Annotated in this window: 62 protein-coding genes, 1 pseudogene and 1 riboswitch (2 of these 64 cut by a window edge); of the genes and pseudogenes, 45 read left to right on the forward strand and 18 right to left on the reverse strand. The window is 44.4% G+C overall.

Annotated features, from left to right (window positions below):
- The 24 genes from OKX56_RS05685 to OKX56_RS05800 form a co-directional block, all read left to right on the forward strand.
- Positions 1–748, forward strand: partial view of a phage portal protein gene (locus OKX56_RS05685; RefSeq protein WP_287895837.1) — the 3' portion only. 719 nt of this gene lie to the left of the window's left edge; the window shows 748 of its 1,467 coding nt (coding positions 720–1,467); its start codon lies off the left edge, out of view; the stop codon is at positions 746–748.
- Positions 748–2,610 (forward strand): phage minor capsid protein, encoded by a 1,863-nt coding sequence (locus OKX56_RS05690; RefSeq protein WP_287895839.1) that lies wholly within the window; start codon positions 748–750, stop codon positions 2,608–2,610. The genes OKX56_RS05685 and OKX56_RS05690 overlap by 1 nt, the downstream gene beginning before the upstream one ends.
- Position 2,611: 1 nt before the next feature.
- Complete coding sequence (locus OKX56_RS05695) at positions 2,612–2,770, forward strand: hypothetical protein (protein WP_287895841.1); 159 nt, start codon at positions 2,612–2,614, stop codon at positions 2,768–2,770.
- Between the two features lie 177 nt (positions 2,771–2,947).
- Positions 2,948–3,562: a phage scaffolding protein gene (locus OKX56_RS05700; protein WP_287895842.1), complete on the forward strand. Its 615-nt coding sequence runs from the start codon at positions 2,948–2,950 to the stop codon at positions 3,560–3,562.
- A 26-nt stretch (positions 3,563–3,588) separates the two neighbouring features.
- The gene (locus tag OKX56_RS05705; RefSeq protein ID WP_287895843.1) at positions 3,589–4,701 is read left to right on the forward strand and encodes a major capsid protein; all 1,113 of its coding nucleotides are present in this window, start codon (positions 3,589–3,591) and stop codon (positions 4,699–4,701) included.
- 15 nt (positions 4,702–4,716) lie between these two features.
- Positions 4,717–5,043 carry a head-tail connector protein gene (locus OKX56_RS05710; protein ID WP_287895844.1) on the forward strand — a complete coding sequence of 109 codons (327 nt, stop codon included), beginning with the start codon at positions 4,717–4,719 and terminating at the stop codon, positions 5,041–5,043.
- A complete protein-coding gene (locus OKX56_RS05715) occupies positions 5,043–5,435 on the forward strand; it encodes a DUF6751 family protein (protein ID WP_287895845.1) in 393 nt (130 codons plus the stop codon). Before OKX56_RS05710 ends, OKX56_RS05715 begins: the two co-directional genes overlap by 1 nt.
- Positions 5,432–5,872 carry a minor capsid protein gene (locus OKX56_RS05720; RefSeq protein ID WP_287895846.1) on the forward strand — a complete coding sequence of 147 codons (441 nt, stop codon included), beginning with the start codon at positions 5,432–5,434 and terminating at the stop codon, positions 5,870–5,872. Before OKX56_RS05715 ends, OKX56_RS05720 begins: the two co-directional genes overlap by 4 nt.
- Positions 5,869–6,285 (forward strand): phage tail terminator protein, encoded by a 417-nt coding sequence (locus tag OKX56_RS05725; RefSeq protein ID WP_287895847.1) that lies wholly within the window; start codon positions 5,869–5,871, stop codon positions 6,283–6,285. Before OKX56_RS05720 ends, OKX56_RS05725 begins: the two co-directional genes overlap by 4 nt.
- Positions 6,286–6,289: 4 nt before the next feature.
- The gene (locus OKX56_RS05730) at positions 6,290–6,772 is read left to right on the forward strand and encodes a phage tail tube protein (RefSeq protein WP_287895848.1); all 483 of its coding nucleotides are present in this window, start codon (positions 6,290–6,292) and stop codon (positions 6,770–6,772) included.
- Between the two features lie 59 nt (positions 6,773–6,831).
- On the forward strand, positions 6,832–7,281 hold the full coding sequence (locus OKX56_RS05735; protein WP_287895850.1) for a DUF6673 family protein: 450 nt from the start codon (positions 6,832–6,834) through the stop codon (positions 7,279–7,281).
- On the forward strand, positions 7,281–7,871 hold the full coding sequence (locus tag OKX56_RS05740) for a bacteriophage Gp15 family protein (RefSeq protein WP_287895852.1): 591 nt from the start codon (positions 7,281–7,283) through the stop codon (positions 7,869–7,871). The genes OKX56_RS05735 and OKX56_RS05740 overlap by 1 nt, the downstream gene beginning before the upstream one ends.
- A 205-nt stretch (positions 7,872–8,076) precedes the next feature.
- On the forward strand, positions 8,077–10,248 hold the full coding sequence (locus OKX56_RS05745) for a phage tail tape measure protein (RefSeq protein ID WP_287895853.1): 2,172 nt from the start codon (positions 8,077–8,079) through the stop codon (positions 10,246–10,248).
- Between the two features lie 16 nt (positions 10,249–10,264).
- Positions 10,265–10,609: a DUF6711 family protein gene (locus tag OKX56_RS05750; protein WP_287895855.1), complete on the forward strand. Its 345-nt coding sequence runs from the start codon at positions 10,265–10,267 to the stop codon at positions 10,607–10,609.
- Between the two features lie 5 nt (positions 10,610–10,614).
- A complete protein-coding gene (locus OKX56_RS05755; RefSeq protein WP_287895856.1) occupies positions 10,615–12,171 on the forward strand; it encodes a hypothetical protein in 1,557 nt (518 codons plus the stop codon).
- Positions 12,171–12,578, forward strand: coding sequence for a hypothetical protein (locus OKX56_RS05760; RefSeq protein WP_287895857.1), 408 nt, complete (start codon positions 12,171–12,173; stop codon positions 12,576–12,578). Before OKX56_RS05755 ends, OKX56_RS05760 begins: the two co-directional genes overlap by 1 nt.
- A gap of 15 nt (positions 12,579–12,593) precedes the next feature.
- On the forward strand, positions 12,594–13,586 hold the full coding sequence (locus OKX56_RS05765) for a glycine-rich domain-containing protein (RefSeq protein WP_287895858.1): 993 nt from the start codon (positions 12,594–12,596) through the stop codon (positions 13,584–13,586).
- A gap of 3 nt (positions 13,587–13,589) precedes the next feature.
- On the forward strand, positions 13,590–13,946 hold the full coding sequence (locus tag OKX56_RS05770; protein ID WP_287895859.1) for a hypothetical protein: 357 nt from the start codon (positions 13,590–13,592) through the stop codon (positions 13,944–13,946).
- A 14-nt stretch (positions 13,947–13,960) separates the two neighbouring features.
- Positions 13,961–14,407: a hypothetical protein gene (locus OKX56_RS05775; RefSeq protein ID WP_287895860.1), complete on the forward strand. Its 447-nt coding sequence runs from the start codon at positions 13,961–13,963 to the stop codon at positions 14,405–14,407.
- 2 nt (positions 14,408–14,409) lie between these two features.
- On the forward strand, positions 14,410–14,658 hold the full coding sequence (locus OKX56_RS05780; RefSeq protein ID WP_287895861.1) for a hypothetical protein: 249 nt from the start codon (positions 14,410–14,412) through the stop codon (positions 14,656–14,658).
- Complete coding sequence (locus tag OKX56_RS05785; protein WP_287895862.1) at positions 14,658–16,823, forward strand: phage head spike fiber domain-containing protein; 2,166 nt, start codon at positions 14,658–14,660, stop codon at positions 16,821–16,823. The genes OKX56_RS05780 and OKX56_RS05785 overlap by 1 nt, the downstream gene beginning before the upstream one ends.
- Positions 16,824–16,888: 65 nt before the next feature.
- Positions 16,889–17,290, forward strand: a complete 402-nt coding sequence (locus OKX56_RS05790) for a phage holin family protein (RefSeq protein WP_287895863.1) — start codon at positions 16,889–16,891, stop codon at positions 17,288–17,290.
- Between the two features lie 5 nt (positions 17,291–17,295).
- Positions 17,296–17,976 carry a M23 family metallopeptidase gene (locus OKX56_RS05795; protein ID WP_287895864.1) on the forward strand — a complete coding sequence of 227 codons (681 nt, stop codon included), beginning with the start codon at positions 17,296–17,298 and terminating at the stop codon, positions 17,974–17,976.
- A gap of 5 nt (positions 17,977–17,981) precedes the next feature.
- The gene (locus tag OKX56_RS05800; RefSeq protein WP_287895865.1) at positions 17,982–18,164 is read left to right on the forward strand and encodes a hypothetical protein; all 183 of its coding nucleotides are present in this window, start codon (positions 17,982–17,984) and stop codon (positions 18,162–18,164) included.
- A 73-nt stretch (positions 18,165–18,237) separates the two neighbouring features.
- Here OKX56_RS05800 and OKX56_RS05805 read toward each other — a convergent pair whose 3' ends face one another.
- Positions 18,238–18,723 (reverse strand): OB-fold protein, encoded by a 486-nt coding sequence (locus OKX56_RS05805; RefSeq protein WP_287895866.1) that lies wholly within the window; start codon positions 18,721–18,723, stop codon positions 18,238–18,240.
- A gap of 561 nt (positions 18,724–19,284) precedes the next feature.
- Here OKX56_RS05805 and nifJ point away from each other — a divergent pair.
- The 7 genes from nifJ (at position 19,285) to rsmI (ending at position 27,637) form a co-directional block, all read left to right on the forward strand.
- Positions 19,285–22,821: a pyruvate:ferredoxin (flavodoxin) oxidoreductase gene (nifJ, locus tag OKX56_RS05810; RefSeq protein WP_287895868.1), complete on the forward strand. Its 3,537-nt coding sequence runs from the start codon at positions 19,285–19,287 to the stop codon at positions 22,819–22,821.
- A gap of 318 nt (positions 22,822–23,139) precedes the next feature.
- Positions 23,140–23,361 (forward strand): sigma factor G inhibitor Gin, encoded by a 222-nt coding sequence (locus OKX56_RS14910; protein WP_353737764.1) that lies wholly within the window; start codon positions 23,140–23,142, stop codon positions 23,359–23,361.
- 66 nt (positions 23,362–23,427) lie between these two features.
- The gene (locus OKX56_RS05815) at positions 23,428–24,873 is read left to right on the forward strand and encodes an aminotransferase class I/II-fold pyridoxal phosphate-dependent enzyme (protein WP_287895870.1); all 1,446 of its coding nucleotides are present in this window, start codon (positions 23,428–23,430) and stop codon (positions 24,871–24,873) included.
- A 13-nt stretch (positions 24,874–24,886) separates the two neighbouring features.
- Positions 24,887–25,732 (forward strand): DNA polymerase III subunit delta', encoded by an 846-nt coding sequence (locus tag OKX56_RS05820; RefSeq protein WP_015042285.1) that lies wholly within the window; start codon positions 24,887–24,889, stop codon positions 25,730–25,732.
- Positions 25,725–26,477 carry a PSP1 domain-containing protein gene (locus tag OKX56_RS05825; RefSeq protein ID WP_019224867.1) on the forward strand — a complete coding sequence of 251 codons (753 nt, stop codon included), beginning with the start codon at positions 25,725–25,727 and terminating at the stop codon, positions 26,475–26,477. Before OKX56_RS05820 ends, OKX56_RS05825 begins: the two co-directional genes overlap by 8 nt.
- 2 nt (positions 26,478–26,479) lie before the next feature.
- Positions 26,480–26,788: an initiation-control protein YabA gene (locus tag OKX56_RS05830; protein WP_015042287.1), complete on the forward strand. Its 309-nt coding sequence runs from the start codon at positions 26,480–26,482 to the stop codon at positions 26,786–26,788.
- A 15-nt stretch (positions 26,789–26,803) separates the two neighbouring features.
- Positions 26,804–27,637 carry a 16S rRNA (cytidine(1402)-2'-O)-methyltransferase gene (gene rsmI, locus OKX56_RS05835; protein WP_287895873.1) on the forward strand — a complete coding sequence of 278 codons (834 nt, stop codon included), beginning with the start codon at positions 26,804–26,806 and terminating at the stop codon, positions 27,635–27,637.
- A gap of 58 nt (positions 27,638–27,695) precedes the next feature.
- On the opposite strand, the gene OKX56_RS05840 is transcribed toward rsmI, so the two are convergent.
- Positions 27,696–27,962 (reverse strand): AbrB/MazE/SpoVT family DNA-binding domain-containing protein, encoded by a 267-nt coding sequence (locus tag OKX56_RS05840; RefSeq protein WP_015042289.1) that lies wholly within the window; start codon positions 27,960–27,962, stop codon positions 27,696–27,698.
- 292 nt (positions 27,963–28,254) lie between these two features.
- Here OKX56_RS05840 and metG point away from each other — a divergent pair, with 292 nt between their 5' ends.
- Both metG and OKX56_RS05850 read left to right on the forward strand, forming a co-directional pair.
- Positions 28,255–30,252 (forward strand): methionine--tRNA ligase, encoded by a 1,998-nt coding sequence (metG, locus tag OKX56_RS05845; RefSeq protein ID WP_287895874.1) that lies wholly within the window; start codon positions 28,255–28,257, stop codon positions 30,250–30,252.
- Complete coding sequence (locus OKX56_RS05850; protein ID WP_019224864.1) at positions 30,249–31,046, forward strand: TatD family hydrolase; 798 nt, start codon at positions 30,249–30,251, stop codon at positions 31,044–31,046. Before metG ends, OKX56_RS05850 begins: the two co-directional genes overlap by 4 nt.
- A 509-nt stretch (positions 31,047–31,555) precedes the next feature.
- Here the strand turns inward: OKX56_RS05850 and OKX56_RS05855 are convergent.
- The 9 genes and pseudogenes from OKX56_RS05855 to OKX56_RS05895 form a co-directional block, all read right to left on the reverse strand.
- Positions 31,556–31,696: pseudogene (locus tag OKX56_RS05855) on the reverse strand (nucleotide-binding protein); the annotation flags it as partial.
- An 87-nt stretch (positions 31,697–31,783) separates the two neighbouring features.
- Positions 31,784–33,748: an anaerobic carbon-monoxide dehydrogenase catalytic subunit gene (cooS, locus tag OKX56_RS05860; protein WP_038603024.1), complete on the reverse strand. Its 1,965-nt coding sequence runs from the start codon at positions 33,746–33,748 to the stop codon at positions 31,784–31,786.
- Positions 33,749–34,293: 545 nt separating this feature from the next.
- Positions 34,294–35,259 carry an amidohydrolase family protein gene (locus OKX56_RS05865; RefSeq protein WP_019224857.1) on the reverse strand — a complete coding sequence of 322 codons (966 nt, stop codon included), beginning with the start codon at positions 35,257–35,259 and terminating at the stop codon, positions 34,294–34,296.
- Positions 35,260–35,349: 90 nt separating this feature from the next.
- Entirely contained in the window at positions 35,350–36,153 is an 804-nt protein-coding gene (locus OKX56_RS05870; RefSeq protein ID WP_019224856.1) for a methyltetrahydrofolate cobalamin methyltransferase, read from the reverse strand.
- A gap of 192 nt (positions 36,154–36,345) precedes the next feature.
- Positions 36,346–37,197, reverse strand: coding sequence for a bifunctional 5,10-methylenetetrahydrofolate dehydrogenase/5,10-methenyltetrahydrofolate cyclohydrolase (locus OKX56_RS05875; RefSeq protein WP_019224855.1), 852 nt, complete (start codon positions 37,195–37,197; stop codon positions 36,346–36,348).
- 5 nt (positions 37,198–37,202) lie between these two features.
- Entirely contained in the window at positions 37,203–37,835 is a 633-nt protein-coding gene (locus tag OKX56_RS05880; protein WP_019224854.1) for a cyclodeaminase/cyclohydrolase family protein, read from the reverse strand.
- 271 nt (positions 37,836–38,106) lie between these two features.
- The gene (locus OKX56_RS05885) at positions 38,107–39,783 is read right to left on the reverse strand and encodes a formate--tetrahydrofolate ligase (protein WP_019224853.1); all 1,677 of its coding nucleotides are present in this window, start codon (positions 39,781–39,783) and stop codon (positions 38,107–38,109) included.
- Between the two features lie 46 nt (positions 39,784–39,829).
- Entirely contained in the window at positions 39,830–40,735 is a 906-nt protein-coding gene (locus tag OKX56_RS05890; RefSeq protein ID WP_019224852.1) for a formate/nitrite transporter family protein, read from the reverse strand.
- Between the two features lie 100 nt (positions 40,736–40,835).
- The gene (locus OKX56_RS05895) at positions 40,836–42,398 is read right to left on the reverse strand and encodes a methylenetetrahydrofolate reductase C-terminal domain-containing protein (RefSeq protein ID WP_019224851.1); all 1,563 of its coding nucleotides are present in this window, start codon (positions 42,396–42,398) and stop codon (positions 40,836–40,838) included.
- Between the two features lie 344 nt (positions 42,399–42,742).
- Between OKX56_RS05895 and OKX56_RS05900 the strand changes: the two genes are divergently transcribed.
- The 4 genes from OKX56_RS05900 to queF all read left to right on the forward strand — a co-directional run bounded on the left by OKX56_RS05900 (position 42,743) and on the right by queF (position 46,514).
- Entirely contained in the window at positions 42,743–44,536 is a 1,794-nt protein-coding gene (locus tag OKX56_RS05900) for an ASKHA domain-containing protein (protein ID WP_026071824.1), read from the forward strand.
- Positions 44,537–44,637: 101 nt separating this feature from the next.
- Complete coding sequence (locus tag OKX56_RS05905; RefSeq protein WP_019224849.1) at positions 44,638–45,351, forward strand: GntR family transcriptional regulator; 714 nt, start codon at positions 44,638–44,640, stop codon at positions 45,349–45,351.
- 169 nt (positions 45,352–45,520) lie between these two features.
- Entirely contained in the window at positions 45,521–46,069 is a 549-nt protein-coding gene (locus tag OKX56_RS05910) for a VUT family protein (protein ID WP_019224848.1), read from the forward strand.
- Positions 46,050–46,514, forward strand: coding sequence for a preQ(1) synthase (gene queF / locus OKX56_RS05915; protein WP_015042314.1), 465 nt, complete (start codon positions 46,050–46,052; stop codon positions 46,512–46,514). Before OKX56_RS05910 ends, queF begins: the two co-directional genes overlap by 20 nt.
- Here the strand turns inward: queF and OKX56_RS05920 are convergent.
- Both OKX56_RS05920 and OKX56_RS05925 read right to left on the reverse strand, forming a co-directional pair.
- Positions 46,498–46,833 (reverse strand): protein-L-isoaspartate O-methyltransferase family protein, encoded by a 336-nt coding sequence (locus tag OKX56_RS05920; protein WP_345787669.1) that lies wholly within the window; start codon positions 46,831–46,833, stop codon positions 46,498–46,500. The genes queF and OKX56_RS05920 overlap by 17 nt on opposite strands.
- Positions 46,830–46,997, reverse strand: a complete 168-nt coding sequence (locus tag OKX56_RS05925) for a class I SAM-dependent methyltransferase (RefSeq protein ID WP_242836997.1) — start codon at positions 46,995–46,997, stop codon at positions 46,830–46,832. Before OKX56_RS05925 ends, OKX56_RS05920 begins: the two co-directional genes overlap by 4 nt.
- Before the next feature lie 174 nt (positions 46,998–47,171).
- Between OKX56_RS05925 and glpK the strand changes: the two genes are divergently transcribed.
- Both glpK and OKX56_RS05935 read left to right on the forward strand, forming a co-directional pair.
- A complete protein-coding gene (gene glpK, locus OKX56_RS05930) occupies positions 47,172–48,665 on the forward strand; it encodes a glycerol kinase GlpK (RefSeq protein WP_025204943.1) in 1,494 nt (497 codons plus the stop codon).
- A 156-nt stretch (positions 48,666–48,821) separates the two neighbouring features.
- Complete coding sequence (locus tag OKX56_RS05935; RefSeq protein ID WP_242836998.1) at positions 48,822–49,550, forward strand: M48 family metallopeptidase; 729 nt, start codon at positions 48,822–48,824, stop codon at positions 49,548–49,550.
- Positions 49,551–49,552: 2 nt separating this feature from the next.
- Here the strand turns inward: OKX56_RS05935 and OKX56_RS05940 are convergent, their stop codons facing one another.
- Positions 49,553–50,296, reverse strand: coding sequence for a TIGR03915 family putative DNA repair protein (locus OKX56_RS05940; protein ID WP_242836999.1), 744 nt, complete (start codon positions 50,294–50,296; stop codon positions 49,553–49,555).
- A gap of 79 nt (positions 50,297–50,375) precedes the next feature.
- A complete protein-coding gene (locus tag OKX56_RS05945) occupies positions 50,376–51,602 on the reverse strand; it encodes a putative DNA modification/repair radical SAM protein (protein ID WP_025204946.1) in 1,227 nt (408 codons plus the stop codon).
- 199 nt (positions 51,603–51,801) lie between these two features.
- Positions 51,802–51,917, forward strand: a riboswitch (TPP riboswitch).
- A gap of 118 nt (positions 51,918–52,035) precedes the next feature.
- Here OKX56_RS05945 and thiD point away from each other — a divergent pair.
- From thiD to thiE, 4 genes are read left to right on the forward strand one after another with little or no spacing between them, the layout of a single operon-like run.
- A complete protein-coding gene (gene thiD, locus OKX56_RS05950) occupies positions 52,036–52,842 on the forward strand; it encodes a bifunctional hydroxymethylpyrimidine kinase/phosphomethylpyrimidine kinase (protein ID WP_025204947.1) in 807 nt (268 codons plus the stop codon).
- A complete protein-coding gene (cytX, locus tag OKX56_RS05955; RefSeq protein ID WP_025204948.1) occupies positions 52,835–54,067 on the forward strand; it encodes a putative hydroxymethylpyrimidine transporter CytX in 1,233 nt (410 codons plus the stop codon). The genes thiD and cytX overlap by 8 nt, the downstream gene beginning before the upstream one ends.
- A complete protein-coding gene (thiM, locus tag OKX56_RS05960) occupies positions 54,043–54,858 on the forward strand; it encodes a hydroxyethylthiazole kinase (protein ID WP_025204949.1) in 816 nt (271 codons plus the stop codon). Before cytX ends, thiM begins: the two co-directional genes overlap by 25 nt.
- Positions 54,851–55,519, forward strand: a complete 669-nt coding sequence (thiE, locus tag OKX56_RS05965; protein WP_025204950.1) for a thiamine phosphate synthase — start codon at positions 54,851–54,853, stop codon at positions 55,517–55,519. Before thiM ends, thiE begins: the two co-directional genes overlap by 8 nt.
- A 301-nt stretch (positions 55,520–55,820) precedes the next feature.
- Here thiE and OKX56_RS05970 read toward each other — a convergent pair whose 3' ends face one another.
- Entirely contained in the window at positions 55,821–56,645 is an 825-nt protein-coding gene (locus OKX56_RS05970) for a DUF3102 domain-containing protein (protein WP_051408081.1), read from the reverse strand.
- 125 nt (positions 56,646–56,770) lie between these two features.
- Between OKX56_RS05970 and OKX56_RS05975 the strand changes: the two genes are divergently transcribed.
- Positions 56,771–57,001, forward strand: coding sequence for a DUF1659 domain-containing protein (locus OKX56_RS05975; RefSeq protein ID WP_025204952.1), 231 nt, complete (start codon positions 56,771–56,773; stop codon positions 56,999–57,001).
- A 37-nt stretch (positions 57,002–57,038) separates the two neighbouring features.
- Positions 57,039–57,272 (forward strand): DUF2922 domain-containing protein, encoded by a 234-nt coding sequence (locus tag OKX56_RS05980; protein ID WP_025204953.1) that lies wholly within the window; start codon positions 57,039–57,041, stop codon positions 57,270–57,272.
- A gap of 64 nt (positions 57,273–57,336) precedes the next feature.
- On the opposite strand, the gene OKX56_RS05985 is transcribed toward OKX56_RS05980, so the two are convergent.
- A complete protein-coding gene (locus OKX56_RS05985; RefSeq protein ID WP_282432022.1) occupies positions 57,337–57,465 on the reverse strand; it encodes a hypothetical protein in 129 nt (42 codons plus the stop codon).
- Positions 57,466–57,669: 204 nt separating this feature from the next.
- On the reverse strand, positions 57,670–57,671 hold a 2-nt sliver of the coding sequence (locus OKX56_RS05990) for a hypothetical protein (RefSeq protein ID WP_025204954.1). It continues 763 nt past the right edge of the window; just 2 of its 765 coding nucleotides fall inside the window; its start codon lies off the right edge, out of view — the gene reads right to left on this strand; the stop codon is cut by the window's right edge — 2 of its three bases fall inside, at positions 57,670–57,671.

Genomic DNA, 57,671 nt, shown 5'->3' on the forward strand with positions numbered 1-57,671 from the left:
TAACATTGTTAATAACATCGATGAGACAACAGGACTGGGGATTTCGGTATACGCTGACGCCATCGATAACCTTGAAGGCGTAGACCTAGCGTTTAATAATTTCTGTCGTGACTTCAAGCTTGGCGGTAAAAAAGTATTCTTAAACGAGCAGCTGACACAGACAGATGAAAACGGAAATACCTTGACACCTGATGATGTTGCCCAGCAGCTCTTTGTCGGTATGGGAGACGGCTTCATAGATAAAGACGGCAATAACAATCTGATCCATGAATTCAATCCGGCTTTAAGGGTCCTAGAAAACAAAGACGGTGTCCAGGCTCAGCTGGATTACCTTAGTTTTAAATGTGGACTTGGCACGAAACATTATCAGTTTAACGCCGGCAGCATTGTGACGGCCACTCAGTACATGGGAGATAAACAGGAGCTTGTCCAAAACGCCAGTAAGCACTATATAGCGGTTGAGGAAACCCTGAAGAGCCTGGTTAAGTCTATACTCTGGGTTGGCAAAGAAGTATTGGGGATTGGTGTTAATGTTGATACCTTAATTACAGTCAATTTTGATGACAGCTACATTATCGATAAAGAGTCCGAGCGGCTCAGGGACCAGCAGGAGATCCGGGACGGTTTGATGCAGAAATGGGAGTACAGGATGAAGTGGAAAGGTGAGGATGAAGAGACAGCTAAAAAGATGGCCGGGGAGGGGTTGACTGATGATGAGTTAATGAACTTTTCAGGCGGTGGTAAATAATGCTCAGACCTAAATACCTGGAACAACTGCCTGACAACATGGTTGAGCTTTACAGCCAAGCAGAAATGGACATCTTGGCAGACATGGCCCGACGTATCAGCACCTATGATTACTTTATTCCGGCCGCTCAGTGGCAGTATAAGAAAGTCATTGAGATGGGGAATTACCATGGCTCTGTTGTAAAGACTTTGTCTGCGCTTACGGGGAAAACCACAGAAGAGATTGAGTTTCTAATGGCAGAAGCCGGCCAGAAAGCTCTGGCTTTTGACGATTCAATTTATTCCAAAGCCGGACCCGATCCGCCACCCTTGGCGGCCTCTCCCGCCTTGCAGGATATTCTGAGAATCGGAGTGGCAAAGACAAACGGGCTATTCGATAACCTGACCAAAACGACTGCCAATACCGCAACTAAACAGTTTGAGCGCGCCTTGGATCAAGCCTATATGCAGGTTACGTCCGGGGCTTTTGATTATAACACGTCAATCAGGAACGCCATCAAAGGATTAGCAGCGCAAGGGATCGCTTCCGTCGAATACCCAACCGGCAAAGTGGAGTATTTAGAAACAGCCGTCAGAAGAGCTGTGACAACCGGTGTCAATCAAACAGCCTTAAGGCTGCAGGATGCCCGGGCGGATCAAATGGGCAGCGACCTGGTTGAAACTACAGCCCACGCTGGGGCCAGACCAAGCCACGTATTATGGCAAGGTCAGATCTTTAGCCGAAGTGGGAATCATCCCAAATATCCAAACTTCGTTAAGGCTACCGGCTACGGAACAGGCGCGGGGCTAGGCGGATGGAATTGTCGGCATTCCTATTTCCCGTTCTTTGAAGGCTTGAGCGAATCGGCGTATAGCCGGGAAGATCTCGCCGAAATGAATGCTAAGAACATCACCTTCAATGGCGAGAAGATGACCGAATTCGAAGCATCTCAAAAGCAGCGGTACATTGAGCGCCAGATCCGAAGATGGAAACGGGAGTATGTGATGATGGATGCCGCCAAATTCCCGACTGAGGAAGCGGCTGCAAGGCTTGCCGCATGGCGCAGGACTTTAAATGATTTCACGGCTCAGACTGGACTTAAGCGGCAATCGGGCAGAGAACAGATCGCGGGTTTTGGGAAGACCGCGGCGAGTAAAGCCGGCGGGACAGCAAAGCAACAGGCAGCTATCAAAGCCGGGAAATACACATCATCATCCTTAGCGCAAAAGACGACTATTGAAGCTGAAAACTGGGCGCGTCAAACATTAGGGGTACCGGATGTAGATTATCACGGCCAGGATGTTGACATTGCAAATACCGTCAATAGATCTCTTCAGAAAATCTTTAAAGAATATCCCATTCTTCATGGTTTTATTGATGAGATTAAGTTCGATAGTATTCAAGCTGTTGCTCAAGCATCGTTAAGGGTCAGAAATGGGGTTATTCATGCCGGATTAACATTCTCACCCTCAGCGGTAAAAGATATTAACAGCATAAATAAATTGATTGAGCAACAGGTTAAGTTAAAATTCTGGAGCCCTAAAAAAGGTCTTTACGGGTTAACAAAACACGAGGCTGCCCATCTGGCTGAATACGCTGCAACTTTGAAAAAATATGGAGTTACAAAAACCGGCGCAAATATGGCGGATCTCCAATCTGCATTGTCCGCAGTAAAAGCTGGGGAAATATCAGAAATCGTCAAAACCGAAGCCTTGAAGAACTGTAATTTACCATATAATGATGCTATAATTAAAAAGCACCTCTCTGAATATGCAACCGTAAACAGCAAAGAATTTTTGGCGGAAGCTGTTTCTGAGTTTCACCCGCGAAGACTTGCAAAGGAAGCAGTTCGTATATTCAAAGAAATCTTGAGGGGGTTATAGTATGCTTGTTCCGCTTCCGGATGTTTTGTTTGGGGTAGTCGAATTTAAGAATGAACGTCTCGTCTTTAAAGATGGGTATTCGGCAACCGAAGAACAGAAAAATGCATTGGATAAGTTCAACAAAGCCTTGGAGACTGAAACAGTAATTATTGAGGCTTAAGCCACCGGTCATAATTGATCAGGTGGTATTTTTATACCCTCGTCATGAAGCGCTGACGTTTAAACAGGCTTATTTTTTATTGCCTAAAATGCCCTACCCTGTCGGGCTTAAAATTCAGGGCCTGCAGTGCCGGAGTGAACCGGCGTTTAAACCAAATCAGCAGGGAAAGGAAAGGACATGGATTTTTTAAAGGACCTGTTTGGAGACAAAGCACTCTCATTTGATGATTTCAAGAAAGTACTTGAAGGTGCCAAAACAATTAAGCTTGCTAATCTGGCCGATGGCGGATACGTTTCCAAGGAGAAGTTTGACACCAAAGAAACTGAACTGAAGAACATCAACATTCAGCTGACGGAGGCCAACAAGCAGATCGAATCCTTTAAAGGTATGGATGTCGAAGGCATCAAGAAAGCAGCTGATGACTGGAAAACCAAATATGAGACTTCCAAAGCCGACGCTGACAAGGAACTTAATGCGCTGAGGTTAGATAATGCGGTCGAAAGAGCTCTAATGGCCGCAAAGACCAAGAATCCGAAGCTGGCAAAGGCGGCTCTGGACATGTCCCTTATTAAATTGGACGGGGATGCAATCCTCGGATTGAATGAACAGCTTGAAAAGCTCAAAGCGAGTGACGGGTACCTCTTCGAAGACTCAAAATCCGGGGATGATGATCCGAACAAATCCTCATTTAGGGTAAACAGCAGTGGAGAGCATAAGCCCGGGGGCAATCCGGAATATGACAAGATGTCTGATGAAGAGTATTACAAAACCGTCATGGAACCTAAAAAATAAATTTAAAAAGCAAAGGAGAATAGAACATGAGCAACACTTTTATTACCGTTAAAGAGATCGCAAGGCAGGTACTGCCACGTTTGATCAGCAACCTTGTTTTCCCGAACCTGATTCACAAAGACTATTCTCAGGAATTCGTGACGGGCAAAGGCGCAACGATCCAGGTTAAAAAACCGGTTATCCTGACCGCAAATGATTTTGACGAAAATGCCGGTGTTACAGCCCAGGGAGTAACGGAACAGTCCGTTGAAGTAACCCTGGACAAACTCGCAACAGTAGACGTCGAGTTTGGTGCCATCCAGCGTGCTGTCAATGTCGATGACTTGAACAGATTGTTCTTGGAACCGGCAGCTATTGCCCTGGCTGAAAAGATCAATTCCGATGGCCTTTTCCTGTACAAGGACATCCCGTACACCTGCGGGGTTGCCGGGACGACTCCGGATGCACTGACGGACCTTTCGGATGTCAGGCTTGCGCTGAACACTAATAAGGTTCCGGTCCTTGGGCGCATCGCGGTATGGGATCCGAATGCTGATGCCAAGTTTACGACGATCGATGCGATTGTCAATGCAGAGAAATCCGGTACTACCCAAGCGCTGCGCGAAGGATCGATTGGCCGGATCTTTAGCTTGGATAACTTCATGTCCCAGGATGTCAAAGCCCATGCGACTGGGATCACGACAGCCACGACACTGAAAGTCAATGGCGCGGTGCTGGCTGGAGCTACTAAGCTGGCTATTGATGGCACGGCGCTCGTCGGTAAGTTCGTCAAGGGCGATATCATCACGATCAGCGCTAAGAATTACACCGTTACTGAGGATTCTGCTGCAGCTGCTGCGAATGCAATTGCAGAAGTCAAAGTTTACCCGGCGCTTCCGGCTATTGCCGATGACACTGCTGTTACCCTCGTGGCTAATCACACGGCAAACCTTGCGTTCAATCCGAATGCCTTTGCCTTTGTGACGAGACCACTTTCGGCACCGGCTGGCGTTGAAGCCTATGTGACTTCATATAACGGCGTCACGTTGCGCGTGGTTCGCGGCTATGACATGAAGTACAAAAAAGAAATGCTCTCCATGGATGTCCTGTACGGGTACAAAACCATGTATCCGGAACTGGCCGTCAGAGCATTGGGATAAGGGAGGAGTTAGGGTATGGCTTATGCTGATTATACGTTCTACACGGAGACATATAAGGGTAAATCCATACCCGAAGCCGACTTTGGCAGGCTAGTTACCCGGGCAAGCAGCTATCTGGACCGTATGGGCGTGGATCTCGATCCGGACAGCGCCAGCGTCCAGATGGCTGCCTGCGCCGTCGCTGAGGCATGGCAGACTAATGAGCAGGGCGGTGACGTTGTCAGTCAATCAGTGGGCCCCTGGTCTAAGTCTTACCAGAAGGAAACCAAGTCTGATGATGACCGGCTCTATGATGCCGCTCAGCTTTATCTGCCGAATGTCCGAAGGGTCAGGTGGTGCTGATGTTTCCGCATACCGTGACGATCTACAACAAATACATGGACAACGGCGCTGAGAAGTGGCATAGAACTGTGATCGCTGGTGTCCTTTGGAACAGCTCAAAAGGGGCCGTTGTTCGGAAGACTGGAGAGTCAGCTGTGGATGGTCTGCAGCTGATTATTCCTTTTTCAGCGGGTGCCGGTTATGTGAAGCCAAAAGCCTGGGAAAGTCTGACTGACAGATCCGGGTGCTGGACGCTAAAAGGCGGCGACACCGTTATTCTTGGAGATATTGATTATGAGGTCGTCAAGTCATCCAGTGAGCTTAAACTGTTTGATGACGTGCTGACGATCTCAAATGTTGATACCCGGGATTACGGCGGCGAAATGTCGCACTGGGAGGTATCAGGGAAATGAGCCATAAAGACATCAGGATCGTGACACCCAGGGGCGCCGTCTTCAATACAAAGGGTTCAATTGCTAAGCTTGAGTGGAATCCTGACTTTGTGGATGAGTGGCAAGGTGCTTACGATGAAGCCCAGGTATATGTCGATAACGAAGTACTAAGGCTATCTGATCCCTATACACCGTTCCAAAGCGGCCTATTGAAGAAAACCGGTGCACTGGGAACAATCCCAGGCCGCGGTGAAGTTGTCTGGAATGCTCCGTATGCCCGGTATCAATATTATGGCAAGGTCATGATTGGCAGGGCACCTAAAAAGCTGACTGATGAGGACCTGAAGCAGCACGGGGCACCGAAACGCGGGGCGTTCTGGTTTGAGCGGATGAAGAAGGATAAGCTCAGTCAAATCCTTGCTAATGTAAGAAGATTCATGAGGAGAAACAGATCATGAGTATTATCAAAGCTTTGCAGGATTATCTTAAGACCTATGAGGGTATGAATCTCCAACCGCTGGCAACGGATATGGCCGGTACCGTCGTTTCAAAGTATGCCCTTGCGCCTTCCGGGAATGGCAAGACCGTTACCGACATCATTGGGAACAAGACATTTGAAAACAACTATGTTTTCTATGCCAAAGAAGCAGCAGCTAACGAAGTAGACCGTCAGGACAATTACGATTTTCTAGAGGGTTTATCAGACTGGCTGGATGAGCAAAACGATGCCGATAATTTCCCTGAATTGCCAACAGGCTATGATGTGGAAAGCATTGAGGTATCTAATGCCATGCTGTTTGATATCGACGAGGACGGCACCGGTCTTTACCAGGTGCAGATCAAACTGAAATTTACTAAGAAGAAAGGATGATACTATGTCTGGGAAGATTAAAAGAAGCCAGATCGCGGCATTTCTGAATACCGGTACTAAAGCAGTTCCGGTGTGGAGTCTTATTGGCGACGGTGTCACTGAGCAGACAATTGCCTATAATCCGCAGACATCGGAGGAGGTCTATATTAGCCAGGACAGCGGAACAACGAACGTTGAAAGCTACAAGGTTAATATTCCGACTCCAATGACAGCGATCAAAGGGGATCCTGTATTCGATTTTGTGGATACGATCAGGAAAAATCGGAAAGTGCTCGCTGATGCAGAAAGTGAAGTCTGCATCGTTTATCTTTACGAGACTGCAACTGCCGGATCATACCCTGCGGAGAGAAATGCTTGTTCCGTTCAGATTGATGATTTTGGTGGGCCCGGTGGTGAAACGGCCAAGATCAATTTCACGCTGAACCTTAACGGGGATCCCGAGATTGGGACGTTCAACCCGACAACTAAAGAATTCGCTGCTGCATAACCAAATAAGAGAGAGGGCCCTACAATTGTGTGGGGCCTTTCTTTAGGAGGATGAGAAAGGTGCAAAGTCTTAGGATTGATACCGGCTCAATCAGATTAAAGGTCAATGACGATGAAAGCAGGGTAATTGAATTTAATCCCAATGACCTGGCTTTTGTTGAACGGTTTTATGGCCTCATCAGTGATTTTGAGGGCAAAGAAAAAGAGTATATGCAAAAGATCGATATACTCAACCAGAACACAGAATTGGATTCCTATAATATCCCCAAAAATATGGGAGAAAGCCTGGCGTTACTGAAAGAAATCTGCGAATTCCTTCGGGAAAGAATTGATCATGTCTTTGGAAAAGGAACCAGTCAAGCTGCTTTTGGAAACGCAAATACCCTGGATATGTTTGAGCAGTTTTTGAATGGGATTACACCGTATATCCAGCAAAGCCGCGTAGGTAAAGTTGAAAAATACACAGGTAACAGAGCGCAGCGAAGAGCAGCGGCCAAAGTGATGAAATAATGAATATCTTAACTGAGCAGCTGCCTACAGCAGTCGAGATCGATGATGTGGTCTATGATTTGGATACTGACTTCCGGACATGCCTCAATATAATCCTGGCTTTTGAGGATCCGGAGCTGACCAGTTACGAAAAGCAAATGGTTATGCTTGAACTTTTGTATAAAGAGATTCCGGAGAATATTAATGAGGCCTGCCGTCTCGGAGTAAAATTTCTTGATTGCGGGGAAGATCCGGAGACTGAAGAGACACATAGTGATGGCGCCGGTCGGCTGTATAGCTTTAATCAGGATGCCAAATACATCTACTCAGCAATAAAGCAAAGCCATGGCGTTGACCTTGAAATCGTGGATTATTTACATTGGTGGAAGTTTTGTTATATGTTCCTGGATTTAAGAGAAGATTGTTTCTTCCACCGGCTCATTCACCTGCGCCGGCAGAAGAATCTTGGAAAGCTTACCAAAGAAGAAAAAGAACTATATTACCGGATTCAGGATATTGTGGATGTTCCGGAAGTACGGACGACTGAAGAACAGATAGTGGCAAGTGAATTTATGAGGCTACTAAAACAAGGTAAAAACGAGGCGGAGTGATGCCTTATCAAAAAGATAAAATGCCCTTACTGTGGATACACAATGCCGATCGAGCATTCTGATGAAGCGGTTTGCAAGGGCGTATTTGTAAAATGTAAAGGTCGAATGTGTAAAAAGACTTTTGAAATCAAATTGAACAATACAGAAATAATCAAGTAGTGCCTGAGTGCCGATGATTATTACTTTCGCATAGGAGGTGAAATCATTGGCAGCAGGATATGATGGCAGCATTCGGATAGATACAAGGATTGATACCAAAGGCTTTAATACTGGAACTAAACAGATCTCCAGTGGTTTAACAGGAATTGCGTCCTCTCTCAAAGGTGTTGCAGCAGCTGCAGGCCTTGCTTTCGGTGTTAAGGCAATAGTTGATTTCGGAAAAGCATCAATCAAGGCCGCAACGGATCTGACTAATGCCATGATGGGCCTCCAGAGTATCATGGAGGGCCAGGGACGGAGCTTTGCTAAGGCCCAGCAGTTTATCAATGACTACGTTTCTGATGGTCTGATACCGGCTACAAAGGCCATAACAGCCTATAAGAATCTTGCCCTTCGCGGCTATGATGACAGCCAGATCCAGCAAGTACTCATTGCCTTAAAGGACAGTGCGGCGTTTGGCCGGCAGGCAAGCTATACAATGGGTGAAGCCGTTGAAATGGCTACTGAGGGTTTGAAAAATGAGAATTCAATCCTGGTCGATAATGCCGGCGTCACAAAGAACGTGGCAAAAATGTGGGAGGACTATGCCAAAAGTATTGGCGTGGCCACCAATGATCTAACCAAGCAACAGAAGATCCAGGCTGAAGTTCTCGGTATCATGGAGGAAACAAAATTCCAGACCGGTGACGCGGCGAAGATTGCCGAATCTTATTCCGGACAGGTTTTAAGGCTCGGGTTCAACTTCAATAACCTCAAGATAGCAGTCGGCAATGCGCTGATCCCACTAGCCCAGGCGGTTCTTCCTTCAATCAATGCGATTATCGAAGGGTTAACCAGGCTGGCAAATATCTTTGCGCAGGTTTCGACTGCTATCTTTGGGAAGCAAGCCGATACTCAAAAACAGATTGCCACTAGCGGGACGGCTGCCCAGAAGTCCCAAACCGGTCTTGCAAAAGCAACGAAGGCAGTAGGTGATGCGAGTAAAAAGACTAACAAAGAGCTGAATAACTCGCTGGCCAACTTTGATGAGCTTAATGTCTTGGCCAAGAATACCGCTGATGGCATGGGTGATGTAGTTTCTGGTACTGACTTCGGAATTGATACGGTAGGATCACAAGATGAAGTCAATGTCGACATATCGATTAATCCTAAAATACAGGAATTTATAAATGGACTCAAAACAGACCTTGCAGAACTTTCTCCGTATATTGAAAACCTGAATGGCGCTTTGGGTCGATTTAAAGAAGTTTTAGGGAAGGTCTGGGAAAAGCTTGAACCTGTCCGAAAATTGATTGGTGAGTTTATTAAAAATAAGGCGTTAGATATAATAGCTGGTGTTGTTATGGAGTTTGCAGGGGCTCTTGATGTGTTATCAGGCCTGTTGTTGCTTGTATGCGGTATCTTGACTGGCGACTGGGGTATGGCTCTCGAAGGAGCAAAATTGATGCTGCAGGGTGTTGGAGAAATGCTCGAAGCGGTATTCATTGTAATTCTCGGCAGAGATGCTGTTGAATCGATTAAGACCTTTATCAGTGAATGGAAAACAAGAATTTCAACTTGGTGGACTCAGGATGTAAAGCCGTGGTTTACAAAAGAAAGATGGCTGCAGCTATGGACAGACGTAAAAACCTGGTGGGGGAACGGCTGGGCTGGAATAAGTACCTGGTGGAATACAACGCTTCCAAACTGGTGGAAGACAAGCGTCACGCCATGGTTTACCAAACAAAAATGGCTTTCGATAATGGCAGGAGTCAAAGACGGATTTGCTGAGACATTTAAAAATGCCGTTAATACCGCTATTGCATTGTTTAACGAGTTTATCGGCTGGGTAAATTCAAAAATGCGTTTCAGCTGGGATGAAATAAAGATAGCTGGAAAGCAGATAGTCCCAGCTGGTAATGTACAGCTTTTCACTATACCGAATATTCCTAAATTGGCAACCGGCGCAGTAATCCCTCCGAACAGCGAATTCATGGCAGTTCTTGGCGATCAGCGCAGCGGCCGTAACCTAGAAGCTCCGGAGGATCTTATTAGACAAATTGTCCAGGAGGAAACTGGTAGCGCCTTCCTGGCAGTTATGCAAATGATTCAAGGTAATCAAAATCAAAGTGGCGATGTTATTCTGCAGATCGACGGGACAACTCTTGGCAGAATCCTAAGGCCTTATTTGTCGAAAGAAGATCAGCGAGTCGGCAAGGTAATTATTAAGCCAGTTTAAGAAAGGAGGGGCGGCGGTGATTAAAATTAATAATACGGAGTTGCCTGCTATTGTTGTTTATAATGTGTCTATTATGGACATTTCTCAGGCTGGACGTAACGCAAATGGGACTATGATTATAGAGCGTATTGCTACAAAGCGAAAAATTGAACTTGCTGCAGGACGTTTGACTAGGGAGCAATTAAGCCAAATGTTGAACCTGGTTGCTCCAGTATTTTTTACAGTGGAATACCCCGACCCCCAGGACAATACAATGAAAAGCGGAACCTTTTACTGCGGAGATAGAAATATTGAAGGGTTAAGGTATAAAAACGGACTGATGTACTGGAAAGGTGTAAAATTTAGTTTGATTGAGAGGTAAGGCTTATGATACCTGTATCAACACAATTTAAAGAAGCTGTATATGCACCTGTCCGTCAGACCAAGGCAAAGATAGAATTTCAGATAGTAGACATAGATGCCTCACCGGACGCCACAACAACTGTAACCAGCGAGGCCAGTATAAGCAAAAAGGCTCAAATATCTGATACCGTAACGGAATTATCCGGTAAACTGGCAACCCTAGAACCAAACTACTGGAAGCTAGATGGCTCTTTTGTCCTCCCGCCTAAACCAATAGAAACAGGTTATCAGGTAGGGTGGTGGAGTAACGCAATATGCGGAGCAGATGGAACCTTTAGTACCCCCCAAGTTATCACAATGCAGTTTTCAAAAGACCATAGCAGTGTAGGAATTACGCTGTTTTTTGATACTAAGGCCAATGAATATGCCTCAGATTTTACAATTAGATTTTATAATAGCTCAAATGTTTTGCTTTACACTGAGACTGTAACCGGCAACACTCTTAGTAAATATCTCTTGGAACATACATTTTCCAATTACCGCAAAATAGTAGTGACCATAACTAAATGGGCAACGGGATCACGGAGGGCCAGGGTAGCAGAAATCAGTTTTGGCATTGTTTATCAATATACCGGGCAGGAAATAATTAACGCAAGCATCCTGGAGGAATTAGACACTATAAGCAATCAAGTCACTGCTAACGAGTTAAAAATGACATTAGATAACCAAGACAAACGGTTTAATATACTTAATCTCTCCGGTGTATATCCAGCACTACAGAAAAAACAGAAAATCAATCCTTATTTGGGCGTCTTAAAGGCTTCCGGCGATACAGAATATATACCAATGGGTATTTTTTATTTAAGTGAATGGAAGTCAGATGAGGGGACCATGACGGCATCATTTACTGCTTATGATGTCATGGACCTTTTGGCTCAGGATAACTTTGCCGGAGGAACATACTCAGGAGCTACTCTTTACAATATAGCGCAGGCAGTGTTTACTTCTGCCGGAATTACTGACTATGAAATTGATACAGCCTTGCAAAGTATTACCTCCTCAGGCTCCCTTGAAAAGATGCCCCACAGAGAGGCATTGCAGCTTATTGCGATAGCCGGAATGGCAGCCGTTTACTCTGACAGGGTAACAGGAAAGCCGATTATAAAACAGCTATCAGATACAGCCTTAGATGAAACAATAGACTTTGACAATGTATTTAACTCGCCTAAGATCACCCTGGATGTCCTAATCAATACAATTTATATTGATAACGGCAATACAGTTTATACCTATGTCGATCCTTCCAAGGCAGCGGACGAGCAAACCTTATCAATCACAGTCAATAACGGCCTGATCACCGATGCAACCCATGCGGCCAATGTAGCAGCCTGGATTTTGGCTGAGTATAAGAAAAGATTCCTTTATGAAATAAACTGGCGCATGAACCCAGCTATAGCAGTGGGGGATATAGTTACGGTTGAAGACGAATTTAGTGAGAATAAACAAGTAAGAATCACGAAGCAAGAGTTTAATTTTCGGGGATATCTCGATGGAAAAACAAACGGAAAGGCGGGATCTTAATGGCTTGGGTAACGCCTAAAACCGATTGGACGGCAAATAATTATTATAATTACGGAGATTTAAACCGTGTTGAAGGTAATATAAATGCAATGGTTGATTTAATAAATACCTATGCCTCAATTACCGGGCTAACGTCAATTACAAACCGTGATATTACATCTTTTGAATTTTATGATAGCTTAAATCGAATTGAACAAAATGTTTTAGCATTGAAAAATGCTACTTTTGAACCTTTGGGATGGATAACACCTAAAACCGATTGGCATACGCTAGACCCGTTTGATTATACAGACGCTAATAGGTTGGAAAGCAACTTATTAGCTCTTTATATTATGGTCAATAAAATAAAAGCTTACCTAAAGTATTGTGGAACATATTATTGTGGCCAAGACCCTACTTATCTTTAAGAAAGGGATGAAAATATGGCATATACGCGAAGAACTTGGACTGATAGAGTAGTTGAGTTTATTAGAAGATATCGAGATCAAAACAATACCCAATATACATTTACACCGGATGAGGGAACAATTACAAACCCTGGCACTCCAACCAGCGCAGCATATATGAATAATATTGAGGACGGGATTGTCGAGGCTCTCACCGGCTCCACAATATATGCTGCTAGCTCTTCCGGATCTGATGCTTATGCGGTTACTCTGACTGGGGTAATTACATCTTATACTGCAGGGCTTACGGTACGAATTAAGGCTGATGTAGCCAACACGGGAGCATGTACACTTAATGTAAATAGCCTGGGTGCAAAAGCCATTAAGAAAAAAGTAAGCAGCGACTTGGAGGACGGCGATATAAAAGTTGGTCGAGTTATTACGGTTATTTATGACGGTACAAACTTCCAGATCAGCCCTGAAGTGCCGAGGTTTAGAAAACAGATCTTTACCGCGGATGGTACCTTTACCGCTCCACAAACTGGCGTTTATAAAGTCACTGTTGTTGGTGGCGGCGGTAGTAGCGCAAGAGATGCATCCAACGGTGTTGGCGGCGGCGGAGGGGGTGCTATAGTTATAAAAACATTATCCCTCACAAAAGATGATGCGGTTACTGTAACTATTGGTGCAGGTGGTGTTGCTCCTGCATATGGTACTACAACAAATGGGAATGCTGGCGGTACAAGCTCCTTTGGAACTCATTGTTCGGCAACGGGCGGAAGTGGCGGTTATTTATGGGTAACTGGCGTTGCTAGGGGTGGTTATGGGGGTTACGGTAGTAATGGCGATTTAAATTTAAAAGGTAATGAAGGCAGTTTTTTTGCGGGCTTTAATGGAGGTAATAGCGCAATAGAATTAACGAGTAGTATATATAATCCATATGGCAAAGGGGCAATTGCCGTTAGCAGTGTTAACAACGCTTATGGTGGTAATGCTGGGGTGGTAATTGTCGAATGGGTGGAGGTGTAAGCGGTGAAATGGGCAAGAATTGAAAACGGAATAGTGGTGGAAACGACCGGGGTTGATCCTGCCGGTCGTTTTGTTTTGGAGATCGAACAGCAATTTATATCTTGTCCGGATAATATTGAGCAGAATTGGACTTATGCTGGCGGAACTTTTTCTCAGCCTCAGGAACCGACGCCAACAAAGGAATCAATCAACGCTCAGGTAGTAGCAAAAATCAGGGAGCGGTACAGCATTGACAATGAATTTCAAATGCAACGGTTAGGTATGCTAGACCCCAATAATATGGAGTACCAAGCATACCTTTTGTATGTCCAGGAATGTGTTTCTTGGAGTGACGCTGAAAAAGCAAAATATAATTTATAAAGGGAGGAATGACAATGGCCTTTCAGTCAATTATAAAAGAATATTACCAGTGCTTATCTACCGATACAAAACTAACTACAGGAGTGAAACCTGGTGCCAAATGTGAAGAATTGGATACCGGGAAAAAATTTGTTTTTGACGGGAATACGTGGAATTTAGATTGGAGCATGTCTTTTATAGCAAGGAGTTTTGCGAACGTAATCAATGCCCCTCTAGTAGGAGCAAAGACTGTTGGAACTGTAGCAGCCTCACTATTTGCGGGAGCCTCCCGGCTTGCGTCTAGGGTATTTATGAAGGTTGTTAATGTAGGGACTCTACCCGTTTATTACGGTCCAGAAGGAGTTACAACCTTAACGGGAATCCCGATACAACCAGGAGAGGCAGAGTCGTTTGCTGTTGGAGATTTGCCTATATACTTTGTAGCTGCTGCTAACAACGAAGTGCGAGTGGAGGAGAGATGATCATGAGATATGATATTATTGTCGAAGTTAAAGAAAAATCTTGTGAAGCTACTACTAAAGTGTACGACGACAATGAAGTTCTGGTATCACAAGGAGTTATTGAGATTGGAACTACGGATGCAGTTGTAGCAAGACAGTATACTGAAGATATCTTCCTTCCTGATTTAAGAAAGAATTTCCCTGAGATTTCTGCATTAGTTCTTCCTATTGATTCTATGCCTGAACCTACACCGGAGGAAGGTGGTCAGTAATGATAACACCTAAAAGTAAAAGACCAGTTCCGAATATCTATCCTGCCTCACTAACTAGGGCAGGGTTTGGATTAAATCTCTCTGGTAAGATATTCCCTCAAAATACTCCACGTATGGAGTTTGGACAGTTAATTAAAAATGCTATATCCACAGGCGATTTTGAAACATCGACGACAGGTTGGGTATTAAATACTGGAGTAGTTTCTACTGATTATGCTTATAAGGGAACTAAAAGTTTAAAATTTGCCAATGTTGCATATAGTAGTGGCGCGAGGATAGACGTACCTTTTCCTGATGGTCATAAAATTTACTGTAGGACTATGTTATATCTTTCAGCTTATACGTCTGGAACTGCCTATTTGAATATTTATGATTATAATGATTGGACTAATCCGGTTGGCAAGAGCGCTTCTTCCATTACAGGAGTTTGGCAGACATTAAGTGTAATTAAAACTACTGTTGCTGGAAAGGGCGGCATACGTTTTGTTTTCGACCACAGTAATGTTACAGACACAGAATATTGGGACTGTGCCGTAATGGTAGACCTGACGGCTCTTGGGTTAGATAACCTTACACTTGCTCAGTGTGATGCTAAGTTTGCCAACGCCAACGGAGGTATTCTTATTCAGCCAGCAAATCCTGTGTGGGTGGAAGAGAGTACGACAAATTTACTATCTAAACCTTTGGATTTCAGTAATGCTATTTGGGCAAAAGTTACAAATACAATAGTACAGGGGGGGCAAATTGATCCTTTTGGCGGAGATAAGGCATGGCTTGTCACCGACCCCGATAATACTCGTAATTGTTACATTACTCAACAAATTTCTGTGCCAAATGATTCTGTGCAACGTGTAGGGTCTGTATATGTAAAGCAAGGCAGTTATGCAAAAACACAGTTATATCTTAGTTATACTGGTGGCACTGTGTTGACCACAGATATAGTAATAACCTGGGGAACGACACCAACAATATACGCAACCGCTGGTGTTACACCCACATTGACAGCAGTTGGAAATGGTTGGTATAAAGTTACTGCTGTTTTGGCAAACAATAACGCTGGAAACACATATTTAACATTAGGATTATATGGCGCGGAGTGGGTTTCTGGCGGTACTGCTATTGGCTCGTCTTACTTTGCTTTTCCTCAACTTGAAACTAAAGCCTATGCAACAAACTTTGTCGATGGTACACGCAATGCGGAAGTGTATTCTATAACTACTCCTGGGGGGTTAACGCCAGCAAGTGGTTGTATCAGGATGTGGGTGTATTTTAATCCCGCGTCAAGAAGAAATATTGCAAATAACCATACTCGTATTTTTAGCGTTAATAGGTTAATAGGTGGCACAGGACTTGCTATATCCCACGATCAGGCGTCTAATTGGTATATTGCCGGTAAGAATGACGCTGGAACAGACATGGCGTATGTGTCAGTACCAGATTCAAATACTCCAGAAGGTTGGCATTTAATATGTCTAAAATGGAGCACCGCTGAAGTTAAGTTTTTTATTGATGCAGTTTTAAAAGCGACTATTGTCAATCCTGCGTTACCTTCTGCTTTTGATTCCGTAATTACTTTTGCTGGTCATGCGTCGCAAGTAGCATATGCTTTAGGTTCAATGATCGACGAAATCCACATCTCAAATGACTACCCATCAGACGCTGCGCTCTTGAATGAGTACCTGAATAATTACCCTGCTGTGCCAGAGAGACAGAGTACAAATATTTGTCCTACTGATGTATCAGGATGGGAACAGGGAACTCTTGGTACTACTACCGGAGAACCCGCAACCTCAGCCAGTAGAATTAGAACAGTAGGATTTATAGAGGTATTACCGAATACACAATATACCTATTCGGTCACAAGCAATCTTCATGCCTCTAGTAGTTTTTTCTTTTATGCTTCTGATGGTAGTTATATCTCTTATACTTCTTCGCCAGAAGGAGCTATGAGTAAAACAATAACCACCCCAAGTAATTGTACAAAAGTAAAACTACTTTCAGCTAAATCTAATGGTTCTGATGCCATTGTTCCTAGCGAAGTACCAGTCATTAAAGCCCAACTAGAAACAGGAGCAACGCCGACAAGTTGGATGGCTGGAGGAACTACAAGACAGGTGGCGTTGATAAGACCGAAGGTGAGGTATATTAGTCAAGGAATAATTTAATCAGTTAAAGGTCCATTAACACCCGATGAGGTGTATTTTTTTATGTCCGAAAGGAGGTAGTTATCTTGGATATAAAAGAAATAAGTATTAGCTCATTTGTGGCCGCTGTTGGAACCTTCATAAGCTACTGGTTGGGAGGGTGGGATGTAGCGCTGCGTGTGCTTATTACATTTATGATTATCGATTATGTAACAGGGTTCCTGGGAGCTTGGAAAAAGAAAAAGGTAGATAGTGAGATTATGTTCTGGGGCGGGATCCGGAAGGGGATCATAATTGTTGTCATTGCAATCGCAGTCATGCTGGATCAGCTGCTTGGGAATAAAGAGCCAATATTCCGAATGTTGGCCCTTTATTTTTATATAGCCCGGGAAGGGTTATCCATCATTGAGAATCTAGGGATTCTGGGAGTTCCGATGCCTGGAGCAATTAAAAAGGTTCTAGTCCAATTGCAGGAGAAAGGAGAGTGATAACTATGTTGCCACTTAAAAACCCTCAAATAACAAAAGCCTATGGCACTCCTCCGCCGGCAGGGTTTACTTACGCAAAGGGTTATCATTCCGGCATAGATATGGTATCCAGTGATCCGACAATACTTGCTTCAGTTCCCGGCATTATCATTGCCAAGGGCTTTGATCCTCCGGGTTGGGGTAATTACATTATACTTAGATACCAAAATGAATACGACCTTATCCATGCTCATATGTCCTCTTTTAATGTCGCAAGAGGTCAGACGGTCAAGGAAGGTGATAGGCTCGGAATCATGGGGGCAACCGGCCAAGTAACAGGAGCCCATTTGCATTTTGAAGTTAGAAAAGGTCCTTGGGAACTCAGAAATGACATTGATCCGGCCGCTTGGCTGGGAATTAAAAACGCCGTAGGTACAGCTGTACGTATAAAGGAGGAAAAGGAATTGATTAAAAACTTAATCTTATGTAACCCTGGTCCGGATGAAAGAGCTGCCGGGTACCTAGCTGATCACTTAGCTGCTCCGGTAGATCATCTCAATACAGTTGCTACCGACACCCTGGCTGCAGCACAGAATGTTTATGTAGTTGGCAGCAGTGAAAAGCCGGCCGCAAATTGCGTAAATATCGTTGGCTCTGACCGATACGATACCTGTGCCCAGGTTATAAAAATTTGTCAGGGGAGGTAAATAAAATGCCTAAAATTCAGACTCGCAAAACGATTGCGCTGACCATGACGGCAGCGTATATTTTATTTACCGGCTATTGTCTAGTAACAGGAAAGAATATACCGGTTGAATTTACGGCCATTGTTGGGCCGGTGATTGGTTATTATTTTGGAAAGAGTACAGCTTTGGAACAGCCAGAGCAGAAGTAATAGTGAAGCCCCGGAGGAATAAGATCCTTCGGGGCTTTTTTGCGTTTATGGCTACATTTAGGGCTGTAATATTTTATTTTATGCTTTCAACATCTAATGAATAACCAATTACTTCTCCAACATCGGTAATAGTTCCAATCACGGTAACTTTTTGTTTGTTTGTAAATTTGGCTACTGTAGCTTTCTGTTCTTCAGTTATGTAACACATGACATTGAATAACGAGAAACTACCATCCAAAGGGCCAATGGAAAAATAGTTACCACTACTATCAATATTTGATAATTGACCGGTTATCTCAACATATTTATCTTTATAAGTATTACTGGCGTTAAGTGCATTGTTATCCAAGTCTTCAATTAGTTTGTCTACGGTTACGACCATTGGAGTGGTAGGTGGTGCAGGATCACTTTGTTTAGCTTGATTGTCCGTCGGTGCGGATGCGGTACTATTGTCATTAGACCCTAGATTACTTATGGCGGCAATAGCAATGATTACAATGAACATCCAGAACCACCAACGTTTTGTAATGGGTTTTTTAACTTTTACTTCATCCGACATTTAATTACCTCCATTTTTTTACTTCTAAGTATTTTACTAATTATATAAGGTCGAAGTAAGGTAAATTAAGTCGAAACAAAAAAATAATCCATCCTACACTGGGTAAGATGGATAGTATTTTTGGATTAAAGCAAATCTGAAAGTGTGTCTTGTAATATCGTATATTTCGCCTAAAAGCTATGAATTTTTACAAGTACTATTCGCGCAATATACAAAAATAGTCTGAAAGCCCTGAAAATAGCGGATTTTGATTTAATAGGAATATAAATTGTCTGATTGAATACAGTATTCTTTTTTAAATAAGCCCTTTTGCAGCAAAATTAAGCTTGACGAATAGAAGAAATAAAAAGTATACTAAAATAGCAGGGGACTATCGTAAAAAAATAGTTCCCTGTATTTGTAGCCTAATCCAGGTAGTTTACTCTTAATCGCATACTACTGGCCGAAGCAACATTTTCAATCCGTTAATGTTATTTTTTTAGTTTCTTTTATTTAGTTGGTCGGATAGGGGTTATCTCTACGAAAGAAAAACAAACAAGAAGATTGAGGAGGAGAAAACAAATGTCGAAAATGAAAACAATGTCAGGGAACGAAGCTGCTGCGCATGCTTCATATGCGTTTTCCGAAGTAGCTACTATTTTCCCGATTACCCCTTCATCCGACATGGCAGAGCTTGTTGATGAATGGGCTGCGTATGGCCGTAAGAATATTTTTGGCCAACCGATGAAGGTAGTTGAGATGCAATCGGAAGCCGGAGCCGCCGGTGCTTTTCATGGTTCGCTGCAGGCTGGAGCGCTTACTACGACGTATACGGCTTCTCAAGGTCTGCTTCTGATGATTCCGAATATGTATAAAGTCTCCGGTGAGCAGCTGCCCGGTGTCTTTCATGTCAGTGCCAGAGCACTTGCAGCACATGCCTTGTCCATCTTTGGCGATCATCAGGATGTCATGTCTGTCCGGATGACCGGCTTTGCGATGTTAAGTTCTGGAAGTGTGCAGGAAGCCATGGATCTTGCTTACATCGCTCACCTCTCTGCAATAAAAGCCAGAGTGCCGTTCCTTCATTTCTTTGACGGCTTCAGGACTTCTCATGAGATTTCCAAAATCAACGTGCCGGAGTATGAAGAAGTTGGAACGCTGCTTGATTGGGAAGCATTGAAACAGTTCAGAGACAATGCCTTGAATCCTGAACATCCCTGTCTCAGAGGGACCGCCCAGAATCCCGATATCTACTTTCAGGCTCGCGAAGCCAGTAATAGTTTTTATCAGGCGGTGCCTGGGATTGTCGAAGAATATATGCAAAAATATAAGGGTCTTACGGGACGTGAATATAAGCTCTTTCAGTATTATGGAGCTCCGGATGCTGAGCGGGTTATTATTGTTATGGGTTCTGTCGGGGATACAATCAGTGAAACGATTGATTATCTCGCAGCGCAGGGTGAAAAAGTAGGTGTATTAAGGGTTCGTTTGTTTCGGCCTTTCTCTGCGGAACACTTTATCGCAGCTTTGCCCAAGACAGTCAAGAAAATAGCTGTATTGGAACGTACCAAAGAGCCGGGTTCCCTTGGCGAACCTTTATACCTTGATGTTGTAGATGTTTTTTCCAAGCAGGCCGAAAAACCGGTAATTGTCGGCGGACGCTATGGTCTGGGTTCCAAGGATACCACACCTTCTCAGATCCTCGCGGTATATGAGAACCTGAAAGCGGAAAGTCCCAAGCACGGTTTCACGATCGGCATTATTGATGATGTTACGTTTACTTCTTTGGAAGAGAAGCAATTTATTGATACAACCCCTGAAGGAACCATCAGCTGCCAGTTCTGGGGACTTGGTGCGGATGGAACCGTCGGTGCCAATAAGCAGGCGATCAAGATTATCGGAGATTTCACAGAACTCTATGCTCAGGCTTATTTCGCCTATGACAGCAAGAAATCAGGAGGTACGACCGTATCGCATCTGAGATTTGGCAAAACCCCGATCAAAGCGCCTTATCTTGTCAATACCGCGAACTACATTGCTTGTCATAACCAGTCCTATGTGGATAAATATCATCTGCTGAAAGGACTGAAACCTGGAGGTACGTTCGTATTAAACTGTCAGTGGCCGGTGGAGGAACTGGACGAAAAGCTTCCTGATGCACTCAAAAAAGCCATTGCGGCTAAGAATGCCAAGTTCTATATTATTGACGCCGGCAAGATTGCCAGGGAAATTGGACTCGGCAGCAGGATCAATATGATTATGCAGTCGGCCTTCTTCAAGCTGGCCAAAGTCATTCCGCTGGAGGATGCGCTTCAGTACCTGAAGGATTCGGTTGTTAAGGCCTATGGCAAAAAGGGACAGGAAGTCGTTGACATGAACAATAAGGCGATCGATGCCGGATGTAATGCACTTGTGCAAGTTGAAGTTCCCGCATCCTGGGCTGAGGCCGATGCCAATAAGGGTATTTTCCTCGGGAATGAGAAAGACCCTGCCTTTATTAAAGATGTTGCGCGTGTTATGGCTGCCCAGGAAGGTGACAAACTTCCGGTAAGTGCATTTTTAGGCCGTGAGGACGGAACATTCCCTCTGGGGACCTCGGCTTACGAGAAACGCGGGATTGGTACTGCGATTCCTGAATGGATCAAAGATAACTGCACCCAATGCAACCAATGTTCTTATGTATGCCCGCATAGCGCGATCAGACCTTTCCTGATGGATGAGCAGGAAGCGGCTCAGGCTCCGGAAGCTTTTGCTGCTGTCAAGGCTGCCGGCAAAGATCTGGCCGGACTCCAATACCGCATGCAGGTCAGCCCGCTCGATTGCACAGGCTGCGGCAACTGCGCGGATATTTGTCCTGCGAAAGAAAAAGCGCTGGTTATGAGGGAAGTCGAAGAGATGACCGCGGTCCAGGCTCCTCTCTGGGAGTATGCGGTGGCTTTAAGCGGTAAAGAAGACAAAATTGCCAATAAATATTCCGTGAAGAACAGTCAGTTTGTTAAACCGCTGCTTGAATTCAGCGGCGCTTGCCCCGGCTGCGGAGAGACTGCCTATGTAAAACTCTTAACCCAGCTGTTTGGGGATCGGATGATGGTTGCAAATGCCACAGGTTGTACGTCGATCTGGGGCGGCAGTGCTCCTTCCATTCCATATACCACCAACAAAGAAGGTAAAGGACCTACCTGGGCCAACTCCTTGTTTGAAGACAATGCTGAATACGGGTATGGTATGTATCTTGGCGTTCAGCAGATGCGCAGCAGACTGGCTGACGAAATGAAGCAGGCCCTCAGTCTGGATATTCCTGCGGAAATGAAAGCAGCTTTCCAGGAATGGACAGAGAATATGAATGATGGAGATACCTCCAAGGCCGCTGCCAAAAAAGTGCTTGACGCTTTTGCTTCCGTCGATGTGAAGTCCAATGAACTTCTGCAAAAGATTTGGGAGAAGAAAGATCACTTGGTCAAAAAATCACAGTGGATCATCGGTGGAGACGGCTGGGCTTATGATATCGGCTACGGCGGACTGGACCATGTCCTGGCTTCAGGCGATGATGTCAATATTCTGGTTCTCGACACAGAAGTCTATTCGAATACAGGCGGTCAGGCTTCCAAGGCAACACCACGTGCTGCCATTGCTAAATTTGCTGCAGCCGGCAAGAAAATCCGCAAAAAGGATCTCGGCATGATGGCCATGAGCTACGGCTATGTTTACGTTGCCCAGGTTGCTCTGGGATCCAGCATGACTCAGACCTTAAAGGCCATTCAGGAAGCAGAGGCGTACAAAGGACCTTCTCTGGTTATTGCGTATGCACCCTGTATCAACCATGGCATTCATTCCGGTATGGCGACCAGTGTCACACAGGCTAAGAAAGCTGTTGAAGCCGGGTATTGGCATCTGTACCGTTACAATCCGGATCTTCTCGAAAAAGGAGAAAAACCGTTTACCCTCGATTCGAAAGAGCCATCAGCGTCCTTCAGAGATTTTATCATGTCTGAAGTAAGATACAGCTCCTTGCTTCGTACTTTCCCGGATACGGCGGAAGACCTTTTTAAAGGAGCCGAAAAATTTGCCGGAGAACGCTACAAATCATACAAGCGCCTGAATGATCAGGATTGGAACTAACACTGCAAAATTGGAGAACAAACGGAAGCTGCTGCAGGCAGATGATGAACATTTGCCGCAGCAGCCTCTTTTTTTAGTTTCCATATCCAGCAAAAGGGTACTAATAACTCTTTTTTAAGGGAAGAATATACTATAAGCATCAAGTACCATATCAACCCTAGATCTTATAATATCCTGGCGGCAGATTTCTTTTAATACTGCGTTGTCTTGCAGCTCCTTGCCTTAAAAAAATCTCATCCCATTATATAATAATTTTAGGGTTGACAAGGCACTAAATAAACAGTAAGCATTCTGGTTAACCGAAAGGAATGAGTCTCAATGCATAATATTTATCCACGTTGTTCACTGTGCCGGAATACTCCCTTAAATGGTCTGTATGACGGGTTTCGCCTTGCCGGAAAGTTTATTTGCTCAGCTTGTGAAGAACAAATTATGACAGCCGATGTCCGGACCCCAACGTATCAGGAGAATTTACTGCTTATACGGAAAGTCCTATACGGACAGTCTGCTGATTACATATGTGGACAGTCAAATCGCTAAAACAAAGGTGAAATACAAGTGAAAATATGCTAAAATAAAATGATACCTATTGTGGGGAGGAACCCGGTGGATTCACTGAGAAAAGGACTTGATGACTACTGTGGGCAGGGTATGGTTTCGTTTCATACGCCTGGTCATAAAGGCAGTAAGGAACTACTGTCCGGAATGATGTTTCCGGATTATGATTTAACGGAACTTCCAGGGTTGGATATGCTCCACCATCCACATGGGATTATCGCTGAAGCACAGAAAAAAGCTGCGGAAGCTTATGGATCGGAAGAGACCTTTTTTCTGATTAACGGAGGTACTGCGGGTAACCAGTCTATGTTTGCCGCGCTGATGGCCGGTATGCGGCTGACAGACAGAAAAGTCCGAATTGACCGCAGGGCGCACCGGTCAGTTTTTGGTGCCTTGATCCTGTCGGGAGTTGTTCCCGAATATATTGCTCCGATTATTCATCCGGATTTTCATTTGGCGCTAGGAATGGATGCGGTAGAATATTCCGACGATCTGGCAGGAATTGGGGCGCTGCATCTGACGAGTCCAAGTTATTACGGAACAGTCACAGATCTCAAAACAATCATCAAGCAAAGGGACGGGAATGCTCCGTTTATTCCGATTCTGGTGGATCAGGCCCATGGCTCCCATTTGCAGGGAGGGCTGTTCCCTGCCGGTGCCGTAGCCGAAGGAGCAGACTTGGTGCTCCATAGTTCCCATAAGACCCTCGCGGCGCTTACTCAGGCCGGAATGCTCCATGTACAGGGCAGCAGAGTTGACCGTACGGCCCTGAAAAAATCATTGGAATTTCTGCAGACTTCCAGTCCGAGCTATCTTCTGATGGCTTCTCTGGAAACGGCGCTTGAAGGATTAACACAGACACAGATCTGGCAGGATCTTTACGTGGAAGTATGTCTGCTGCACCAAAAACTGGAGGGACCTTTTCGGATACTTACAGGTAAGGACTCCGGGAAATATGGTATTTATGATGTTGATTGGTCCAAAATTCTGATCAATGTTTCGGGTTTGGGCTTGACTGCGTTTGAAGCTGTAGATTTTTTAAGAAAGGTATTCCAGATTGAGCCTGAATTATGGGACAAAGAAAATATTCTTTTTATGCTCGGCGCAGGCAGCAGGCCCGAGGACGTACGTCATTTGACGAAGGCGCTGGAATACCTGGCGGGCAAGTACCGTGGGCTGGCAGGACAGCAAAAGGAGCGAAGAACGGATCAATCTCAGAATTCTGCCGGATCAGGCTCCACTCTGCTTATCCCTCCGATGCATTTGACGCCGAGGGAAGCATGGCTGGCAGCCAAGAAACCGGTGAAACTAAAGGATGCCCTTGGTTTAATTTCCGGAGAAACTATTTCGATTTATCCCCCCGGCATCCCGCTTATTGCAGGAGGAGAAGAGATCACCTCTTATGTGCTGGAATATCTGAACAGGGCCAGGGAGTATAATTGGCAGGGGTGGGATGGTTCGGAACGCGGAGAAATTCTCGCAGTGAATATTTAAGGTGGATAGGATCATGGGGATTAATTATACATTATTAACAAAAGCAGCGCTTGAAGGAAAACTGGCCCATTTTCTCTTATTTCACGGCAGCGGGATGATCGAAAGAGAAAGGGCTGTTCGAGATCTTGCTCTCATGTTAAACTGTAGAAAAGAAAATAAACCCTGCAGGGAGTGTCCGGATTGCAAAAAAATGTTATCCGGCAATCACCCTGATTTTCATATGATCAGGCCGCAAAAGACATCGATTGGCATCGAACAGATTATTCAGATTCAGGGGAAACTATATCGTAAGACCTATGAAGGGAAATTCCGGATATGTTTGATTGACCAGGCAGACAAGCTTACACTCCCTGCTGCGAATGCGCTGCTTAAATTGGCCGAGGAGCCACCGGATCATACGTTAATTGTCTTAAGTGCAGGAAATGCCGAGGGAATTATAAATACCTTAAGGAGCCGTGCTCAGGAAGTCTATTTCTCTTCACCGGCAGAAAGCGATTGGCTGGAGGAGACGGATGCTTTCAGGCTTAGCGGCGGAGATCCAGATCTGGCAAGGAAAATCCAGGAGGTTGGTCTAAGCCGGATCAAGAGCCTGTCGGGAAACTATCTGGAGGCCATCGAAAAAAAAGATTTCCTGAAAATGTTTGCGCTTTTTCCGATGGAAAGAGAAGAAGGCCAGCTTCTTCTGCAGGTCCTGGCTGTTGTCCTGAAAGAAATGGTGATTAAAGGGCAGCAGTCACCTCAGGTTCTCAAAGAAATTACACAAATGACAGAAGCCGTCCGCAGACAGGTTAATCACAGGCTGGCGCTGGAAGTACTGGCCCTAAAACATTTGAAATTGGGAGGAACCGATATTGGCTAAAGTTGTTGGTATTCGTTTCAAAAAAGCCGGCAAGATCTATTATTTTCTTCCCGGCAGCCTCGATATAAAGCCGAACGACGGTGTTATTGTGGAGACGGTACGGGGAATGGAATACGGTAAAGCGGTCATTTCGTTAAAAGAGATTTCCGAAGAGGAAGTGGTATCGCCGCTCAAAGAGGTGCTGCGCTTAGCAACACCCGAAGATGAGGAAATCTATCAAAACAATGAGAAGAAAGAAAAAGAGGCTTTTCAGATATGCCTCAAAAAAATTCATGCCCATCAGCTTCCGATGAAACTGATTGATGTGGAATATACTTTTGATGGCAATAAGATTATTTTTTCTTTTACAGCCGAAGGCCGGGTGGATTTCAGGGAACTGGTGAAAGATCTGGCCTCCGTATTCCGTACCCGCATAGAACTTCGACAGATCGGGGTGCGGGATGAGGCGAAGATGCTCGGAGGACTCGGTTCCTGTGGCAGGGAACTGTGCTGCAGCTCTTTCCTGGGAGATTTCGAACCGGTATCGATCCGGATGGCCAAAGATCAGAATCTTTCGCTTAACCCGACAAAAATTTCCGGCATCTGCGGAAGGCTGATGTGCTGTCTTAAATATGAGAATAGCTGCTATGAATGCCACAACACATTAAATAAGGGACCCAAAGAGAATCGAATTTTCTCTGAGGTATATGATAAGGAGAGCCAAGAAGAATTGCGCAAACTTGTTGCCGAAGAAGCGGAGGAATAGAGTTGGGCCAGCTATATCAGGCAATTACGGAAGTTGAAGAAAATATCTCAACGCTTTTAAGTGAAGTAAAAAGCCTTAGGCAATATGTTGAGTATCTGGAAGAAGAAAACGTCAAACTAAAAAGGCAGCTTTGTGCCGTCTCAGAGGCAGATACGGTCAGGGTACAGAAAAATGCAGCCAAAATCCAAAAGGAAGCACAGGAAAATCTCGAAAAGCTCTATCAGGAAGGTTTTCATGTCTGCCATATTTATTTCGGCGAACCCGTTGAAGGAAGCTGCCTTTTCTGCAATGCTTTTCTTCGTAAAGACTGACGACCGGAGGATATCATGCCGCAAACAGGGATTTTGTATGTCTGTGCCACCCCAATCGGCAATTTAGGAGATATTACGCTTCGGGTGCTCGAAACACTGAAAGCAGTCGATTTTATAGCCGCGGAAGATACGAGGCATTCGAGAAAACTTCTTGATCATTATCAGATTAAGACCCCTCTTTTAAGTTACCATGACCATAATGAAAAATCGCGTGCCGAGGAGATTGTTCGCTTCTTAAAAGAAGGAAAAAGCGGTGCGTTGGTCTCTGATGCGGGAATGCCCGGGATATCTGATCCCGGTCATATACTTATTGCCCGCTGTCAGGAAGAAAAAATCTGTGTTGACGTTTTGCCTGGCGCCAATGCTGCTTTAACAGCACTTGTTCTGTCGGGAATGCCGGCGGAGAATTTTCTCTTTCTGGGATTTTTGCCTTCAACAAAAACAGAGCGCAAGAAAATCCTTAGAGAAATGACCGAGATTCCTTACACCATTATTCTCTATGAGGCACCTCACCGGATCAAAGCAACGCTGGAAGACATTCTGGAGATTCTTGGGGACCGTCAGACCGCAGTAGCCAGGGAGCTGACTAAACTGCACCAAACGGTACACAGGGGTCTCGCAAATGAACTTCTGCAGGAATTCCGGCTTGCACCAGTAAAAGGTGAATGCTGTATTATTCTGGCACCTGCAGAAAAAAACATTGATCCCGGGGACCCTTCCCTTTGGATGGAGGACCTCCGAAAATTTGAAAAAGACGGCAAAGATCGCAAGGATGCAATGAAAATGGTTGCTAAAAAATATGGTATGAGTAAAAGTATGATTTATAAGGCTTTTCTGGATCAGAAGTGACAAAATGGACAAAAAAACAGGAAGTAACTATTTACCTCCTGTCTGGAAAGCCAGATGTTCAACCGGCCTTATTTTCTGAAGCAGCAGCTTCCCCCATTGCCGCGGCACATTCACGACAGACATTCTTTCCGCGGAATACTTGAACATTGGAAGCATTGCCACAGAAGACGCAAGCTGGCTCATACTTTTTAAGTATGATTTTTTCTTCGTCAACATATATTTCCAAAGCGTCTCTTTCATCAATTCCTAATGTTCTGCGAAGTTCGATTGGTAATACGACCCGACCCAATTCATCAACTTTTCTCACAATTCCTGTGGATTTCATAATTTTCATCCCCTTTCTCAACAAGTTTCGACATATATCATCCTAATGTTACCAATCATGCCTGAAAAAGTCAATAGGCGAAAAGTTTTAAAAACGCTTTTTTATCACAAAAAATATATAGTATATTCATGATATCCAAAATTATAATATTTAGTTTGTCGAAATAATCTCATTGGCCTTGACAGTATTTGCTGAAGTTTCTTATATTTATTAAGAAAATGCAAACAAAGCAAACCTTGAAACTGCTGATGATAACGAATTGTCTACCGAAAATAAAAGGAGGTCTATTCCTGTGAAATATTATATTACCACACCTATTTATTATCCCAATTCCAGTCCTCATATCGGGACTGCGTACACGACTATTGCTGCGGATGCGATGGCCCGTCTGCGAAGAATGAAGGGCGATGATGTCTATTTTTTGACCGGGACGGATGAGAATGCGCAAAAAATTGTACGGACTGCTGAAAATGCCGGGATGGATCCGCTTACATATGTTGACGGAATCGTCGATAAATTTAAGGAATTCTGGAGACTGCTTGACATTTCCAATGATGATTTTATCCGAACAACAGAAGAACGGCATGCCAAAGTCGTACAGCAAATATTTACAAGGCTTTATGAAAAGGGCGATATTTACAAATCCGAATACGAAGGTTGGTACTGTACACCTTGTGAAACTTTCTGGACAGAGAACAAACTTGTTGACGGAAAATGTCCGAATCCGGATTGTGGAAGAAATGTGGAACTTCTGAAAGAAGAAAGTTACTTTTTCAGGATGTCCAAATACAGTGGCAGACTGCTGCAATATATTCAGGACCATCCCGATTTTATTCAGCCTGCTTCGAGAAGAAATGAAATGATCCGGTTTATTGAAGGCGGGCTTGAAGATCTCTGTGTATCGCGTACGACCTTCCAGTGGGGCATCAAGGTCCCTTTTGATCCGAAACATGTGGTCTATGTCTGGCTCGATGCCCTGATCAACTATATCTCTGCGCTGGGCTATCCTGACGGCGAAAAATACAAAACTTACTGGCCGGCCAATGTTCATCTTGTTGGCAAAGATATTGTCCGTTTCCATACCATTATCTGGCCAATTATTTTGATGGCGCTTGATCTTCCTTTGCCCGAGAAGGTTTTTGGCCACGGATGGTTCTTAAGTAAAGAAGGTGGAAAAATATCCAAGTCAAGAGGAAACGTTCAGGATTCGTTTCAGTTGATTCAGAGATATGGTGCTGATCCCATTCGGTATTTCCTGTTAAGAGAACTACAGTATGGGTTGGACGGTACTTTCTCCGAGGACGATCTGGTCGAAAAATTAAACAGTGATCTGGCGAATGATCTCGGAAATTTTGTGTCTCGCGCCTTGGCCATGGTCGTAAAATACCGGAATGGAATTGTCCCAGAACCCGGAGAAGATACCGATCTGGAGAGGGAGATCAGAGATTTAAGTAGCAGGGTAAAACAAGGGACAGAAGAGAAAATGCTGGCCTGTGATACGGCGGCTGCGCTTGAGGTCATCTGGCAGTTTGTCAGCAGGTGCAATAAATATGTCGATGAGACAGCTCCCTGGAATCTGGCAAAAAGTGAGGATAATCAGGACAGGCTGGATACGGTGCTTTATACATTTATGGAGTGCATTAGGATCCTAGGTATTTTATGCGCCCCCTTTATGCCGGGAGTACCGAGAAAAATCAAACCCCTCCTGGGAGATACAGATTTCTTCAAGGACTGGGAACAGGCAGACAGCTGGAATGTTATTCAGCCGGGCACAGCCATCCGAAAGGGAGAAGCCATTTTCCCGAGAATCGATGTCTCCGCATATCTTGAGCAGGTCAATTCTGAAATAGAAAGGTGTGTCACACAGGTGCAGGGGAATACAGACCATCAACAAGAAGTAAATCTAGAAGTCAGTCCTTCGCAGCTGGGAAATTTGCAGCAAATGGCGGAGATGGTTCCGCTCAAGGAAGAAATCAGCATTGAAGAGTTTGCCAAAATGGATTTTAGGGTTGTTAAAGTGCTGCAGGCAGAAAAAGTAGAAAAAGCTGACAAACTGTTAAAACTGGAAGTTGAAATGGGTGGGGAGCGTAGAACAATTGTATCCGGTATTGCCCAGCATTACAGCCCAGAAGCGCTTGTCGGCAAAAAGGTCATTCTGGTTGCGAATCTTAAGCCTGCCAAGCTCCGCGGAATCATGTCCCAGGGGATGATTCTGGCAGCTTCGCAGGACGGAGAGCTGGAAGTACTTACAGTTCAGAAAGATCTTCCGACAGGGGCTCAGGTCAAATGATTTGGGATACGCATGCGCATCTGGAAGACAGCCAGTTTAGCCCGGACAGGGGTGAGACCATAGCCCGAGCTACCGCAGCTGGCGTAACGACGATTGTAAACGTCGGATCTACCGAAGCGACAAGTCAGAATTCGGTGAGGCTGGCTGAAGAATACCCGTTTATTTATGCAGCAGTAGGCATTCATCCGCACGATGTTGAAGCTTGTACGGATAAAACCTGGGAGACGCTGCTCAGATTGGCGCAGAACCCGAAAGTTGTTGCCTGGGGAGAAATTGGCCTGGATTATTTCAGGGACATTTCTCCCCGGGATGACCAGCGCAAGTGGTTTATTCATCAATTAAAACTGGCCAATGAAGTTGGTTTGCCGGTGATCATCCATAACCGGGATGCACACGGGGATATTCTCCAAATTATAAAAAATCATCCTCCTGAGGCAGGCGGCGTTTTTCATTCTTATTCGGGTTCCTGGGAAATGGCAAAAGAACTTTTGGCCATGGGTTTTTATTTGTCTTTTTCGGGGCCGCTTACTTTCAAAAATGCCCGCCATGCCCCTGAAGTTGCGGAGAAAGTGCCGGAAGACAGGTTCTTAATTGAGACGGACTGTCCGTATCTTACCCCGGAGCCCTACCGCGGTAAACGAAATGAGCCTGCTTATATATGTGAAGTATTGGCGAAAATTGCGGCAATCAGGGGAATGGAGGTCAGGGAAGCAGCCCGTCTGAGCAGTGAAAATGCTCGCAGATTGTTCAGAATTGATCAGTTTCAGTGTGAGATAGGAAGTAATCTTCAGTGATCTGCTGCAAACCAAACGGAGAGACGGAGAGACGTATTATTATTCTGAAAATTTTGGCGGTTTCTTGTCAAAATGGTCATTTTTTCTATTGTGAATACTCCCGGTCTAATGGTAAAATGTACAGTGTATAGGAAAAATGTAAATGCCAAATCAGATTAGACTCGTTCAAGTTTCGAAAGGGCTAATAATTTTTTTCACTATCTTGTAGATACAGTTATACACTTCTAGCGGCAAAATGTGTTTTGGAACTGGAGCCTTCGATTAAGAAAACACATACCAGACAGGAGGAGTGCAATATTTCTCAGTTACCTGAGGATATTATTTCAGTTGTAGAAACAAGATATTAGCATTAAGCAGATGCGAACTTTTAACAATTGCTTTGCATTATTAATTTTAAGGAGGAAATAAAATGATTGATCTGAAAGTGTTAACAGATGCCGTAGGTGACCTGGACGAAGATAAACTGATGGGGATGCTGAATGACTTTGTTGCATCGAAGCCTACCGAAAACCAAGGGCTAAAGCCAGATTGGCATCAGGATCGGCATCAACTGCCAGGACCCGGTAGCCTTCCGCTGCATACAACCTGCTTAGAATTGCTGCAAAAGTTGTTTTTCCGACGCCACCTTTACCTGTAATTGCTATCTTCATTTAAATCACCCCGACGCATCATTTATCTTTTGTTATCTGTTGCCTGAAGAAATTCTTCTGGCAAAAAAACGACCATGGCCGCGTTTTTTAAAAGCCGGCAGGAGCTAAGTCGTCATAGTCGGTAACATTCATTCTCTGAACGTTAAGCGCTTCGATTTTGGCTCTCTTTTCTTCAATTCTGGCCAGCATTTTTTCTGCGGCTACAGCCGGATCTGTTTCAAAGTAGAATTTTGCCCCTACCCAGTCTTCCAGTCTGTTTGTCAGGATATCCGTAACTTCCGGGCTTCCAGTTACCGGAGGAACAACGCCTAGAAAGGTATCGATTCCGGAGCTTACCACGTAGGTACCGATTGCGACAGCTTTTTCGGACATCCATTCCGGAGCTGCACCGACAACCGGCAGTTCGCTCATATCGAGTCCCAGAATCTTGGCTACTTCACCAACCAGCTCAAGGATACGGCTGTTGTCAACACAGGAACCCATATGCAGAACAGGAGGAATATCGGCCAGTTCGCATACTTTTTGTAATCCTACTCCGCAATACTTGACGGCATCTTTGCTTAAGAGACCAGCTTTGGCAGCAGCCTGAGCCGCACAGCCGGTAACAACAACAATTACGTCATTGGCGAGCATCTTTTTAATAATTTCGATATGGCTGTGGTCACCTTTCACCTTCGGGTTGTTGCAGCCGACGACACCGGCTGCGCCTCTTAATACACCAGAGACCAAGCATTGCGCCAATGGTTCAAACGTGCCTGGCTTATGCGTATAAGAATTGACAACGCGGTCCAACTGGCCAATAATAGCCTGGTTGCTGTAACCGATCATGCCGGTTGATTTATGTGTTGGGATGGAAACTTTTTCGTGCTTTCTGTTTGTATAGTTCTCTACTGCTTTCCGAATTATTCCCTTTGCGCATTCATAGGCGTTGTTCTCATCAAATTCAATATGAACGGCGTCTTTAATTTTGGCAAGTTTTGAGGTGGTGATAAATTTGGTATGGTAACATTGAGCCAGGTTGGCCAGGGAAGGGAAGATACATTGAACGTCCACAATCATGGCTTCAACGGCACCGGTAACAATCGCGAGCTCCTGCTGATTAAAATTCCCGGCAATTTTAATGCCGTGACGCATCGCGACTTCATTGCCGGTACAGCAAATGCCGACCAGGTTGATTCCCTCTGCACCGACACCCCTGGCAAGAGCTTTTAGCTCAGGGTCATCAGCGGCAACAACGATCATTTCCGATAAACTGGGTTCATGACCATGCAAGACAATGTTCACCATGTTTTTCTCAATAACACCCATGTTGGCTTCAATTTCTCTCGGCATCGGGGTTCCAAAGATAATATCGCTGAATTCGGTACCGATATAGGAACCGCCCCAACCGTCGGTCAAAGATGTCCGCATGGAAAGATTGATCATGCTTTCAGCATCAGCGGTACAGCCCATATGTGTAGCATGCATAATCGATACAACTTCTTTGTCAATAGCATCGGGGAGGATATCATTATCTTCCCAGACTTTTAATCTTTGTTTAGTAATACTTGGCGGAATAACCATCGAACCAAAAGGCTTGCCAAAGTCATTCAGAGCTGCTTCAGCAACGTCATGGGCAACCTGGTAGATATCTTTGCCTTCTGTAGCCACACCCCATCTGGCTGCAACATTCAGCAGTTTTTTCTCGTCACGGATTTGATAATCTCCGTCCCGACTTGCCATATGAAGTACATGGGCAATATGTCTGCCGTGATCGGAGTGTGCAGATGAACCGCCTGCTACCATTCGGGCATAATGCCTGGAAGCAATAACATCCGCAGTGGCGCCGCAAATACCTTTTTGAACGCCTTTTCCTGGAATCGGGCTGACGCGGCAAGGACCCATGGTACAAATCCGGCAGCATACACCTTGCTCACCAAAACCACATTGGTTTTTGAGAGCGGCTTTTCTGTCCCAGAGTGTTTCAGAACCGTCATTTCGGGCCTTGACGTAAAGTTCTTGAGTAGCTAAATCTACTGACAGTGTTGTTTCGTCCAGTAATTTTTCGTCCATTGCGTTTCCTCCTTCAATAACCATACGTTGTCTTTAAATCGTTTAGCTGCTACAGATGGCTAATACTTAAAGTAAAAAGTGTCGTGTACTGAGGTTTTAACTCAAATCGGGCCATTTATGAGTAAATTCACAAACTTTTTTAAAGGATCAAAGCTTTATCTCTGGCAGTAAAAATGGTATAAAAATGACATTATATATTTAAGATTATTATAGTACGAAATTTTTTGGGAATATATTGATCCGTTGTTAATGAACGAAATGGGGGGCTGAATAGCAATAATTCAATTCTTAACAGCATAATTTATATATACTTGTATATAAATAAAAATTAAAAAAGTTATCTGTATAGGCCTGTATATTTTTGTATATACAAGGATAATTGCACTAAAAGAATTTTTTCACAAGATCTTACTTATCGATCTCACTTAGTAACTTAGCACGTATGGTTAGGATCTCGGGATGTTATGATATTCTGAGGAGATCTAGACGACAGGATAGTGTATGCCAGTTTTCCGATGATGGCAGAAAGCTCGTTTTTCAACATTTTACAGCAAATCACTACTGTCTTCATCATAATTCCTCAACTCAATCGATTTTTTTGCTTGGAATATATAATCTAATTCTTTATTGTTGAGATTTAAAGCGCCGATTCCGTTTGCAGTGGCCAGCTCCAAAACGGCGTGTTTACTTATTCCTGTCATAACCATGTGATCGACTTCATCATAAAAACCTTTTCCATGGGATACCCCGTATGAACCCGCATCGCTGCCAACGGCGATTTTTACGCCCAATTCAAAGGCTTTTTTGACTTGAGCTTTCTGAGCATCATAAATCCGGGCAATATTCGGCAATTGGTCTGTAAAGCGGCTGTCTTTTGAAGTAATCAGGTTTCCCAAAGGTGCTAACGTAGGAATCCAGATGGTATCGTGTTCCAGCATCAGCTGCAATTCATTTTCTGTCAGAAAATAACCATGCTCAACTGTATTTGCACCGGCTTTCACAGCGATACCAACTGCTTCTGCCGAATTAGTGTGGACCATTACGGGAAGGTCTTGATCCTTTGCCGTCTGTATCATGTAGTACATTTCATCATAACTGAAATGTGAGCCGTCAACTTTCCCGAATTGATTAAAATCTACAAGTCCGGTCAGTAGTATCTTAAGATGATCAGGATTTGACGCAAGCAGCTTTTTAAAAACATTTTTGAAATCAGCCATATCGGCGACCGGCTTGCCTAAGAAACTGCCGTAGCATCCTTGTTTGTAGATCGCAAAACCAGGGGTCCGGAGAATCATTCCTTCTTCAAGGGCCAGTTCTCTGGCCAGAAGAGATACATTTAAGTTATCTCCTCCGTCGCGCAGTGCACAAATCCCCATTTTTTTATATTTTCTAAGGAAATTGGTAATTATAGTTGGATTGGGGTTATCTTTGTGCTGCAGACGTGCCTCTTGAAAAGCTATTCCATCTAAAGCCAAATGAACATGGGCGTCAACCAATATGTTTTTAATCATTTTATTCACCTGGCTTTAAAAGGTTTTGCAGACCACCAGAAGGGGACCGCCTTTCTAGTGGTCACAACATTTCATTTTTCTCGTCGATCTTTATTTCACAGGACCAATTTTACCTTGTCTGAAAGCGGTGCTGAACTTTCTGCAGTTCTTGTCTTTACCCATTAATGCTTCAGTTGCAAGCAGGGTTGCAATCATATCTCTGCTGCAGGGATCCATAATCGCGGAATCCATACCAAAGAAAGTAGCCAGGGCCAGGAAGTTCTGGTTGACAACTTTTCTTAAAGGCATTCCAAAAGAGATGTTGCTCAAACCGGAAGTGATTTTGATTGTCGGGTACATTTCTTTGATTCTTGTCATGCTTTCATTAAAGGAGTACATAGAATTGTTATCAGTAGACAAAGCAATGACCAAGGGGTCGACATGCATCCTGTCAGGAGTAATATCATATTTAGCAGCTTCCTCAACCATTTGCTTAGCAATTCTGACTCTGGTGTCAACGTCTTTGGGAATTCCGTCATTGTCGCAAGTCAGCGCAATGACTTCCCAGGTCGTTCCCTTGATAAGCGGGAAAATGACATCGCATTTGTCGCCTTCCATGGAAACGGAATTGATAAGCCCCGGTCTCTTGGCATATTTAAAAACAGCTTCAATTGCACGCGGATTCGGGCTGTCAATACAGAGCGGAGTGTCAACGGCATCCTGAACAATATCCATTAACCATTTCAGTGTTTCCACTTCAACATCAGGTGATGTACTGGCACTGACATCTAGGTAGTGGGCGCCGTCATTGGTCTGGTCAATCGCACGCTGGCGGATAAAGTTAGCATCTCTCTCTTCAATCGCTTTTTTCACGATAGGGATTGTACCATTGATTTTTTCACCAATAATAATCATTTATCAAATTCACTCCTTTATGAAATTTGTATATACAGGTATGCGCTTAGAGTTTAACATTGTTTCTACATACGGTCAATATCTTTTTCGACAAAGTATACCTATATTCTAAAAAGATTTAGATTTAAAAAATAAAAGTATCCTACATATTCTATCTTTCATAGACTATTTAAATTGCTGGGTCAACAAGGTTTACCAGTGTTTTTTTCTGGCTGCCCGCAGACAGTTTTTCATCAAAATCGCGGTGGTAATCGAACCTACGCCGCCCGGTACAGGGGTGATCGCACTGACTTTGTTCACGACTGCATCATAATCGACATCCCCGCACATCTTGCCGTCACCGGCATCGTTGATGCCAACGTCGATGACGACAGTGTTTTCGGATACGTATTTGTCATCGATCATTTTGGCTCTGCCCATTGCAGCAATGATGATGTCCGCTTTCTTCGCAATTCCAGCCATGTCTTTGGTCTTGGAATGGCACATCGTTACGGTCGCATTCTCTTTTAAGAGCATCATGGCCAGTGGTTTTCCTACAACGAGGCTTCTTCCCATGACCACTACATTCGCGCCGCTAAGATTGTAGCCGTAATGGCTCAAGGTTTCCATACATGCTGCGGGCGTGCAGGGCAGGAGTCCGCTCATATCGCCTTCAAATACCTTGGCCAGGTTCAGTGGATTCATGCAGTCAATGTCTTTATCTGCCGAGATCAGGTGCTTGATGACTTCTTCGTCCAGCTGTTTCGGTAGTGGACGGAACAGCATGATGCCATGAACGGTACTGTCATTGTTGACCCCCGTCATGACTTTTGTGAATTCTTCCATGCTGATATTTAAGTCCAAAGGATAGGTCTTGGTTGCAATGCCAAGATTATCGCAGTTTTTAATAATACTGTTTTCATAGTAAACGTCGTCCGGACGGCTGCCGACGCGAATGATGCCTAAGGTCGGGTTGATGCCTTCAGCTTTTAAAGCCGCAACTTCCTGCTGGAGGTTTTCTTTCATGGCCTGGACAACGGGTTTAGCGTTAAGAATCTGAGTCATGCTGCTTATTTACCTCCCGTAATTGCATTCTGAACTTCCGCAAAGATGCGGTCGGCTTTGGCGGTATATGTGGTGACAAGTTCGCTCAGTTCGGTCTCGATTTTTTGTTTTAGAACCTGATCTTTCATGATTTGGGTGTTGATTAAGACATTCAGCTTGGCGCCTTCGAGCGCAGCTTTCAGGAAGGTTACGCCGACACCAACGTCGCTGATCGCAATACGGGTGCCTTTCTGAGCAAATTCTTCCTGAAGATTGATGCCGTCAGTGCAGCATCTAACAATATCAAGCGGTACAAGTGTTGCTTTAACCAAAGCAGCCTGCAGGGTTTCTTCTTTGATCCGGATTTCTTCTTCAGTATTTTTGGGCAGTCCGTAAGCCTGGGAAAGCGGATAGAAAGCATCAGCATCTTCCTTGACCAGAACCTGCAGTTTTTCAATGATCTTCTGGCCTTTTTCCATCAGGACGAGTACATCGGCTTCAACATCAGCATATTTCTTCTTGCCGACAGTTAAACTTCCTACCATGACACCCAGCGCCATGCCGATGGAGCCAACATATGCAGAAGCACCGCCGCCGCCAGGAACCGGCTCTTTGGAAGACAGAGCATCTACAAATTCGATACAGCTCTTTTTCAACATAATATCCATCTCCTGTTCTTCATTTTTTTCTAAATTTTTAGCTACTGATTATTGCATGAGCAACCAATATATAGCGATCCCATAGTTATGTTATCTTAAGACAAGTATTCTACAAAATACTCAAAGCTTAAATTCTGGCATCTTGCTCTAGAAACTAGTCTGTGTAATACATAGACAACGTCAGTGAATAAAGATTAAGAGCATTTATAGAATGAGATGGTAGTACAAAGCTGCCATCTCATTCTTATTGGAAACAATATCAAACTTTATCTTAGAATAAGCCGGAAATCTTACCGGTGCTGTCTACGTCAATGTTTTCAGCGGACGGTACTTTCGGCAGGCCGGGCATGGTCATGATGTCCCCGGTAAGTGCAACGGCAAAGCCCGCACCAGCAGAAATCTTCACGCCACGGATCGAGATTCTGAAGCCTGATGGACGTCCCAGTTTCTTCTGGTCATCAGACAAGGAATACTGGGTCTTCGCCATACAGACCGGAACATCACGATAGCCGATCTTTTCGATGTTCTCGATATCTGCGGAGCTGCTGCCAATGAAGTCAACACCGTCTGCACCATAGATCTTGGTGGCAATTGCGGTAATCTTGTCTTTGAGGCCCATGTTGATGTCATAAGCAAAGTTAAAGCTTTTCGGGCTGTCAATGATGCGAAGGACTTCTTCAGCCAGTTTCGCGCCGCCAGGGCCGCCTTTTTCCCAAACTTCGGAAAGGGCTACATTAACGCCCAGTTTCTTGCACTCGTCTTCAATCATTGCCAGTTCAGCTTCGCTGTCGGTCGGGAATTTATTGATCGCAACAACGGCAGGCAGACCAAAGTTGACGGTGACGTTTTCAACGTGTTTTAAGAGGTTCGGCAAGCCTTTTTTGAGGGCCTCCAGGTTTTCTTTGTTGAGATCAGCTTTAGCTACGCCGCCATGGGATTTGAGCGCACGAACGGTTGCAACGATAACAACGGCTTCCGGACGCAGGCCACTTAAACGACATTTGATATCAATAAATTTCTCAGCGCCGAGGTCAGCACCGAATCCAGCTTCAGTTACAACATAGTCGCCAAGTTTTAAAGCCATCTTGGTCGCCATAACACTATTGCAGCCGTGAGCAATGTTCGCGAACGGTCCGCCGTGGATGAAAGCTGGTGTATGTTCAAGAGTTTGTACAAGGTTCGGTTTTAAAGCATCTTTCATCAGGGCACCAACAGCACCTTGACATTTCAGTTGACCGGCAGTTATGGGTTCACCGCTTCTGTTGTAGGCGACAATGATTCTCTCAACTCTCGCTTTGAAGTCGTCAATATCGCTGGACAGGCACATGATCGCCATGATTTCAGAAGCAACCGTGATGTCAAAGCCGTCTTCTCTCGGAGTACCATTGGCTTTGCCACCAAGTCCGTTGACAATGGAGCGGAGCTGACGGTCATTCATGTCCATGCATCTTTTCCAAGTAATTCTGCGAACATCGATATCCAGCGCGTTGCCTTGTTGGATATGGTTGTCGAGCATCGCTGCAATCAGGTTGTTAGCAGCACCAATGGCATGAAAATCACCTGTGAAGTGAAGGTTGATATCTTCCATTGGTACGACCTGAGCATAACCGCCGCCAGCGGCGCCACCTTTGACACCAAATACAGGGCCTAAGGATGGTTCGCGTAGTGCAATAACAGTTTTTTTGCCGAGATAATGGAGAGCATCTCCTAACCCGACAGATGTCGTAGTTTTACCTTCTCCGGCAGGAGTCGGGTTGATGGCAGTAACCAGAATCAGTTTGCCATTCGGTGTGTCCGCTTTTTGATTCAATAAGTTGTAGTCGACTTTGGCTTTGTATTTGCCATAGGATTCCAGATAATCCTCGGGGATTCCGAGTTCTTTTGCTACATCTAATACAGGCAGCATGGTTGATTCCTGGGCAATTTCAATATCACTTTTGAAAGCCATTAATTGTTTTCCCCCTTTTTTTAATTATGGACATCTTTGCTTAACTTTATTTAGATTTTACGTAAGCACTATCAAATTTTTTCTGGACAAGATGGTCTATATCCATAACAGCAGTAGGTTTTTTTTTGTACATGAAACTCATCCAGTAAATAATCCCGACAAACAGGCTGCCGCCGACAATATTTCCGAGCGTAACAGGAATAAGGTTATTCACAACAAACGTTCCCCAGTTAAGGTGAGCAAGTTTTTCAGGTGTTACACCGAGCGTTGCAGCCTGGGCCACCCAGGTTGGGTTGGCTTTGGCGAGAATGCCGGCAGGAATGTAATACATATTGGCTACACAGTGTTCAAAACCGGAAGTAATAAACAGCCAGATCGGGAAAAAGATAGCGAGGAGTTTACCGGTAATATCCTTGGCTGCATTCGCCATCCAAACGGCCATACAAACCAGCCAGTTGCACAAGATCCCCATGAAGAAAGCTTTCGGGAAAGTCAGGCCCGTCTTGTATGCGGCGACTTTGATTGTAAACCCTCCGAGCAAACCTGCGGAAAAGTCAAACTGGCCGGAGTAAAGGATAAACAGGACGATAAGCATGGAACCAATAAAGTTCCCGACATAGACAATCGTCCAATTCCGCAGCATCTTTAGCCATCTTGATTCTTTTTCCATACAAGATACCACAATCAGGGTGTTTCCGGTGAATAATTCAGCTCCGGTGATAACCACCATCATCAGTCCTGTGGCAAATAAAGCACCAGCGAGTGCTTTGCCTAAGCCAACAGAAGTGATGGTGTGAATGGCAGTATTAGAGCCTTCCGCCGCGAAGGCAATAAAGGCTCCTGCTAGGATTGCCAACAGCAGCAATTTCAATATAGAAGAATTCGTTTTATTCTTTCCATATTCTACAAATCCCTCAGTAATCTCTGAAGGAGTCTTAAACATTTTTTCCATTTCTCCTACCCCTATTATAAGTGTATTTAGGCTGATTTAAAAGGTCATAAAGTTTAAAGGACGGTTACAAAGACTGAATGGCCTTTAAACCTTATGACCTTTATTCTTTTTCTTCGAAATTTGTTCTAGGTTTAATGCCAAGTCTTTCCGCAGAGTGGTCCTGGCCTTCAAAAAAGTTTATCCAGCCTGAAGTATGCTGTTTTTCCCAATTGTAAGGGCTCACATGATAGGAATTCAGCTTTTCTTCCTCAGAATAGCCTTTTAAGCGGTAATAGGCTTTGACCCAGATGCACTTCTGCTTGTCCGGATACACTTCACACCAGCCGTTGTAGCTTCCTTCACATGGGCCGTTCCGTTGGTTCTTGGGACAGTTGCCCATTGGACAGACGTAGGCTACATCAATCAGCGCACAGTCACCACAGTCCTGGCAATTGTACATGCAGGATTTGGCAAAGTGCTCAATGCCGTGAAAAGGTTTTTCCAACGCAGAATCTTTTATGGCATGACAAAATCCACGCATAAAGCCGAACATTCCTTTGTTGGGTTCAAACATCATTTTGTGAACAACTCTGGACATCTTATAATTTAAATCAAAGCTCTTCTCATAATTGTTGTAGTCATTGGATTTTTGAGCAGTATTCAGGCCGGTCTTTTCATCTTTGGCGTAAACATAGAAACCGTTTTTCTGAGGATAGTCAAACTCCCGGACATAATCCTGCCAGTTGGCGGCCAGTTCGTTTCCGCGGTCAATAATATATTCAACTTGTTCGTACGTCGTATTATGCCCGCCGAGATGAACGCCTTTGTATCCCATACCTTTCAAGATAGCAAAGAGTTTCGCTGCCCTATCGAGCATGGCGGCGGCACCCTTGTCACTGCTTTGTTTTTCCTGTTCCAGTTCAGCAACGAGCTTGTCCGTAATAACACATCCGGGGACTTTATTCATACTCATCGCTTTGGCAGCACCATAAGTCAGCAGGTAAATATTTCCCATTAAGCATCCGCGCAGGTTATTGTGCTTCACAAATTGATAGAGTTCGTGGTACTTCCTGACATCGTAGCCAACTTGGGGTATAATGAATTGAGCACCGTTCTCGATCTTCTTTCTGAGCTTGGTGTACTGGAGCATCTGTTCGGCTTCGGTGGCTTTAAAAGGTGAAACAGCAGCACCCGCAAAAAGATGGGTTGGCTGAAGTTTATTGACACCTTTAGCTGTGGGGAGTTCCAATCCGTCATTCATCTTGGCGATAAAGGCCAAGAGCTGAGTGGAATCAAGGTCAAAAACCGGTTTGGGCCGTCCGAAAAAATTACCCGGATCATGGTCGCCGGTCAGTACCAACAAGTTATGGAGCCCCGAACGTTCCAGGGAAAAAAGCTGGCTTTCCAGTTGCGTGCGGTTTTTGTCCTTGCAGGCAACGTGAATAATTGCATCGATGCCTAAACTTTTGATTTCCCTGCCAATGCCCTCAGGATTAATGCCGACACTTCCACCCGGGTTGTCAGTCAGACTAACAGCATGGATCTTTTTCCCTTTAGCAGCTTGTTCCGCCAATTGAAGCGCTTTTTCCTGAGAAACTTCTTTAGAGCCGCGGCCGGGTACGAGTTCCCATGTTACAATAAACTCATTGTTGTCCTGTATTGCTTTACGAAAAGTGTTCTCCATAAGTATCCCCCTTTCCAATTATTCTCGAAAATCTAACATGAAAATAAAAAATAAAGAAAATAAAAAGAGATAATTGCGTCCAAACAATGTATACTATTGTATATACAGGGGTTTTGCTTACTTTAATATATCATCCGAATTTTCAATAGTCAATATATTTAAAAGACAAAAAATAAGAGATTTTTTAGAAAATAATTTCTATTTCGACAATAGCCTGAAACTACCGACTTGTAATGAAGGAAAGTTACGTTTTATAATATGATATGTTAGAATGATTTTTTGGAAAAAGACGGTTGTCCTTCGCTGAAAATGGCAGGTTTCATTATAACAGAAAGGAAAACAATATGATGAAAAAAGTTCTATTTCCAAACCAGAATAAAGAAATCTTATGCCAGGAGAATGATACGGTTGCTGTTGCCTGTTCAGGTCTTGGATATCCGCTTGATCTTGTATGCGGAGGAAAAGGTACATGTAAAAAATGCACAATTGAAATAGAAAGGGACGGCATACGGCAGGAAGTATTGGCGTGTCAGGAACCAGTAAGCGACGGCTTGATCGTTTATCTTAAATATGGAGACTACAAACATGAAGCCTCGATTTTAACGGACCGCATTGAAACAGAGCTGAACATCGATCCGCCGGTTAAAAAGATTTTTATTGATAAGAAGTTTCTAAAAACACCGTTCTATTACGGGGACTGGGAACATATTCAAGCCAAGGTTCCGGTCCGGATTAATACGCCAGCTTTATGCCTTCTGCAAAAATTATCACAGCTGATGCAGAAACTGGAAATGGACGGCATTACTTTGGTCTTAAGAGACGAACAGCTGCTTGATATTGAGCAGGGCGACACCTCAGCCAGCAATTATGGATTTGCCGTTGACCTTGGGAGTACCTCTGTTGTGGCCTACTTATATGACCTTAATAGTGGCAAAAAAGTAGGGGTATATTCCGCCTTGAACGGTCAGATTACGGAAGGCGCGGATGTTATATCCCGTATCATGGCGGCGATGAAGAATTCTGAAGGGCTAAAAATTCTTCAGCGTAAAGTGGCAGAGACCATTAACGCTCTGATTCTGGAAGCGATACAGCAAAACCAGATCAGCGCCGAAAATATCTATACGATGGTGATTTGCGGCAACAGTGCCATGCAGCACCTCTTTTTAGGGTTGCATCCTGGATCGCTTGGCAGGACGCCTTACACCAATACGATTTTAAGTGAAGTGTTAACAACAGCACGGGAGTTGAGCCTTAACATTCATCCCAATGCCATTATTGATTTTTTACCTTTGATCGGGGGCTTCGTCGGAGCGGACACTTTGGCTGTCCTGCTGGCTTTGCCTGAAGGGGAACGTCAAGGGAACAGATTGATTATTGACCTTGGAACAAACGGCGAAATTTTATTGGGGAACGAGAAGAAATGGCTGGCCACATCAACTGCTGCCGGACCGGCCCTTGAAGGAGCAACGATCCGCTTTGGAATGCGTGGAACAAACGGAGCCATCGAACGGGTAAAACTGTCGGAAGGTAAAATTGAATTAAAAGTCATTGGCGGAGAACAGCCCAGAGGGATTTGTGGCTCCGGTATTGTTGATGCAGTTGCAGAAATGCTGAAAGCCGAGCTGATCAGTAAAGAAGGCAGATTGCTGTCTCCCGGCAAATATTTAAAAGTTTGTCGGCCGGAAAATCAAAGATTTGCCAATTATCTGGCAAATCTTGACGGGGTCAGCGTTTTCTACCTGATGGATGAGGGACAGTCCGGTGATAACGACCGAATTTACATCAGCCAAAAGGATATTCGTGCTGTACAGCTTGCCAAAAGCGCCATTTATACAGGATGCATGCTATTAATGAAAGAATATGGGCTGGAAGGAGAAGATCTTGAGGAAATTCTGATTGCCGGGGCCTTCGGCAACTATATTGACGCTCCAAGTGCTCAGGTACTCGGTTTGTTTCCCAATTTTTCGAATGTACCCATCCGGTCCATAGGCAATGCGGCAGGAGCCGGAGCATCGAATTTTCTACTGTCCAGAAATATACGGATAAATACTTTGATATTATTGGCAAAGATAACGCATTTTGACCTGGCGGCAAATCCTGCTTTTCAACAGGAATATCTGCAGAATACAGGTTTTTAAAGAAAGTAAATAAATTAGTTGCTTAAAAAATATTGATGGATTTATTAATCTGTTCCTATGTATAATATATGATAACTAAATAATTGCCGAGGAGTAAGAAGATGGAATTACCAATCTATCAACATATTATTGAAGAGATAAAGAAAAAAATTAAAGAGGGTGTTTTGAAACCGGGAGATGCGATCCCTTCAGAAAATTCATTATGCGATACCTATGGCGTGAGCCGGATGACGGTCCGTAAGGGTCTGGCAATCTTAGTGAATGAGGGATATATCACCTCTATCCCTGGCAAGGGTAGCTTTGTGAATGAGCCGGATTCCAAGAAATACATCTTATATTACAACGAGATGGCAAATCTGATTAACACCATCGATACAACCAAGCTGATTGAAGTTAAAATTATCCTGCCGACACCAAGACTCATTGACAGTCTGAATATACCCCAAAGCAAAAAAATAATTATGGTTAAACGGATCCATTACAGCAATGGAGAAGCAGTCGCATATGATGAAAAATACCTGATTTACTACAAGGGAATGCCTATCGTTGAAAAAGAAATCAAATACAGTACTTTCCCGGAAATTGTTTCTCGGTATACTTCTCTGTTTGCGATTAAGAAAGAATTAACAATTTCTGCCCAAATGCCTGATGAAAAAATATCAAAATACCTGTCCCTGTACAATGCCCTCCCACTTTTGGTTGTTGAGCAAAGACTGTTTAATACACAGGATAAGCCAATCGGGCTGGGTATTACTTATTATCGAGGAGACAGCTGCAAGCTATCCGCATCCTGGCCGTTTACCGATATGGAATAGACCATTTAACATAATAAGACAGTTCGTCATCCATCCTGTCTCTAAACAAAACTAGGGAAGCTATCGTCTGGTAGTTTTAGGGCAGTTACATGCCCTTTTTATTTTAACATCCATGGACGGCAAGGGGTGGCACACTTTTGGATCATTATTTATTATTAGGAGAAAAATAATGTTGCTTATTCTTTATTTAGCTGCCATCATTATTGCGAATATCATTACTGCAGCGCTGGCACCTTTGCAGGTAGGACCGTTTTTAATTCCTTACGGAAGCTGGCTGATAGGGGTGACGCTGGTACTTAGGGACATTATCCAGCGCAAGTACGGGCGAAAAACTGCTTATCTGGCGATTACCACGGCTCTTGTCCTATCGGCTGTTTCCTCCAAACTTCTTGGAGATACTTTGACCATTACTTTGGCTTCAGCCATTTCCTTTTTGATCTCGGAATCGGCAGACACGGAAATTTATACGAGGCTTAAAGGCTCTTTCCTGCGTAAAGTGTTTGCGAGCGGGATTGTCAGCAGTTTTCTCGATAGTGTAGTCTTTATATTAATTGGTCTGTCCCCGCTTATTTCAGGCATTCTGACCTGGGATTTTGTGCCGAATGCAGTACTGGGGCAGTTTGCTGTTAAGAGTCTGATGCAAGTGCTCGGAATAAGCATTCTGTTTATGATTAAGAACCACTGGGAGGTTACCGTAAATGAAAAACAAGGAAACTGAGGGCCTGTCACTTCTGGGATCGGGACAAACACGCTATGTTTTTGATTATGATTCGGACATACTGGAGAGTTTTGCAAACAAGTATCCCGATAATAATTATTTTGTCCGCTTAAATTGCCCTGAATTTACCAGCTTGTGTCCGATTACCGGCCAACCGGATTTTGGAACGATGATTATCAATTATATCCCGGATCAGAAATTGGTAGAAAGCAAATCGTTGAAGCTATATCTTTTTAGTTTCCGCAACCATGGAGGTTTTCACGAAGATGTTGTCAACATCATCATGAAAGACCTGATCCGGCTGCTTGAACCCAGATACATCGAGGTTATAGGAGAATTCAGCCCCAGAGGAGGGATTTCCATTCATCCTTACAGCAATTATGGACAGCCGGACAGCAAATGGGTAGAATTTGCCGTGAAGAGGCTGCTTAAGTACGGGAAATAGACGAGTGAGGACATGGGAGCGCTTCTTTTGTCCCCGCTGCTGTCCCAGAGAGCAGCGGTACAAAGCGGCAGTAGTCATCCCAGCTGTCAATATAGCCTTCCAGATTTGTACTGGTCTTTTGTCTGACCAGCAAACGCTGACAGGCTAGCCCTTCGCCGGCTTCAAGTGGGACAACGATTCTTCCGCCGACATCGAGTTGCTCAAGCCAGCAAGGTTCAATGACCGGTGCCGCTGCCGTTACGATGATTCCCCGGTATGGTGCATTTGGTTCATAACCGTTTCGGCCGTCAGCAATGATACTGCAGATCGGATAGTTCAGCTCGGAAGCGGTTCATCATCATAACTGTAGGACCATAAATCTTCAGGGATAAACAAATGCCTGGGGATTTTTTTAATGGCGTCCAGGATGCGTTTGCCATGAACTCCTTGAGGAGCTACATACTCATCAACAAGTATAGCTGCTTTTTCCTGCCAGTTTTGCATAGTCTGATCACTTCTTTCCTCTGATAATTTCGGTGGCCGTGTTCATCTATTCAGCTTAATCGGGTACTGATTGGAATTATTTTGGCCTGTTTTCTCATAATTATAGTATAATAAAATTATTTACGGAAAGTATTCGGGCTTTGGCTCATTGAACTGGTTAATGGAGGAACATAGATGGTCCAAAAATATATTATTGCGCTCGATCAGGGGACGACAAGCTCACGGGCTGTCATTTTTAACCATGAAGGAATGATCGTAGGCAAAGCCCAAAAAGAGTTTGCTCAGATCTATCCGTTCCCGGGGTGGGTTGAACATGATCCTTTGGAAATCTGGGACACCCAGCTGGCTGCTATCAGAGAGGTTCTGGATCAGACGGACATAAATCCGGATGATATTGTTGGGCTAGGGATAGCAAATCAAAGGGAGACGACTGTGGTTTGGAACCGTTTTACCGGCAAACCTGTCTATCATGCGATTGTCTGGCAATGCCGCAGAACGACGGAACTTTGCGAGCAGATATTGAACAGTACCTTAAACGAGTATATTTCAGATGCGACCGGCCTTGTTGCGGATGCTTATTTTTCCGGAACGAAAATCCGCTGGATCCTCGATCATATTCCGGATGGACAGGCGATGGCTGAAAAAGGGGATTTGCTTTTTGGCACAATTGACAGCTGGCTCGTCTGGAATCTTACCAAAGGCCGGCTGCATATCACGGATTATAGCAATGCCTCCCGGACCATGCTCTATAATATCAGGGAACTAGCGTGGGATGACAAAATATTATCTTATCTGAATATCCCCAGATCACTGCTGCCGGAAGTCTGTCCGAGCAGCCTCTGCTGCGGGGTAACAGATTCTTCGATATTTGGCGCTGAAATACCGATAGCTGGTATAGCCGGTGATCAGCAGGCCGCACTTTTTGGGCAGGCCTGCTTTACAGAAGGAATGGTTAAAAATACCTATGGTACGGGTTGTTTTATCCTAATGAATACCGGTAAAAATATGATCCGGTCTCAAAATAAATTGCTGACAACAATTGCCTGGGGAATTGACAACGGGGTGGAATATGCGCTGGAAGGCAGTGTATTTATTGGTGGAGCAGTCATTCAGTGGCTTCGTGATGAACTTGGATTGCTGAAAACTTCTGCCGAAAGCGAGTATTATGCAACTCAGGTCAAAGATACGAACGGTGTCTATATTGTTCCGGCCTTCGTCGGACTCGGCGCACCATACTGGGATATGCATGCCCGCGGCATAGTGACCGGACTTACCCGGGGAGCAAACCGCTTCCACCTTGTAAGAGCCGCGCTGGAAAGCATTGCTTATCAGACGAATGATGTTCTTGCGTTAATGGCTAAGGATACCGGTATCCGTCTTAAGGCCTTGAAAGTAGACGGCGGTGCAGCCGATAATAATTTCCTGCTGCAGTTTCAGGCGGATCTCAGCGGTATTCCGGTTGAACGGTCAGAAATTTGTGAGGTTACGGCTTTGGGAGCAGCATATCTGGCAGGTTTGGCAGCCGGATACTGGAAGGACAAAGAAGAGCTGAAATGCCTCAGTAAAGGGCGTTTTATTTCTGATTCGAACATCACCGAATCTGAGCGTCAGCAATACCTCAGTGGGTGGAAAGCGGCAGTCAGTCAGGCAACCTATCGGACCGTATGATGGGATTATGAACGGAAAATACAAATAACAGATATGTTCAGATAATATTTATTGGCGTAAAGGTTTCTTTTTTCCCCTTAGTCGTAGTAAAATAGTCTTGCTTGATTTTTTGCACAGGGCAATATCATTATTTTCGGGAGTAAAGTGGAAGGCAAAATGGAATACCTTCGTATAGGCAAAAGGCAAATTGAATATGAGCTTCGAAAAAGCAGCAAAGCAAAAAGATTGATTGTTACCATCAAACATCAGAAGTTAAAGGTTTCTGTTCCTGCCGAAATTACTTTTACCCAGGCCAGACGATATCTGGAAAACAATAAAGACCTGATATTAAAGCACATCGAAAAACAAAATTCAGCAGCAGGTGAAACTGCTGCGAAGGAATATGTTTCAGGTGAAAAACTACTGTACAGGGGCAGGCATTATCCTCTGCTGATCGAGGAAAAGGCCGGACCCGGAAGCTCCTCAGCATCGTTTATTGGAAGCAGGATCGTTGTAACCATTCCACCGGGGTTATCAAAAGAGAAGAAAAGTCAATCAACCAAAAAGATACTGGAAGAATGGTATATCCGGCAGGCCCAAAAGCTTCTTCCTGAACAGGTCGAATATTATGCCAGACAGCTGGATATTACCTACCAAAAACTTAGAATTAAGGATCAAAAAACAAAATGGGGAAGCTGTTCAAGCAAAGGATACATCAACTTAAATTGGCGCATTATCATGGCACCGAACCAGGTTGCGGCTTATGTGATTATTCATGAATTGGCCCATCTTAAGTACATGAACCATTCCAAGGAATTTTGGGCATTCGTGGAACAAATTCTGCCGGACTATAAGAAGTGGAAAAGCTGGCTGAAAGAACATTGTAATGAATTGATGGACGGATGAGATTAAAGCAGCTCCGATTTTCGAAATTCCACCAGGTTATGACGATAGCGCTGGGGGATAAAATGGGATTGGAGCTTTTTATTTTTGCGGTTTTCAATGCTGATACGGGTAAAATATTTAGCCCAGAGCTCCTGGTATAATTGTTCTGTCTCTGAATCAGGAATGGCTGCTTCCTCGGAAAAATCGGAAAGGTACCAGTCTTTTTTATTGCAGATGATCGCAAGGCTTCTTTTTTTGTCATGAATAATGAAACGTTCGCCTGCTAGCCTGTCGGCAAAATGGTCGGCCAGAAGAATTAATATATTATGATCCGGCTCCAGGGCCGAATAAAGATAACTGCGGGTATCCGTAAAGCGAAGTAGCCCCAAAAAGCGCTCTGCTTCAAAAGATACTTTCTTGGCTGTTTGCCGGATCGGCAATACCTCGGGATGAGAATGAATGCTGTCAATTTTCGGACCTAACTGAAAGCCCAGCTGAAGGTATTTTAAGATAAGGTTTTCTTTAGCGGTATTGTTCGAGAGGTATACATAATAGATCTGCATTAAGGAGTAGACAGAAATTTTTCTGTCTATCGCATCATAAACCCTGGCAGCAAGCACAGGATCACTTTGGATAACGGTAGATGGCGTGAACATATTGAACTGATACGAAGCCTCAGGATAGATTCCCTGGGCTCTTTGTTCATAATAGCTGTAATATATTGAAGTCAGCAGACCGTCAAAGCTTCCGTCATATAAATAATCCATTTTCAACAGTCCCTCATTCTTCGGAAGATTCCTAGAACCTTGTCAACCCTAAAATGATCATCTATGTTTACAGGATAAATCAGAACAAACATAGCTGAACGGGTTTGGCTACAGGTGCCAGGGCCTGGCGCACCAAGGCACTTTCTGCAGGGATGCCTCCGTAATAACAGCCCTGACACGTAATAAAATATTTAGCGCGCTTAAGAACCACACCCATTTTTTTAAGATGATTATAAGAAATATTACCCAGCCTGCGCTGCAGGATGATTCTCTGGGCGGAAGTCACGCCTACGCCAGGAATTCGAAGCAGCTCTTCATAAGAGGCTTGGTTGATTTCTAGAGGAAATAACTGCATGTTTCGAAGCGCCCAGGAAATTTTGGGATCAAAATCGGTATCCAAAAACGGACTTTGTTCATTGACGATTTCATCCGCTTTAAAGCTGTAAAATCTCAGCAGCCAGTCCGCCTGATAGAGCCGGTGTTCTCTAAGCAAAGGCGGAGAAGTGGAAAGAGCAGGAAGATTTGGGCCCTCATTAACGGGAACATAGGCCGAGTAATAGACTCTTTTCAACTGAAAACGGTTGTAAAGGGTTTCTGTGGCTTTAATAATGGAAAGGTCACTGTCTTTGCTTGCCCCGACAATCATCTGGGTCGACTGTCCTGCCGGAACAAATTTTTGGACGTGTCGGAAGATCTTTCTTTCGGAAGCGTTTTGCGTCATTTGATTATTAATTTGATTCATCGGCGCAAATAGGACGGGCAGTGTCTTTTGCGGCGCCAGGAGTTTGAGGCTCTGCTCTGTAGGCTGTTCAATATTAATGCTCATCCTGTCGGCGAGTAATCCGGTCTTGTTGACCAGCGCCGGATCGGCGCCGGGAATCACTTTGACGTGTATATATCCGTAAAAGTGATATTCATGCCTCAGAATGTCAAGAACCTGATAAATCCTTTCCATGGTATGATTTGGACTGCGCTCAATCCCCGAGCTCAAAAAAAGACCTTCAATATAATTTCGCCTGTAGAATTGAATCGTCAGGTCGGCAACTTCCCTTGGCGTGAAACTGGCTCGCGGGATATCATTTTGATTACGGTTAATGCAATAATGACAGTTATAAATACAGTAGTTGGTCAGAAGAAGTTTTAAGAGTGAAACACAGCGGCCGTCGGCAGACCAGGTATGGCAGATGCCAAATGATTTGGAATTGCCGATACCGCCTTTATTTTGTTTATTTACCCCGCTTGAAGCACAGGAAACATCATACTTGGCTCCATCGGCGAGGACTGCAAGTCTTTCCAGGGTACTCATGCTCATCACCCCAATAAATTTTAGCAGAAACAGAACAGAAATGCAAACATATGTTCGATAATTCTGCATAATACGGGTTCGGAGATAGATAAGACAAAAATAAGAACAAAAAATAAAAAAAAAGATCGACTTGAAATCTATTTCAGAAAATACTATACTAGGTTCAATTATTCTAATCTTACCAGCTCAAAATTAAATAACTTAATTTCAGGGGTGCCGGATCGAGGCCGGCTGAGATAAAGACCCAATGATGTCTTTGACTCCTATAACCTGATCCAGGTAATGCTGGCGGAGGGAAGAAGTTTTGGAATACATGAGATGTTAGACGTACGTATAGTACGTACTGCAATGTTTTTAAGCAGACAAAACACAAATCTTTTTCCGATTTGTGTTTTTCGTTTTTCTGCTCAGAAATCGAGAAAGAAGGTATCCTATGAAAAAAGTATTAACAATTGCAGGCAGTGACACTTGTGGTGGAGCAGGAATTCAGGCTGATTTGAAGACTTTTGCTGCACATGGGGTTTATGGAATGAGTGTGATAACTGCTGTGACAGCACAGAATACCCAAGGGGTTATTGCTGTGCAGGATATTAAGCCGGAGATTATCGGGAAACAAATCGATGCAATTTTTGAAGACATTGAAGTAGATGCATTGAAAATCGGGATGGTATCGGTAAGCGAGACTATAGAAACGATTCGGGATAGATTAATTGAGCATAACGTCAAAAGGATTGTACTTGATCCGGTGATGATTTCGAAAAGCGGATATCCTTTACTGAAGGAAGATGCCAGAAAGGCTTTGATTACAAACCTACTGCCGCTTGCGACCATCGTTACTCCGAATATTCCTGAGGCTGAGACAATTACAGGAAGGCCGATCCTAAATCTTCGGGATGTGAAGGAAGCAGCAAAAATAATTTTATCCTTGGGACCCGCCTGTGTCTTGCTAAAAGGTGGACACTTGGAGGGAACGGCGACGGATATTCTGTTTGATGGAAAAGTATTTTCTGAATTTAAAGCGCCAAGGCTGAATACGAAAAATACCCATGGCACCGGTTGTACCCTTTCGGCTTCTATTGCTGCAAACCTGGCCAAGGACATGGAAATGACCAGGGCCGTAGAAGCAAGTAAAAAATATATTACGATGGCGATAGAGCATTCGTTGGAAATAGGTAAAGGGGTAGGCCCAACGCACCATTTTTACGAAATTTATAAGAAAGCGGGAATGATGGATGAGTGATTCTAAAATACCTGATAATAAAACACAAGGGGTTCCTTCTTTCAGCCATTTTATCCTCTGGTTTGGGGCAGCAGTTTCTATTGCTGAAATCTATACCGGGGCATTAATTGCTCCCCTTGGTTTCAGCAAAGGTGTTCAGGCTATTCTGCTGGGGCATTTGCTTGGCGTTGTTATTCTAGGTCTCACCGGAATAATCGGTGCAGAAAAAAGAATTTCGGCCATAGAATCTACCCGAATTTCTTTTGGAAAATACGGGTCTTATGGTTTTTCAGTTCTAAATATTTTGCAGCTTCTTGGCTGGACGGCTGTGATGATTATTGTGGGCGCTCGTTCAGTCAATGAAATCAGCAAGATTCTCTGGGGCTTTAATAACCAGCTATTATGGAGCATTTTTATCGGTTTACTAATTTGTCTCTGGATTGGGGTCGGGATAAAAAAGCTTAACAAAGTGAATGCTCTGGCCGTAGGACTGCTATTCATTCTGACAATTGTCTTAAGCACGATTGTCTTCAAAAATCCTGGTTTAGCTGTCCAGATTCCAGATGGAGAGCTTTCCTTTGGTGCAGCAGTAGAACTTAGCGTAATTATGCCGCTATCCTGGTTACCACTGATTTCAGATTATACCCGTTATTCAAAGAGCCGCAAGGGAGCTTTTTGGGGGAGTGCCGGCGGCTATTTTGTCGGGAGCAGCTGGATGTATGTCATCGGACTGGGAGCGGCTATTGTTGCCGGGAATTCTGATATTTCGGCAATTCTCCTATCTGCCAATCTTGGAATTGCAGCAATGGGAATTGTGGTTTTATCTACGGTGACGACGACCTTTCTTGATGCTTATTCAGCGGGAGTCAGTTATCTGAATATCTGGCCGAAAGCAAATGATAAAATAGCTGGTCTGGTCATGACATTTATCGGAACTGTACTTGCCGTCATTGTGCCCATGGAACAGTATGAGAACTTTCTTTATGCCATAGGTTCCGTTTTTGCTCCGCTTTTCGCAATTCTTTTAACGGAGTATTATATCTTCAGAAAAAAGGAGATCAAGGAAGATCAGGCTATCAATTGGCTAAACATGCTGATCTGGGTTATAGGCGTTGTACTTTATCAGCAGTTTGCGGCGAGCGGTTTTTTCTTAGGAAGTACCCTGCCTGTAATGGTGATAACAGCAATATTTTGTATTTTAGGTAAAGGGGTTGTCGGAAAATGGATATCATCAAAGAATGTGTAGAAGCTCTGAAAGAATTAAAAGAGCGAAGACCGCTGGTTCACAACATCACCAATTATGTTACGGTCAATGATTGCGCGAATATCATTCTCGCGCTCGGGGGCTCACCGGTGATGGCTGACGATATCAGTGAAGTTGAAGATATGGTGGCGATCGCTTCAAGCCTTGTGATTAATATGGGCACTTTGAGTGAAAGAACGGTTGGTTCCATGATCAAGGCAGGAAAGAGAGCCAACCAATTACACATACCTGTTATTTTTGATCCTGTAGGTGTAGGCGCTACGCCCTATCGCAATAAGGTTGCCCAAACACTGCTAAATGAAATTCATTTTGCCGTAATCAGAGGAAATATGTCCGAAATCAAGTGTTTAAACGGCTTGAACGTTCAAACCAAGGGAGTCGATTCCGTAACGGACGAAACGGGCGGGGTAGAAGTTGCCAAAGACTTAGCGGCTAGAATGAACTGTGTAGCAGCTGTTACCGGTAAAACGGATATTATTACAAATGGAAAAGCAGTATGCAGTATCGCAAATGGTCATCCGATCCTGGCGCATGTTACAGGTACCGGCTGTATGGCGACAGCGCTGGTCGGAACCTACTGCGGCGTGGTTGCAGATTCCTTTATAGCGGCCGCAGCGGGAGTAATGACGATGGGGCTTGCCGGAGAGCTAGCCCAAAGAACATTGCAAGATAAGGAAGGAATAGGCACTTTTAGGGTGAGACTTTTCGATAGTGTCTATAATCTGGGTGAAGATACGATAAGGAAAGAAGGGAGGATAAAATTGCTTGCCTAGCTTAAAATGGGACTACTCTCTTTATCTTGTTACTGATAGAAGCTATATCGGAGTTCGGGATTTGATCGTTTGTGTTCGGGAAGCAATTGAAGGTGGTGTCTCTCTTGTTCAGCTTCGGGAGAAAATCGCCCCGTCCCGGGAATTTTATGAAATGGCCGAGAAATTGAAAAGCCTGACTTCCCGTTACAATGTTCCGTTGATTATTAACGATCGTCTGGATATTGCCTTAGCCATCGATGCTGATGGTCTGCATCTGGGACAGGAAGATCTGCCGATTGCGGTAGCCAGAAAACACATTGGACAAGATAAAATCATTGGGATATCAGTCAGTAATGTTGCAGAAGCCATTCAAGCGGAAAAAGAGGGAGCGGACTATCTTGGAGTAGGGGCAATGTATGCAACAGGAACGAAGATCGATGCCAAACTTGTTTCGCTGGCAGTGCTGGAGAAGATAAAAAAAGCCGTCTCAATCCCTGTCGTAGCGATTGGCGGGATTAAGAAGGAAAATGCTGTGCGTACGATGGAAACCGGGATTGACGGAATATCCGTAGTTTCTGCTATCCTAGCGGCGCAAGACATTGAACAGGCAGCACGGGAATTAAAAAAATCATATCAAAAACAGACTAATTATACGAAAGGGGCTGTGCTGAAACTTAAATAGTTTCACACAGCTTCTTTGCTATTTTGATATAATATTGACCATTTATGCCGCATTGCAGTAACAGCAAAGCAGAAGAATAAAAAAAGGGGCATATTACCCCTTACATACCACCATTTTTCGCATATTATGTGCTATGCAATGTAATCCCCATTCCAGTTTGACCTGAGATGCACATCAGCTTGATGACTTTTTACGTCGCGTTTCAATCAGTACTAAAGCCACCAACAAAAGTAGTATTCAATTAGAGAAGAATCCCGCTGTTCGGTCGTGACAACGGGATTCTTCACAACAGGATTTTTATTTACAGTTCCGGAATATCCTTTGCCCATATCTCATCCCGCGCCCGCTGAATCAGAAACTCATAGACTTTATCCTTATAGGCAACGAAGGTGTCCGGGTCGCTTTGTTTGATCTTATCGAGCTGGAACCACAGTTCTTTGATCACCCGGTCCAGTTCCCCGTAGAGAAAGGCGATATTGTTGGCGCGTACCTTGGTCGACGCACTGCTCAAGTTCTTGCGCAGGGAGTTCAGGGATTTATAAGCGGTTGTTTTTTTGATGGAGGTTACCTCGTTCTGCAGGTTTTCGGCTTTTCGTTCTAGCCGGCTCTTGGCCGTAAACAATTCCTGGGCGTTTTTATCTAATACGGCGTTCGCTTGGGCCAGCCGGGCGGACTTTTCCTTTTCCTCCTCCAGGGCTTGCTGCAGGACCGCTTTTTCCTGTTCGGCCTGTTCCTTCTTCCGCCGGGCCTGATTCCAGTCGTCAATCGCCTTTTGCAGCTCGCGGGTAGACGTTCTCGCGACATCCGTGTCCGTGATGAAAGCGGCTCTTTCCTCTTCCGGTACGCCTAAGAGGATGTAGGCCTGTGAAAAGCTCAGTTCGGGTATTTCCTGGTCCGGTTCGCCGTCGGTGAAGATAGAAAGCTGTTTGACGCCGTACTCCTGGTAGAGGCGCATCATTTTTTCGGCCGTATCCTGGGAGTAGCTGACCTCCTCTTTCAGCCAACGGCCCCATTCCCCATACTTGACCTGTTCCTTGATCTCCGTCAGCCGCCGCCCGATCTCGATGGCGCTGCTGAGCACGATCCGATGGGTCTGTCTTTTGATCAGGTTAATTTCCGACGCGATTAACTGCGGCGACTCCGGATATTTTTAAGGACAACCTGTAACCCCCGGGACAAAATATTCATAAAGTAGTTAATGAGGACAGGCGAGACAAGTCAGCCTGTCAAAGAGAAAGGAGGTGCACAGCCATGCCTGTCACCATGATCCCGTTAAGTTCGGTTCTGGCCGGACGCTATCAGATCGGTACGACGCCGGCCGGCGGTCCGATCCTCAGGAAAAAAGGACTGAATTATGTTAAGCCTGACGCCACGGAGCAAGCCCTTTATGATGTCATTTCAGCCTTATACAGTTTGAGTCAACATGAACTGCAGGATATCCTGTTGCAGAAGAATTACCGGCTTGAGTTCGAAGAGGGATAAGGTTTCTGCCGGTTTGGGCGGGAAAGGAGGTGATCATATGGCAAATACCAGATATGTTCGCCTGACGTTTGCCACCACAGGTGGCAAAACTTTCGGCATTAACGTGCCGGATCCGATCGAAGGCCTGACGAAGGCTCAGTGCGAAGCCGTCATGGATACGGTTATCGAGCGGAATATTTTCCTCACTTCCAGTGGGGAGTTACAATTAATGCGGGACGTTAAGGTCTACGACAACAACGTGGAGGATCTCTATGATCCTCCCGAAGGATAAGCGTGCCTAGCGCTCTGGAGCTGTTGTTTTGGCAACAGCTTCAGCCCTTTTCCCTCCAGTACATTTAAGTAAGAATGTAAGCGTCAGAGATGATCACCGTGGTTGTGCAGTGTTGTTTTGCTATATCCTGAACCCTTTTCTGTGTTTCAGGGTACATCCATAATGGAAATCTTTTTTTGTTTCCCTCTGACATTCTGTTTAACCTCCTATCGTCGAAGTAAAAGTTCGGAGAAAAAATCGCGTGAAAAGATGCCCCGAACTCTCCCACAAAAAGACAAAAGGAGCGATAGCTTCTTCCTGCTATTGCTCCCATAAAATATTCGCCTAATTTTACATCAATTTTGAGTTTATATAGAGTTCGGGATACACCCCATACACCCGTGCCATTCCTTGAAGTTT

This window comes from Dehalobacter sp. (genome assembly GCF_030063005.1).
Classification (GTDB): domain Bacteria; phylum Bacillota; class Desulfitobacteriia; order Desulfitobacteriales; family Syntrophobotulaceae; genus Dehalobacter; species Dehalobacter restrictus.

Bases quoted from the DNA above. Each gene is read 5' to 3' on its own strand.
- OKX56_RS05980 (WP_025204953.1), top strand. From the start codon at position 57,039: ATGGCAAATACCAGATATGTTCGCCTGACGTTTGCCACCACAGGTGGC.
- OKX56_RS05740 (WP_287895852.1), top strand. From the start codon at position 7,281: ATGAATATCTTAACTGAGCAGCTGCCTACAGCAGTCGAGATCGATGAT.
- OKX56_RS05940 (WP_242836999.1), bottom strand. From the start codon at position 50,296: ATGGATTATTTATATGACGGAAGCTTTGACGGTCTGCTGACTTCAATA.
- OKX56_RS05875 (WP_019224855.1), bottom strand. From the start codon at position 37,197: ATGACTCAGATTCTTAACGCTAAACCCGTTGTCCAGGCCATGAAAGAA.
- OKX56_RS05780 (WP_287895861.1), top strand. From the start codon at position 14,410: ATGAGATATGATATTATTGTCGAAGTTAAAGAAAAATCTTGTGAAGCT.
- OKX56_RS05695 (WP_287895841.1), top strand. From the start codon at position 2,612: ATGCTTGTTCCGCTTCCGGATGTTTTGTTTGGGGTAGTCGAATTTAAG.
- OKX56_RS05690 (WP_287895839.1), top strand. From the start codon at position 748: ATGCTCAGACCTAAATACCTGGAACAACTGCCTGACAACATGGTTGAG.
- nifJ (WP_287895868.1), top strand. From the start codon at position 19,285: ATGTCGAAAATGAAAACAATGTCAGGGAACGAAGCTGCTGCGCATGCT.
- OKX56_RS05840 (WP_015042289.1), bottom strand. From the start codon at position 27,962: ATGAAATCCACAGGAATTGTGAGAAAAGTTGATGAATTGGGTCGGGTC.
- OKX56_RS05975 (WP_025204952.1), top strand. From the start codon at position 56,771: ATGCCTGTCACCATGATCCCGTTAAGTTCGGTTCTGGCCGGACGCTAT.
- thiM (WP_025204949.1), top strand. From the start codon at position 54,043: ATGGATATCATCAAAGAATGTGTAGAAGCTCTGAAAGAATTAAAAGAG.
- OKX56_RS05945 (WP_025204946.1), bottom strand. From the start codon at position 51,602: ATGAGTACCCTGGAAAGACTTGCAGTCCTCGCCGATGGAGCCAAGTAT.
- cytX (WP_025204948.1), top strand. From the start codon at position 52,835: ATGAGTGATTCTAAAATACCTGATAATAAAACACAAGGGGTTCCTTCT.
- OKX56_RS05730 (WP_287895848.1), top strand. From the start codon at position 6,290: ATGTCTGGGAAGATTAAAAGAAGCCAGATCGCGGCATTTCTGAATACC.
- OKX56_RS05905 (WP_019224849.1), top strand. From the start codon at position 44,638: ATGGAATTACCAATCTATCAACATATTATTGAAGAGATAAAGAAAAAA.
- OKX56_RS05900 (WP_026071824.1), top strand. From the start codon at position 42,743: ATGATGAAAAAAGTTCTATTTCCAAACCAGAATAAAGAAATCTTATGC.
- OKX56_RS05985 (WP_282432022.1), bottom strand. From the start codon at position 57,465: ATGTCAGAGGGAAACAAAAAAAGATTTCCATTATGGATGTACCCTGAA.
- OKX56_RS05910 (WP_019224848.1), top strand. From the start codon at position 45,521: ATGTTGCTTATTCTTTATTTAGCTGCCATCATTATTGCGAATATCATT.
- OKX56_RS05935 (WP_242836998.1), top strand. From the start codon at position 48,822: ATGGAATACCTTCGTATAGGCAAAAGGCAAATTGAATATGAGCTTCGA.
- OKX56_RS05800 (WP_287895865.1), top strand. From the start codon at position 17,982: ATGCCTAAAATTCAGACTCGCAAAACGATTGCGCTGACCATGACGGCA.
- OKX56_RS05850 (WP_019224864.1), top strand. From the start codon at position 30,249: ATGATTTGGGATACGCATGCGCATCTGGAAGACAGCCAGTTTAGCCCG.
- glpK (WP_025204943.1), top strand. From the start codon at position 47,172: ATGGTCCAAAAATATATTATTGCGCTCGATCAGGGGACGACAAGCTCA.
- OKX56_RS05705 (WP_287895843.1), top strand. From the start codon at position 3,589: ATGAGCAACACTTTTATTACCGTTAAAGAGATCGCAAGGCAGGTACTG.
- OKX56_RS05785 (WP_287895862.1), top strand. From the start codon at position 14,658: ATGATAACACCTAAAAGTAAAAGACCAGTTCCGAATATCTATCCTGCC.
- OKX56_RS05755 (WP_287895856.1), top strand. From the start codon at position 10,615: ATGATACCTGTATCAACACAATTTAAAGAAGCTGTATATGCACCTGTC.
- thiD (WP_025204947.1), top strand. From the start codon at position 52,036: ATGAAAAAAGTATTAACAATTGCAGGCAGTGACACTTGTGGTGGAGCA.
- OKX56_RS14910 (WP_353737764.1), top strand. From the start codon at position 23,140: ATGCATAATATTTATCCACGTTGTTCACTGTGCCGGAATACTCCCTTA.
- OKX56_RS05715 (WP_287895845.1), top strand. From the start codon at position 5,043: ATGTTTCCGCATACCGTGACGATCTACAACAAATACATGGACAACGGC.
- OKX56_RS05805 (WP_287895866.1), bottom strand. From the start codon at position 18,723: ATGTCGGATGAAGTAAAAGTTAAAAAACCCATTACAAAACGTTGGTGG.
- OKX56_RS05870 (WP_019224856.1), bottom strand. From the start codon at position 36,153: ATGATTATTATTGGTGAAAAAATCAATGGTACAATCCCTATCGTGAAA.
- queF (WP_015042314.1), top strand. From the start codon at position 46,050: ATGAAAAACAAGGAAACTGAGGGCCTGTCACTTCTGGGATCGGGACAA.
- OKX56_RS05890 (WP_019224852.1), bottom strand. From the start codon at position 40,735: ATGGAAAAAATGTTTAAGACTCCTTCAGAGATTACTGAGGGATTTGTA.
- OKX56_RS05760 (WP_287895857.1), top strand. From the start codon at position 12,171: ATGGCTTGGGTAACGCCTAAAACCGATTGGACGGCAAATAATTATTAT.
- OKX56_RS05925 (WP_242836997.1), bottom strand. From the start codon at position 46,997: ATGCAAAACTGGCAGGAAAAAGCAGCTATACTTGTTGATGAGTATGTA.
- OKX56_RS05765 (WP_287895858.1), top strand. From the start codon at position 12,594: ATGGCATATACGCGAAGAACTTGGACTGATAGAGTAGTTGAGTTTATT.
- OKX56_RS05775 (WP_287895860.1), top strand. From the start codon at position 13,961: ATGGCCTTTCAGTCAATTATAAAAGAATATTACCAGTGCTTATCTACC.
- OKX56_RS05865 (WP_019224857.1), bottom strand. From the start codon at position 35,259: ATGATTAAAAACATATTGGTTGACGCCCATGTTCATTTGGCTTTAGAT.
- OKX56_RS05720 (WP_287895846.1), top strand. From the start codon at position 5,432: ATGAGCCATAAAGACATCAGGATCGTGACACCCAGGGGCGCCGTCTTC.
- OKX56_RS05700 (WP_287895842.1), top strand. From the start codon at position 2,948: ATGGATTTTTTAAAGGACCTGTTTGGAGACAAAGCACTCTCATTTGAT.
- rsmI (WP_287895873.1), top strand. From the start codon at position 26,804: ATGCCGCAAACAGGGATTTTGTATGTCTGTGCCACCCCAATCGGCAAT.
- OKX56_RS05880 (WP_019224854.1), bottom strand. From the start codon at position 37,835: ATGTTGAAAAAGAGCTGTATCGAATTTGTAGATGCTCTGTCTTCCAAA.
- cooS (WP_038603024.1), bottom strand. From the start codon at position 33,748: ATGGACGAAAAATTACTGGACGAAACAACACTGTCAGTAGATTTAGCT.
- OKX56_RS05885 (WP_019224853.1), bottom strand. From the start codon at position 39,783: ATGGCTTTCAAAAGTGATATTGAAATTGCCCAGGAATCAACCATGCTG.
- OKX56_RS05895 (WP_019224851.1), bottom strand. From the start codon at position 42,398: ATGGAGAACACTTTTCGTAAAGCAATACAGGACAACAATGAGTTTATT.
- OKX56_RS05820 (WP_015042285.1), top strand. From the start codon at position 24,887: ATGGGGATTAATTATACATTATTAACAAAAGCAGCGCTTGAAGGAAAA.
- OKX56_RS05795 (WP_287895864.1), top strand. From the start codon at position 17,296: ATGTTGCCACTTAAAAACCCTCAAATAACAAAAGCCTATGGCACTCCT.
- OKX56_RS05710 (WP_287895844.1), top strand. From the start codon at position 4,717: ATGGCTTATGCTGATTATACGTTCTACACGGAGACATATAAGGGTAAA.
- OKX56_RS05725 (WP_287895847.1), top strand. From the start codon at position 5,869: ATGAGTATTATCAAAGCTTTGCAGGATTATCTTAAGACCTATGAGGGT.